The following is a 44,063-nucleotide window of genomic DNA, read 5'->3' as shown; positions in this document are numbered from 1 at the left end:
CGTAAAGCCCGCCCTGCGCATAAAAGCTCTCACCGACAAGCCGGCCCATATAGCCCGATCGCCACTTGTTCCAGGCGTGCTTCATCATTGCGTTCTCCAAATCCGTGAAACGGTGCGCACGCCCAGATACCCCATATCCCGCCGCGCCTAAAGGGCTGATGCTACCCTGCGGCAGACCAACCCATCCCAACATCCAAACACGCTAAATAAGACCTCACCACCAAACCCGCAACCAAAACCAAAAAACTCAATCAATCCAATACCGCAATTGAACGGCTATCGTGTTTTGGAACACCATGTCTTTGGTCGAAACCAAAACAACTGTCGCAAATGGCCGGTATCCAATACCCAACCGGTTGCTGAAATAGGCGCTGCAACAATTACAGACGCAAACGTGACTGCGTTGAACAGGAGTTTCGTTTCAATTCACTTCTAAATATGGCAATTCTGCCCTTGCGGGTCCGGTCCGCGATTGAGAAACACAAGCAGGTCATGATCATTCGATGAGAGCTGAGATGACTTCTGAACAAGCCGTCCGCGATGCGGTTCAGACGCATTCGAAGCGTGTCTGGCGGTTTGCGCTGGCATTATCGGGTGCCTCGGATGTAGCTGACGATTTGTTGCAGGCCACATGTTTGCGCGCGCTTGAACGACATCATCAGGTGACGTCGCACAATCGTCTGGACAGCTGGTTGATGACAATCTGCCGGTCGATCTGGCTGAATAAGCTGCGTTCGCGGTCGGTTCGACGCGCGCAGGCGCTGTCGGTGACCCCCGAAGCGGATCTGGTTGCAACGGGACCGGATACAGAAACGAATATTTTCGCGGCTGAAGTGTTTACTCAAGTGATGCAGTTGCCTGAGGCACAGCGCGAAGCGGTAATGCTCGTCTTCGTTGAGGGGTACAGTTACCGCGAAGCCGCTGCCTTGTTGGAGGTTCCAATTGGCACGATCATGAGCCGGCTTTCGAATGCCCGGCAGAAACTTAAAACCGTGATGCGGATTGATGCAGCGGACACCGCGCGACGGAGTGGCAAATGAAGTTTTCCGACGAGACGCTAATAGCGTATCTGGAAGGCAGCCTGGACGAGGCTCAGACCCGCGCCATTGAGGCTGCGGTTGAAGATGATGCTACGCTGGAACATCGTCTGATGGCGCTGGATCCGTTTGCGCCTGTTGTTCGGGATATTTTTGAGAACCTGCCCGCTGAAGCGCCGAAGGTGGACCTGCCGGAAAAAACGACTAGGCCCGCCAATAACGGGTTTCTGCGTCTTGTTGCGGTGGCGGCCAGCGCGGCATTTGCAGCCGTCGCCGTAACATTCTGGGCCACCCGGCCAGCAGATTTAAGCTGGGCCCAGCAGGCCGCGATCTATCAATCACTTTACGTGCCGGAAACGATTGCATCGCTGGACAGTTCGGACGCGTCGCTGGCCAAGCAATTTGCAATGGCCGAAGCCGAACTGGGACGAACGCTGAATCAGGAAACACTTGAAGCGTTGCCAGGGCTGGAGCTGAAGCGGGCGCAGGTTCTTTCCTTCAAAGGCAAGCCCTTGATCCAAGTGGTTTTTGCCGATGATCAGGGTCGACCACTTGCCTTCTGTGTCATTCGCCAAGGACCGAATGCCCCAAATACCGAAGTCCAACAAACGGTGTTGAGCGGTTTGGCAACTGCAAAGTGGGAGCAGGGCGGTTATGGATATATGCTGTTGGGCAGTTCCCCACAGACGGATTTAAGCAACGAACTGGAAGTGTTGACCCTCACATTCTCGGGCTGATGGAAAACCCTTGTGAACTGTTGCAAATGCCCGAAGAATGCCGGGTATGACGTCGAAGAAAACCATGCCCCTTCCAGAAGACGAGTTCGATGATCTTGGCCCAGCCAGCATCTATGATGGCGATCCGGCAGAAGAGGATGACCCTTGGTTTTTGCCTCCGGACCAGGACGTGGAGGAAGACTTCTTTCTGCCTGGTCCCCGATCATCGCAGCGCCCGTTATTCGATCCGCGCGATTGGCATTCGGCACAATCAGAACTGTCGGCAGAGCTTGCTGAACTTGCCCTGACCTTTGGTGCTCTGGACGAGAGGCTGCGTTCGGGGCCTGAGGGGTGGACGCACCGTTTGGCACTTATGGAAACGTCCGATCTGGGGTGGTGGACAGGGGATCGGGTCAGCGTGGACCGCCTGGCTTTGTGGACGGGTCTGAGGATAGGCGCGACCCACGATGACGTGCAGGCGCTGTTTCGGGCAGGTTGGGCCGTACGCCGTCTGAGCTCAGGCGCAGGCCCTGCTAGTGGCGGGTGGGAAAGTGGGTTGACCGCGTTTCTTGACCGTCTGGCTCAGGGCTCTGATGCGACGCCCGAAGCGATCGTTGATCTGGCCGAAGTCATGCAGAATGCGGAAAGGCTGCACCCGGTGACACAATCGGCGATCGCGTTTCATGCTTGGCGAGCTATATCGCAGGGCGTCGGACAAGACACCGAGGCGGCAATTATCGCTGCGCGGCACGCGGCTTCGATGGGGCGGGGCGGCGCAATGTTCATGCCTCTGGCGTTGTCTGGTCCGGGTGCGTTGCGCGGAACGGGTCGGCCAACGGACAAGTTGGGGTCTTGGATACAGGGCGCCGGGCAAGCGGTTCTTGCGGCTTTGCTGCACCTCGACAGGATCAGTGTCTGGGAGGGCAAGGCCCGCGACGCGACGCTGGATCTGAGCGGCCGCACCCCACCGCGTCTGATTGATGCTCTGGCGGCGTGGCCAATGGTCTCGGCCCCGCTTGCGGAAGACTTGACCAATTCTTCGCGCGCGGCGGTTCAGCGGAATTTCGACCTGTTCACCCGGAGAGGTCTGGTGCGTGAAGTCACGGGCCAAGGCCGTTACCGGGTCTGGACTGCTGCATTATGATCCGTCAACTACTCGAAAAATAGACGCCGCGGGGCGCACGCTTTCAGCGCCCAACACCGACATAGGTGTCGAACCCTGATTTCAGCGCCGTAGTTTTCGAGTAGATGTTGCGCAGGTCAACCATCCTGGCGGTGTTCATAGATGCTGCAATTTCGGAAAGGTTCAGCGCGCGGAACTCATTCCATTCCGTCAGCAGCACAACAACATCCGCGCCCTGCGAGGCGATATACGGATCGTCGCACCATTCGACGCCCGGCAAAAGCGCCTCCCCTTCAGATTTTCCCTGTGGGTCAACAACACGCACCTTTGCGCCTCCGCCTATCAGGGCGGGGACGATGGACAGTGATGGCGCGTCGCGCATATCGTCCGTATTGGGTTTGAACGTGACACCCAGAACCGCCACGGTTTTGCCGTTGAAATGATCGCCACATGCGTCACGAATCTTCTCGATCATCCGTTTCTTGATTTCGTCATTCACGCGGATGACGGTCTCGGTGATTTGCATCGGATGCGCGTGGTCCTGCCCGATCCTGGCCAACGCGGCCGTATCTTTTGGAAAACATGAACCACCGTAGCCAGGTCCTGCATGCAGGAATTTGTTGCCAATCCGCCCGTCAAGGCCAATGCCACGCGATACTTCTTTGACATCCGCACCAACTTTTTCGCATAGCCCGGCGATTTCATTGATGAAGGTAATTTTGGTTGCTAGAAACGCGTTGGCGGCGTATTTTATCATCTCGGCGCTTTCCAGATCGGTGGTCAGGATCGGGAAGTCGCGCAGGTAAAGAGGGCGGTAAATTTCTGCCATCACCTCGGCAGCGCGGTCATTTTCGACGCCGACCACAACGCGGTCCGGGCGCATGAAATCGTCTATTGCCGCGCCTTCGCGAAGGAATTCAGGGTTCGAAGCCACGTCAAATTCGGCCTGGGGGTTGGCAGCCTTGACTGTTTCCTGCACTTTTCTGTTTGTTCCGACGGGCACAGTCGATTTTGTGACGATAACGGTATACCCGGTGACAGCCTTAGCGATTTCTTCCGCCGCTGCCATCACATAGGTCAGATCCGCGTGGCCGTCTCCACGCCGGGTTGGCGTTCCAACTGCAATAAAGATAGCATCCGCGCCGTCCACTGCGGCTGCAAGATTGGTTGTGAAGCTCAGGCGGCCAGCCGCGACGTTTCGCGCCATCAGCACGTCCAGACCCGGTTCATAAATAGGCACCTGTCCGGCTTTGAGCATATCGATCTTCTGCTCAGCCTTATCAACGCAAATCACATCATGACCGAAGTCCGAGAAACACACACCGGAAACAAGGCCCACATACCCGGTGCCGATCATTGCAATGCGCATCTGCCAAATCCTTTTTTACCAATTACTATCAACGGCGCGGGCACAATCGAAGAATCCAGCGCCGGTTTCAATGATTTACAGGTATGGTTGCTGAGTTCCCATGTTTTCTTGTTGTTTTTGAGGCAATATGCGCGGGAACAGAGTTTTTACAATCCGTCGTGCTGCGCAGAACTTGTTAAATCACGTCCATTGTCAGCTGAAAAGATACAATTCTGGGCATGGATCAGTAATAAACAGCCACTAGCCGGGCGGTGTTGCGTCGCCCACTTTTCGCCCGGAGCAAGGCGGCTGTAGCGGGTCCAATGGAATTGGCGATTGCTAAATAAATAGGCCGACGATGCAAAAAAACCGCCCGAACCACAGTTCAGGCGGCAGCTGTGCTCAGAACCAGCGCCCTATGGCGATGACACTTGGTGAAAAAGCCGCTGTATCCGAAGTTACGGAGAGGGCTTTGCACGTGGCTTGAGTGTTTCCGGGCATATCAAACCCGATGAAACGATTATTTGCTCCAGCGCTGCCACTAACGCTTGGCGCAGAGGAAAATGGCGCTGGGTAGTTCCACGTCATTGCAGTGCTTGCGAACAATACGCCTTCAACGGCCGTGCATGCGACAGGAAGCAACGCGGCGGTGCAGATCAGGGTTCCATCGGCAAAACGTGTAAATTCGCCATTGGTGTTACTTCCGCGCTCTATGACCGCACCGGTTGGTATACCGCCAACTTCTGATACCGACCCCAGAAGGTTACCCGGCCCATAACCGTAGTCGGCACGCATCAAGCGACCCGAAGTGGTATCTGTCGCATCGCCCTGAACAGCCGCACCAGCCGCTGTTCCGGTCGCGGGGTCAAAAGTCAGAGCTTCGGTCCAGGTACCTCCGTCAGGGGACACTTTGATTGAAAACCCCGTACTTCCGGATAACCCCATTTCAGCGTGACCGGTCCAGTTCGACTGAAACACCAGCGATGCTGTATCGCTGGCACCCGCCTTGTTGATCTTCAGCTGATGCCCGCCGCCCTCATGGCTCAGAAGCGTGGCCGGGCTTCGGACAGACAAGCGATTCGTAGCGTCCGAACTTGTTGCCACCCCAATACCATTCAGGTTCTGAGTATTGACGGGCAAGGGCAGCCAGTCAGACCCATTCCAGAACTTCAGTTCACCAGTGGCCTCGTCCCAGGCACGCCAGCCCGAATATGGGGTCAAGAAATGCCAGGTGTTGTCCAGCCATGCGGCAAGCTCTCCTGCATGTCCGGCCCAGTCCCCAGTAGGGGTGACGCCCAGAGCATAGACATCGCCCTTCTCGGGGACAACGGGCGGGGTGCTGGCATTGGTTGTCTGCACTGTTAACTGAACGACCAGATCAAGTTGTCGCAGTGCCTCGTTGTGGGTGACGTGCTTTTGAGCCTGCGAAGGTTGTAGAAAAGGCAGGCGCAATCTGGGTGAGGTCATTGACACGAGGGTCCTCCTGTGGCTGTCGGTCCGAAAGTCGGTTGCGCGCCACTCTGCCGTAAGGCGCGTCAATCCCGTCTGACCTGGCCGACCGCACAGGAAATAATCTGTTAACTTGAGTATCCCCGGGGACAAGCCGACCCGAGTATGGCCTATAGAGAACTATGTCGCCGCTTAGTCCCGGGCATAAATGTCTTCATATCGAATAATGTCATCTTCGCCTAAATAGGTGCCGGTCTGCACTTCGATCAAAACCATGGGCACTTTGCCAGGGTTTTCCATCCGGTGCACGGCGCCCAGCGGGATATAGACAGACTGGTTTTCGCTGACCAACCGTTCCTTATCATCGACTGTGACCTTGGCGGTGCCCTCAACCACAATCCAATGCTCGGACCGATGGTGATGGGACTGCAGGCTGAGCGAAGCGCCAGGATGTACATGGATTCGTTTGACCTGAAATCTGTCACCGATCACGAGGCTCTCAAACCAGCCCCAGGGGCGGTGATCTATCGGAAGCGTATCTGCCTGTTTGGCCCCTTTTGCCTTTAAGGCAGCGACAGCCTGCTTGACGTCCTGGGCTTTGTCCATGCTAGCAACCAGCACAGCATCCGGCATCGCAACTGCGATAATGTTCTCAAGCCCCATTGCCACCACTTCCTGAGCTGGCGATTCTGATCGTATCAGAACGTTGCAGCAGTCGATTGTGGTTACTTCCCCATTTGTCGCGGTGCCGTTTTCATCAGGGTTTGACAATTCTTGAACAGCCGTCCAACTTCCAACATCCGACCAACCTGCGGAATACGGAACCACGCTAAGGTTGGGGGCTTTTTCCATGACCGCATAGTCGATCGAGACGTCATCGACGTCAGCCCAAGCCGAAGGGTCCAATCTCAGGAACCCCAAATCTGCCTTTGCGCTGTCGACGGCCTTTTGGACAGGTGCAACAAGGGTGCTTGCGTATTTTTCATATGCTGCAACGATGTCACGTACCGCAAACAGGAAGATGCCGGAATTCCACAGGTAACTGCCATCTTTTACCATCGCCTGCGCGGCTTCCAAATCCGGTTTCTCCACGAACCGATCCAGGCGAACTGCACCCCCGGACGCGTCTGGGGCGTCGTTCAGCTTTAAGTAGCCATACCCGGTTTCGGGCCGAGTGGGCGTGATGCCAAATGTCACCAGATCGCTTCGTTCGGCAATTGCGCGCACGCCTGTGGCGACGGCCTGATGAAAAGCGGCCTTGTTTGGAAGCACATGATCTGAAGGCGCGACCAGCATGATGGCATCCGGATCACGTGAGGCAAGGTACAACGCAGCCGCCAGTACGGCAGGGGCCGTGTTTCGCCCTTCAGGCTCAATCAGAATCGGACCGGGGTCGATCCTAATAGCGGTCAGCTGTTCAGGTACAATAAACCGAAAGGCTTCGTTGGTTAGAACCAGTGGTTTGGCATAGGGCGTATGCGAGGGTCCAAGCATCCTGTCGGCACAATCTTGTAAAAGACTGGTTTTGCCGACAAGTGGAACGAATTGCTTGGGATAGCTTTTGCGCGACAGGGGCCACAAACGCGTTCCTGAACCACCACACAGGATGACTGGATAGACCGTACTGTTCATACAAGTGCCCCTGAATTGCTGATTACCAACGATATTGTTCAATTTTTCGTGGAATGGGAGATTCCGCGGCTACTGGGCCGCTTTTCCAGTTGCCACAATGTCATTCAGATATTGGCTCAGATCATCACGCAGGTCGTCACGGGCAAGGGCAAAGGAAACTGTCGCTTGCAGAAAACCGGATTTTGAACCGCAATCGAAACGCTGCCCGTCGAACTTGTAGCCAAAAACGGGCACGCCGGATGCGATATCTTCGGCGATTGCATCAGTCAGTTGGATTTCACCACCGCTTCCGGTTTTCATTGCGTTCAGGTTGTTCAATACGGAAGGTCGAAGAATATAGCGCCCGATAACCGCCAGATTGGATGGCGCTTTTGAGGGTTCGGGTTTTTCGACCATGCTCCTGGCCGGAATGACCGGGCCGATACTGTCGACGACATCCAGCACGCCGTACGAACTGGTCTTTTCTGGTGAAACTTCCATCGTTGCCACCATGTTGCCGCCCGTTTCCTCATAGGCTTCAACCATTTGTTGCAGACATGGTTTATCTGCAGCAATCACATCGTCAGGCAGCATTACGGCGAAAGGTTCATCGCCTATCAAACGGCGTGCACACCATACAGCATGCCCCAACCCCAGGGCTTTGTGTTGGCGGATATAGGCAATCGCGCCGCTTTCCATATTCGTCTTGTTCAAGATATCGAGAAGCTTGTTTTTGCCCTTGGCCATTAGTTCCTGTTCGAGGACAAGGTTGTGGTCAAAGTAATCTTCAAGCGCGGATTTTCCACGAGAAGTCACAAAGATGAACTCTTTTATACCAGCGGCGCGGGCTTCATCGATTGCATATTGCACCAGCGGGCGATCCACCAACGTCATGATCTCTTTCGGAACAGATTTGGTTGCCGGCAAAAACCGGGTTCCCATTCCCGCCACTGGAAAAACTGCTTTGGTGACTTTGCGTGTCATGGTGCCTCTCAAAACAAAACTTGGCCGGAAAAGCAGAAAACATCCGGAATGTCCTCTTAGTCTTCAAAACCGCGTCAATCAATCATGCCCGGTGTGCCGGCCGTTATTGACCAAATCGTGCCACCTCGGTCCAGATGAGTCAAAAGCCGACTCCGGTGTTTCCTGTATACAAGGCCTGAACCACAGTTCCCAGAGACCCTTCCGCTATAACTCTGTGCCAAAAATCTGACGACGATTTGTCGTTCACGGAAAGTTGATATGTTTGGAGCAGCGTCGGTTGTCTTGAAAAACTCCCGGACGGAGTCCTGCATATTTTCTTTGGATGGGCATAGCGCCTTGTTATGACGAGTAGTTTAGGACTGCGCGGCCGAAAAGAATTTAGATGGCAGGGACTGTGCAACTGAAATTAACACGGCTCACTTAGTCGCAAGCTGCGTCAAGTAACGTGTCTTTAGGGCACAAGTAACCCGTCGGCAAACATCCGAGCTTCTTGGAAATACATGATCTGATGCATCAAGTCCGTTTTCGAATGGGCAACAATATGGCCGGAACCGCAAAGATTAGTGATAATGGCGGTCTGTTGCGACTGGCGATAAGATGCTCAAGCAAGTCGCGAGGGACCGTTCAACGCATGCTTGGTGCCTTATCGGACCAGTTTCGTTGTCATCGAGGTTTCGGGAAAACAGGTAGGTGCAACACCCATCGCTTCTTGCCATCTGCCTATTGATCGGCGGGTTTTGAAACCTGGCAAGCCGTCAACGCCTCCGACATCGTATCCCAAGCTTTCCAGCGCGCCCTGCATCTTTGCTATGTCAGAACGGTACAAGCCACCGACCTTGCCCCATTGCCCCTTGAAATCGCCGCTTCCAAATTGGATTCTGTCACCGACGTGGCCGACGAACAAAGCATAAAGATCGCTTTTGTTGTATTCCTTCAAAACGTAAAAATTCGGAGTGACCAGAAAAGCAGGACCAAATCGTCCTGCCGGCATCATCAGGTAACCTGCCCCCTTCAACTCGTGGGCTGGAAAAGGTTTGCCCGAGACCCGGTTTATGCCCATCGCTTCCCATTGCTGGATTGACTGCCCCTGATCAGGTCCTTCCAATGCACATGAAACGGTTGCCGGCAAAGACACTTCGAAACCCCAGTCACGCCCGGCGATCCAGCCGTGCTGTTTCAGGTAGTTGCCAATCGATGTGATTGTATCATCGGATGACCCCCAGATATCGACCTGTCCATCGCCGTTGCCATCTGCGGCGTAAGCCAAATAGCTTGATGGCATGAATTGGGGTTGTCCTAACGCGCCTGCCCAACTGCTTTTCATTTGCCGGGCTGGCAGGGGTCCTGCTTCCGCGATTTGCAGAGCCGCGATAAGCTCGGCCGTGAAGTAGTCCGCGCGCGTGCTCATAAATGCCTTGGTCGACAAAACCCTGAACGCATCATGGCGGATCGGCACCTGCCCATAGCCGCTTTCTCTGCCCCAGATTGCCAGAATGATACGAGCAGGAACGCCCGTTTGACGTTCGACTTTGGCAAGCACGGCAGAGTGTTGTCTCGCCATCCTGCGCCCGATAGACGTTGCGCCCTGAATTGACCCCGGATTGAAATACCGGCTGGGCGATCCAAACTCGGCTTGTTTTTGCGCCTTGGGCGTTTTGCGTTTATGTCCGGGGGGAACCAGATCAGGCAGGTCCCAGTTCAGAGTAACACCGGAAAACGCCTGTTGCAGTGTGTTGCGCGAAACACCTTTGGCCTGCGCCAGCGGCCAGATCGTCTCCAACAACCACGACTGAAACTGGCGTTCAATTGCTGCACGATCCTGTGCCAGTGCGGTCTGGGACAGAATGATCAATCCTAGAGTGAACAGCAAAATACGCATTGACGATTTATCTGTCCCGACTGGCCTTGCAAGTCAACGGGAAGATGCCGCGCAACCCGTCGCTCTTTACACCCAAAGTTGAAAGAAAATTGAGGATGGCAATCCCCGGTTCGGAAAACTCTTGAGAAATTTCACCCGCTTGCCGATAGTTGCATGGGATTGAGATGAGGAGAGGACAGTCAGCTGTGGCACAAGTCATTTCGTCCAATCCATCCTTGCTCAGGCTTGTCGTTATGCTCCTGTTGATCGCTTCGGCGCAACCAGCTTTGGCCAGCGACAGCTTTATGGACCCGCAAGGCCCAATAGCGGCAGTTCAGAAAACGCATTTGCTTCGGGCGACCGTATTGATCCTGCTGGCCGTTATCCCGGTATTGGTGCTGGTCCCGATAATAGCGTTTCGGTATCGCCGCCGAAGCAACCGCATTGCGCCCTACGCGCCGGATTGGGATTTCTCGGCCAAGCTGGAATTTGTCATGTGGGGTGTGCCTGTCATAATCGTGGCCTTGCTGTCTTTTTATCTTTGGAAGGCGACGCATCGGCTTGACCCGTATTCGGCACCGTTTGGTGAAGATCCGGCGCTGCCGGTTCAGGTTGTCGGTCTGGATTGGAAGTGGCTGTTTCTGTACCCCGATCTTGGGGTCGCCACTGTGGGAGAGTTCGGAATTCCGACAAAGCGGCAAGTTGCATTGACGCTGACAACCGATACCGTGATGCAGTCGTTTATGATACCCGCGCTGGCCGGACAGATTTATGCGATGCCGGGCATGACCACCCAGTTACATCTTGTCGCGGATGCGCCGGAAGTGATGCAGGGTGAAAACACTCAGTACAACGGACGGGGCTTTACCAAGCAGAAGTTCCGCACCATCGCAATGAGTGATGAGGATTTCGACGCTTGGGTCGAAAAAGTGCGTAACAACAGCATCCAACTAGATGTGGCAACTTATCGGAAACTGGCCATGCGGACAGACAGGGATGAAGTTCAGGCCGCTTTGGGAACATCTCGGATGCCGGATGATGCGCTCTACTTCACAATAGAAGACGATCTGTTCCGGAATATCCTGAGCCGCTACCACAGCGGTCAGCCGCTGCCCATCGATCTACAGCCTGGAACTGCAACATTTGGGCAGGAGGCGCAAAAATGACGCCAACCGAGACAGGTTTCTTCGGGCGCCTGAGTTGGGACGCTTTTCCGATTGCCGGGTTGATCCAGAACCCAAATACTAATGAGATCGTGGCCAATACAGCCGCAGCTGTTGTGATTATTGGCGCTGTGGTTGTCGTAGGATTGCTGAGCTGGTTTCGTTTGTGGACACCCCTGTGGCGCGATTGGCTGACCAGCGTCGATCACAAAAAGATCGGTATCATGTATATCGTCTTTGCCATCGTGATGCTGGCACGCGGTGTGCTTGAAGGCGTTGTCATGCGCGCGCAGCAGGCTTCCGGGCCCGGCGACGGTTTCCTCGAAGCCGAACATTTTGCTGAGCTTTTCAGCACTCACGGCACAATCATGGTCTTCTTTGTTGCCGTTCCCTTTGTCTTTGGTGTTGCGAATTACATTGTCCCGCTGATGATCGGTGCGCGCGATGTGGCGTTCCCGCGACTAAACCAGATTAGTCTGGGCCTTACGGTTTCGTCAGGCATGATGCTGATGGTGTCGCTGGTGATTGGAGAGTTTTCGACCGGCGGCTGGACAGCCTATCCACCGTATACCGGCGCAGCGTTCAATCCCGGTGTTGGACCGGATTATTGGATCTGTTCCATCGTTGTTTCGGGCATTGGCACCTCGCTGACGGGTATCAATTTTGCCGTTACGATCTACAAGTTGCGCGCGCCGGGCATGACGTTCATGCGGCTGCCGATGTATTGCTGGACGATCATTTGCAGTTCGATCCTGATCGTCTTTGCCATGCCGCCTTTGGGTGTCGCCGCGCTGATGCTTGCCGCTGATCGCTATCTTGATTTCCACTTTTTCACAAACGACCTCGGTGGCAACATGATGAACTATGCCAATCTGTTTTGGCTGTTCGGCCACCCCGAGGTTTACCTGCTGGTTTTGCCTGCTTATGGCATCTATTCCGAGGTGTTTGCGACCTTCTCGGCCAAACGGCTTTATGGCTACAACTCGCTTGTTATTGCGACCATGTCGATCGCAGTGTTGTCGTTCACGGTCTGGCTGCACCACTTTTTTACCATGGGTCAAAGCGCGCTGATCAACGCGGTGTTTGGTATTGCGACCATGCTGATTGCCATCCCAACCGGCGTGAAAGTCTATGACTGGATGGCGACGTTGTGGCGGGGGCGCATTCGGTTTTCGGTGCCGATGCTCTATGGGCTGTCATTTTTGATGCTGTTTGCCATCGGTGGGCTGAGCGGCGTGATCCTGGCAAACCCAACCGTAGATTACCAGGTTCACAATACGCTGTTTTTGGTGGCTCACTTCCACAACGCGTTATTGCCCGGCGTGTTGTTCGGATTGTTGGCGGCATACAATTACTGGTTCCCCAAGGCCTTTGGATTCCGACTGAACGAATTCTGGGGCCGGGTTTCTGCCTTTTGCTGGACCGGGGGGTTTTTGCTGACATTCATGCCGCTCTATTTCGTCGGGCTGTTGGGCATGCCACGCCGCTCTTTCAGCTATAGCGATCCGTCTTTCCACCCTTTCATGATCGTGGCCATCATCGGAGCGATAGTTATTACCTGTGGATTGTTCTCGGTCCTGATCCAGCTATGGGTCAGCATTCGTGACCGCGACCAAACCCGCGTTCCTGTTGGGGATCCCTGGGATGGTCGCACATTGGAATGGACTATCCCTTCACCGCCTCCTGCGTACAACTTTGCGATCATCCCCAAGGTTAGGGATCGGGATGAATTCACGGCACAGAAGGCAAAAGGAACGGCCTATCCAACACCAGACGCTTATGAAGATATCGAACTGCCCCGAAACACGGGAATTGGCTTTGTCCTGTGTGTTCTCAGCGGCATATGGATGTTTGCGCTGGTCTGGTGGATCTGGTGGCTTGCCGCGATAATGACGGTTTTGATGATCCTTGCGGTGATCATCTGGACATTTGATGACAGTACAGAACTCACCATCCCCGCGGAAGAGGTGCGAAGGGATCACGAAGCTTGGTTGGCGTTGGTCCACAGCGAAGCGGCGGTTGATCGCGACTCTGAAACTTCTTCGGAAAACCGCGGCCTTGCCCGCCCGGATCTGGAGGTGGCGACATGAAGCGCGCGCCCACTCACAGTTATCCCGGTATCAATCTTGGAGAACATCACGCCAGTGCCCACAAGGCGACCGAGGTTGCCACCTTTGGGTTCTGGGTCTTCTTGATGAGCGATCTGGTTTATTTCGGCCTGATGTTCGCGATTTACATAACAATGATCGATGCACAGGCAGGTGGTCCCGGCCCGCACGAGTTGTTTGATCTGAAAAGTGTTTTTGCGCAAACCCTGATACTGCTGACCAGCAGCCTGACAGTGGGTCTTGCCATGCTGGCGCTGAAGTACAATCTGCCGCGCGGTCGCATTGTCTTGTGGTTTGGCGTCACTCTTGCGCTGGGGCTTGGTTTTCTGGTGCTGGAAGTGCGTGACTTCATGGCCATGGCGGAAAAAGGCGGCATTCCGCAGCGCAGCGGTTTTTTGTCAGCCTTTTTTGGGTTGGTCCCGCTTCATGGTCTGCACGTTGCGACTGGATGCCTTTGGCTGATCGTTTTGGGTATCCAGCTACGCGTCAAGGGCATGACGGATGTGGTTATCTCGCGCGTGGTGCGACTGGCGTTGTTCTGGCATTTTCTCGATCTGATCTGGATTGGGATCATTACCATCGTGTATTTCGGAGGTCTGACCTATGGATAAGCGCTCTGAAATGCATCGTCGCGAGCGTCGGCGCTATGTGATCGGGTATGGTGGCTCGCTTTTGCTGACCTTGGCGATGTTTGGCGTGGCGCAGGTTTATGGGATTGAAACGGTTGGGGTTTACCTGACCATCGGGTTGCTTGGATTGGCACAGCTTGTGTTGCAGCTTGTCTACTTCCTGCATATCGACCGTCGGCGCAGCAGCCGCGAAGATCTGCATCTGGTGCTGTTTTCGACACTGGTTCTGATGATAATGATCCTTGGCACCGTCTGGGTTCTGGGCAGTCTGGCCGCCCGAATGCACATGCACTTGATGTAGTGCGTATTTGAAACAAGCGGGGTAGCGGATCGAGATTTGGCTTTCGGCAGGACCACCAATAGCGGAAAAAGCCTCAGTAGGTTGTCCGCATTTGATACCCCTGATGAAAGGTCATGCGTACAAAGGTGACCGGGGTTTTTCGAAACCACGTTGTCCGCTCCAACTGGAATAAAGGTGTTCCGGGCGGAACAGAAAGAAAGTCCTGAAGCGGACCGGTTGCCGGAACAGCCGAGAAGGCAATTTCGGCGTTCGAAAAAGGAACTTCGGCCAGCAACCATTCGTTTGGACCGGTGGTCAGAAAGTCCTCATTCATGACGTGCGGTACCGCAGCTGTATTGATCCATCGTTCCTCGTACTGGAAGGGGCGATTGTCGGCATGGTGCATACAGCGCAAATGCAGAATTTGCGTGCCCTCGGGCAGTCCGAGTTTGGCTTGTAGCCATGCCGGACAATCTACCAGCGTACGGCTGACCAACGCATACCGGTATTCTGCATTCATGTCTTCAATGGTTTGACGGACTACTGCAATGGGCAGCCTGGCCTGTTTGACCGGTGTTGTAACCACACGTGTGCCGCCTTTGCGTTTGCGTGTGACAATACCCTGATCAGCGAGTTCACGCAGAGCGCGATTGACAGTTGCGCGAGCACAACCGAATTCGGCGGCAAGCTCCAGTTCGGTAGGCAGCAAGCTGCCTTGCGGCCAGATTCTGGTCTGGATGCGATTTAAAACTTCATCGCGGACATCTTGGAAGCCGGTGTTTTTCTGCCCGTTCACATTGTGCTCACTATTTTTTTCGAACTTATTAGTATTATGTCTATGTTAACGGTGAGATGCAAAGAATTTGACCCAGAACCTTATAAGATTGCAGGATTGCGCGGTTACGCCTTGGGCCAATGGTGGCGGTGTAACAACCGAACTTGCCGCGAAGCGGGTCGGCGAGCACGTCGTCTGGCGTATCAGTGTGGCCCGGATCGATCGGGATGGGCCATTTTCCCGATTTCCAGGCATGGCGCGTGTACACACGATCATCGAAGGCGCCGGGCTTGACTTGCTCGGTGATAGTGGCGTTTTACCAGCGCGACCATTCCTGCCGGTTTCGTTCGACGGAGCGCTCGCGCTGAATGCGCGGCTGTTAGGCGGGCCGTGTCGTGCGTTCAATGCGATCTACGATCCAAAGGTCGTCGTTATGGTAGTGAATGTTTTTGCAAGTGATCAGGAATTCGAAGCGACAGCGGGCGAGGTTATCTTTGTCGCCTCAGGAATGGCCCACATGTCAGACAAAACGCAGCTGGTTGCCGGAGACGCAATGACGCTGAACGCCGCTGTTACGATCAGTCCGGCTGCAGGCGCTAAGATCCTTCGCGTGTGTTTCGGCAAAGCCCCGATCTAAAGCTCAGCAAGAAGCCCACATATTGCCTGTTTGTAGTTGTTCGCGACTTTGTCCCGCAGGACGTGACGCCCGTTTTGAACCTGGTGTCGGCCTGCGGACCAAAGATCAGTAACGACATTGTCTTTGGCGGCAAAGACTAAACCATCCAGCAACTGGTGGGGCTGTAGTGCACAAAGGGCAGGGGCCTGACTGTCGATGGCGACGAGATCAGCCAGCATTCCTTCGGTAATTTGCCCCGCATTGCGGCCAAGCGCCTGCGCGCCGCCCATAGCTGCGCCGCGATAAAGGGTTTGTCCGGCCGAGCCTTCGCCGACCACCATCACGTTACGTGACAGGTCGCGCAGTCGTTGCGAATATTCGAGTGTGCGGAGTTCTTCGGTCATAGAAATCAACACGTTGGAGTCCGATCCCACGCCAAAAGCGCCGCCTGCGCTCAGATAGACAGGGCCGTTGAAAGACCCGTCGCCCAGGTTGGCTTCTGTCACCGGGCACAGACCGGCAACGGCATTGCTATGGGCCATGGCGCGAGTCTCTTCGTCAGTCATGTGGGTGGCATGGATCAGGCACCAGTTGGAATCAACCGGGGCATTATCCAGCAGCCATTCGACCGGACGCGCGCCAAGGCCAGCCTGAACTTCCTCAACTTCTCTGGGTTGTTCGGCAATGTGAATATGAATTGGACCGGAACTTTGTGATGCCACCACTTGCGCCAGATCGCGCGGACAGGTGGCGCGCAAGGAGTGTGGCGCGATGCCGACGCGACAGTCGTCGGGAAGATTACCGAGCGCATCCCGCGCCTGCGCGACAAGTTCGCAAAAACGGTCCACATCATTTCCAAAGCGTCTCTGCCCCGCCTCCAGCGGTTTTTCCCCAACTCCTGCATAGCTGTAGAGCACGGGCAGATGGGTCAGGCCAATTCCGGTCTCGGCGGCGGCGGCCATGATACGGTCGCTGAGTTCGCAAATTCTGTCATAGGGTTGCCCGTTCGGTTGGTGGTGCAGGTAATGGAATTCACCGACCGAGGCGTATCCGGCCTCCTGCATCTCGACATAAACTTGCGCGGCGATGGCCTGAATGTGGTCAGGGTTCAGGTGGGCTGTGAAGCGATACATCAGATCGCGCCAAGTCCAGAAACTGTCACGGCCAGCCAGCCGATATTCGGTCATTCCCGCCATGGCGCGCTGAAAGGCATGGCTGTGAAGGTTGGCCAAAGCGGGCAGTAGAGTGTCGACGCGGGTGTCGCCGATTTGCGCGACAGCATTGGGTGTCAGTCGGGCAATGCGACCATTCTTGATCTCGAGTCGCAGATTCTCTGCCCAGCCGACTGCCAGAAAGGCCCGTTTTGCGAAAATGACCGTCATCCCTACCTCCGGTTTTATGAATAGACATATGCCATAAAGACCTGTACCAGAAAAGAGAGAATTGCACCGAAGAGGGATTCGAATGCAAACCCACGATCATCTGTTCACAGATCTGGACGCCGCGACCATGGTTGGTGCGGATGCATACGGATTGATCGAAGACGCGGCGATTGTCGTGCGTGGGGACCGGATCGCGTGGGTCGGTCCGAAGACGCAGTTGCCGGAAGAATACGCGACGTTCTCTCAAACCTTGCTGGACGGGCGGTTGGTGACGCCGGCTCTGATCGATTGCCATACCCATGTAGTGCATGGCGGCCACCGCGCAGCTGAGTTCGAGATGCGCCTTAACGGTGCCAGCTATGAAGAGGTGGCCCGCGCGGGCGGTGGTATTATTTCGACCGTGAAAGCCACGCGTGCGGCCAGTAAAGAGGATTTGATTGCGCAGGCCCTGCCGCGCGTGGACGCGATGATCGCCGAAGGGGTCTCGGTGATCGAGGTCAAATCGGGCTATGGGCTTGATCGTGAAACTGAGCTGACCATGCTGCGCGCCGCGCGGGCCCTGCAGGAAAGCCGCCCGGTGCGCATTGTGACCAGTTTTCTGGGCGCTCATGCTGTGCCCGCCGAGTATAAAGACCGGCCCGAGGCGTACATTGCAGAGATTTGCATTCCGACCCTTCGCGCGGCTCATGCCGAGGGTTTGGTAGACGCAGTGGACGCCTTTTGCGAAGGGATTGCCTTCCTGCCGGACCAACTGGTGCCACTGTTTGACGTTGCCAAGGAACTAGGACTGCCGGTCAAATTGCATGCCGAACAACTGTCCAACCTGGGTGGTGCGAAACTTGCTGCAAGCTTTAGTGCGCTGTCTGCCGACCATATCGAGTATCTGGACGAAAGCGGTATCAAAGCCATGGAAGCGGCAGGTACGGTGGCCGTGATACTGCCCGGAGCTTTCTACACCCTGCGCGAGACGCAACAACCGCCAATTGATCTGTTGCGCAAGTACGACGTGCCAATGGCCCTTGCGACCGACTGCAATCCGGGCTCGGCTCCGATGACATCGCTTTTGCTTGCGATGAACATGGGATGCACCTTGTTTCGAATGACCCCCGAGGAAGCGTTGAAAGGTGTCACTGTGAATGCCGCGCGTGCACTGGGCCTGAGAGACTGCGGCAGGATTGTTCAGGGCCTGCGGGCGGATCTGGCTGTCTGGAATGTCACTCACCCGGCCGAGCTTGCCTACCGCATCGGTTTTAATCCCCTTCACGTCCGCATATTCGGAGGCGCATTTTGACCACTTTGACGTTAACTCCCGGCACTGTCTCTCTGGCGCAGCTGGAACAGGTATTCCGCCAAGAATGCGCCGTTCGGCTGGACCCCGATTGCAGGCCTGCCATGGCCGCGGCACACGCTCGCATCATTGAGGCGGCGACTGGCGAAGCCGCCGTTTACGGGGTCAATACGGGCTTTGGAAAACTGGCAAGCGTCAAGATCGCGGCCGAGGATACCGCGACGCTGCAACGCAACCTGATCCTGTCCCATTGCTGTGGCGTCGGACCAGCGATCTCGCGTGCTATTGCGCGGCTCATGATGGTGCTCAAACTGCTCAGCCTCGGACGTGGCGCGTCGGGTGTGCGGTTGGAGCTGATTGACCTGCTGGAAGCGATGCTTGGCGCAGGGGTGACACCGGTAATCCCGGCACAGGGGTCTGTTGGTGCTTCGGGCGATCTGGCACCGCTGTCGCACATGGCAGCCGTCATGATGGGCGAGGGTGAGGCCGAGTTTGGCGGTACCCTCATGTCTGGCGGCGACGCGCTGGCAGCGGCAGGTTTGACCCCGGTCGAACTTGGTCCCAAGGAAGGTCTGGCGCTGATCAACGGTACTCAGTTTTCGACGGCGTTTGCGCTGGCGGGGCTTTTCGGCGCTTGGCGGGCGGCGCAAAGCGCTTTGGTCACTTCAGCCCTGACAACTGATGCGATCATGGGGTCTACCGCGCCTTTGCAACCCGAAATCCACGCCTTGCGTGGCCACAGGGGCCAGATCGAAGCAGGTGCAGCCATGCGCGCGCTACTGGCTGGGTCGGTCATTCGCGAAAGCCACCGGGACGGAGATACGCGGGTTCAGGACCCGTACTGCATCCGCTGCCAGCCGCAGGTTGTTGGTGCCGCGATGGATGTGCTGCGTCAGGCTTCGGTGACACTGGAAACCGAAGCCAACGCCGCCACCGATAACCCTCTGGTTCTGGCCGAGGCCGGGTTGATCGTATCAGGCGGAAACTTTCATGCAGAACCGGTCGGGTTTGCCGCCGACATGATTGCTCTGGCAGTGGCCGAGATCGGGGCGATTGCGCAGCGACGCATCGCGCTGATCGTCGATCCAGTGCTCAGCTTTGATTTGCCTCCCTTTTTGACACCCAACCCCGGTTTGAACTCTGGCCTGATGATTGCCGAAGTCACGACAGCCGCACTGATGAGCGAAAACAAGCATCTGGCCAATCCTTGCGTCACGGATTCAACACCAACTTCGGCCAATCAGGAAGATCACGTGTCAATGGCCGCCCATGGCGCGCGGCGGCTGGGGCAAATGGTGACCAATCTGGAACGTATCCTGGGGGTCGAGTTGCTGTGCGCAACGCAAGGGGTTGAATATCGCGCGCCGCTGCCAACCAGTGAAAGCCTTCAAGGTGTCATGGCGCGCCTGCGTTCGGTTGTACCGGCGTTGGAAGATGATAGGTACATGGCAAATGACATCGAAGCAGCCTCGGCCCTTATTGCAAGCGGTGAGATTTCCGATGGCACCGGTGTCGCCATGCCGGAGCTTGGCGCATGACTGATCCAGTCGAGGTAGTTCAGGGCGATAGTCCAATTGTTTTGGGCCTGCCTCACACGGGCACCTATGTGCCTGCGGCGATTGATGCCAAACTGAATGCACGGGGTCGGGCGCTGGCAGATACGGATTGGCACATCCACATGCTTTACGACGGGCTTTTGCCCGGTGCTACCACGGTTCGGGCCACCTTTCATCGCTATGTGATCGACGCCAACCGTGACCCAGGCGGTAATTCTCTTTACCCTGGACAGAACACGACGACCCTAGTTCCACTGACGGATTTCGACGGGCAGGACATCTGGGACATCCCTCCAACTGAAAAAGATATCATTGAACGGCGTGACGCATTTCATGCGCGATATCACGCCGCTTTGCTGGCCGAACTGGAGAGGGTGAAGGCGATCCACGGCATCGCTGTGCTGTATGATTGCCACTCAATCCGCAGCCGCATTCCTTTTCTGTTCGACGGTGTTTTGCCCGAAATGAACATTGGTACAAATAACGGGATGACCTGCGCATCGGAAATCGAAACAATTGCACATGAGTTCGCCGCTTCATCCCCTTACAGCACCGTTTTGAACGGGCGCTTCAAAGGCGGGTGGACGACACGCCACTACGGACATCCGGATAACAGTATTCACGCGATCCAGATGGAGCTGACGCAGTCGACCTACCTGACCTCAGAAATGCCGCCCTGGACTTTTGACACCGCCAAAGCCAACCGTCTCCGCCGTTGGTTGAAAGACATTCTAGACGTCCTCAATGACACAGCATTGGAGCTTGCCCGATGACCGATCCTCGCAAAAACACCCGTGACATCTTTCCGCCCACCGGACCTGAACTGAACGCCAAAAGTTGGATGACCGAAGCGCCGTTGCGGATGATGATGAATAATCTGCATCCGGACGTGGCCGAAAACCCGCATGAACTGGTGGTCTATGGCGGGATTGGCCGCGCGGCGCGGACGTGGAAGGATTTTGACACCATCGTTGCCAGCCTGAAGGATCTGGAAGAGGATGAAACGCTGATCGTCCAGTCCGGCAAGCCGGTTGCCATTGTTCGCACCCATAGCGATGCACCCCGCGTATTGATCGCTAACTCGAACCTTGTTCCGCACTGGGCCAATTGGGACCACTTCAACGAACTCGATAAGAAAGGTCTGATGATGTACGGCCAGATGACCGCTGGCTCGTGGATCTATATCGGTACACAGGGCATCGTGCAGGGCACTTATGAAACTTTTGCCGAGGCCGGGCGTCAGCACTATGGCGGCGACCTGACAGGTAAGTGGATTCTGACCGGGGGACTGGGTGGAATGGGCGGCGCGCAGCCTCTGGCCGCTGTCTTTGCAGGGGCTTGTTGTCTGGCCGTGGAATGCAACCCGGACAGCATCGACTTTCGCTTGCGTACAAAATACCTGGACGAAAAAGCCGAGACGCTGGACGAAGCGCTGGCAATGATTGATCGCTGGACGAAGGCGGGCGAAGCGAAATCCGTTGGTTTGTTGGGAAACGCTGCTGAAATCTTCCCGGAAATTTACGCTCGGATGCAAGCTGGCGGGATGCGCCCGGATATTGTCACGGATCAGACCAGTGCCCACGATCCGGTAAACGGCTACCTGCCGCTTGGTTGGACCATGGCGCAATGGAAAGACAAGCGCGAAAGTGACCCGAAGGCGGTCGAAAAGGCTGCACGTGCTTCGATGAAGCAACACGTCGCTGCAATGGTGGACTTCTGGAACGCGGGCGTGCCGACGTTGGATTACGGCAACAACATCCGACAGGTGGCTCAGGATGAGGGGTTGGAGAACGCTTTTGCCTTCCCCGGCTTCGTGCCCGCCTATATTCGCCCGCTGTTTTGTCGGGGTATCGGACCCTTCCGCTGGTGCGCGTTGTCCGGTGACCCTGAAGATATCTACAAGACAGACGCCAAGATGAAGGAACTGTTCCCCGACAATACCCATCTGCACAACTGGTTGGACATGGCGCAGGAGCGTATTGCGTTTCAGGGCCTGCCGGCGCGGATCTGTTGGATCGGGCTAGGAGATCGCCACAAGGCCGGGCTGGCGTTCAACGAGATGGTTAGAAACGGCGAATTGAAAGCTCCGGTCGTCATCGGCCGAGACCATCTTGACAGTGGTTCTGTCGCCTCACCTAACCGCGAAACCGAGGCGATGAAGGACGGTTCGGACGCTGTTTCAGACTGGCCGCTGCTGAATGCACTTGTCAATACGGCATCGGGTGCGACCTGGGTTTCGCTGCATCACGGCGGCGGCGTTGGCATGGGGTTCAGTCAGCATGCGGGCGTCGTCATCTGCGCAGACGGAACCGATGCCGCAGCCAAGCGATTGGAGAGGGTGCTCTGGAATGATCCCGCGTCGGGGGTTTGGCGTCATGCGGATGCCGGGTACGAGGACGCGAAAGCCTGCGCTCGTGAACACGGGCTGCGATTGCCGGGTATTTTGGGCTGATTCCCACGCCAACCTTTGTTTTGTCGGTTTGCCTTAGCGCTAACGTCACATTTTCCGGTTTCGAACCGGTACTGTTTCGGCTAGGGCTAAGCCGTTCAGCAACCCCGTGGGGTTGAAGGCAACTGACAAAGGTGGCTACCCGTTGCTCGATATTGCACATGTCCGCTCGGTGATTTCGGACGTTTATGACCTTGCCCCATCGGCCACACTGGCCAATGAGATGAAAGACACGTTTGCCCGCATGGATCGTGTGGTCAGCCCACCAGATTGGGCAATCTACGCGCCTTACGTGCGAGCCATCAATACGCTCAAGAAAGAGCGTAATGCCGTGATCCTTGGGCACAACTACATGACGCCCGAGATTTTTCACGGTGTATCCGATTTCGTTGGGGACAGTTTGCAGCTTGCGATCAAGGCCAGTGAAGTCGAAGAAGATGTGATTGTTCAGGCCGGTGTTCATTTCATGGCCGAGACATCAAAGATCCTCAGCCCTCAGAAGACTGTTCTGATGCCCGACATGGATGCCGGTTGTTCGTTGGCAGAATCGATCACCGCTGAGGGAATCGATGAAATGCGTGCCAAATACCCCGGCGCGCCGGTTGTGTCCTATGTAAACACCACTGCCGAAGTCAAAGCAGCCTCGGATATCTGCTGCACCTCTTCGAACGCACTTCAGATCGTGAACGCCATGGAAAGTGATACGGTCATCATGACGCCGGATCAGTACCTGGCGCAAAATGTTGCCAATCAAAGCCATAAGAACGTGGTGTATTGGCCTGGCTCTTGCATTGTGCATGAACAATACACGGCACAGGACCTGCGCGACTTCCGCGAATGGAACCCGGGAACACGGCTGATCGCGCATCCTGAATGCCCGCCGGATGTGGTGGCCGAGGCAGACTATTCCGGCTCGACCAGCGGCATCATCAAATACGTGCATGATGAAAAACCGAAAAAGGCGATGCTGATCACCGAGTGTTCGATGGCATCCAACATTGCCGATGAATTGCCCGAGGTCGAATTTGTCGGGCCATGCAACATGTGCCCGTATATGAAGAAAATCACGCTTGAAAAGATCCTCTACGCCCTGCATATGATGGAAGGGCAGGTCGAGGTCGCCGAAGATGTGGCTGAAAAGGCGCGCAAATCCGTTCAGGCGATGATTGATCTGTCCCGCAAGCTCGGCATTTGATCTGAAATGACCAAAGTCACCACGGATCGCGTCATTATTGTGGGGGCTGGCATCGGCGCGCTTTATGCAGCATTGAAGCTCGCGCCGCGGCCAGTGGTTGTAATCTCACCCGATGTTTTGGGCGAAGGTGCAAGTTCCTCATGGGCGCAAGGCGGTGTGGCCGCGGCAATGGATTTGTCGGATAGCCCGGAAAGCCATAGCCTGGACACCGTCAAGGCTGGCGCGGGAATAGTCGTTCCGGCCGTTGCCGATCTGGTCACGCGCGAGGCTCGGCAATATATCCTTGACCTGACGACATTGGGCACACCATTCGATCGCACCAAGGATGGCAGTTACGTGTTGTCACGCGAAGCGGCGCATAGCTTCGCCCGTGTCGTACGGGTGAAAGGGGATCAGGCAGGTAGTGAAATCATGGCTGCCCTGATCGAACGGGTGCATGAAACACCCTCGGTTCAAGTGTTGGAAGGTGTCCTTGCCACGGCGCTGGACGTATCAAATGGTCGGGTGACAGGTGTCACGGTTCAGGACGCATCAGAAACAGGGTCCGAGCCCGTTACGATCTGCGGGCCTGCCGTATTGCTTGCCGGGGGTGGCTCTGGTGGGTTGTATGCCTTGACGACCAATCCGGCACGCATTCGTGGGCAGGTCATCGGGATGGCCGCACGTTCTGGTGCGCTTATTGCTGACGCCGAATTCGTTCAGTTTCATCCGACGGCAATGGATGTTGGTGAAGATCCGACTCCGCTGGCAACCGAGGCGTTGCGCGGCGAAGGGGCAACCCTGATCAACAATAAGGGTGACCGGTTCATGTTATCCGTCCACCCGGACGCAGAACTCGCCCCGCGAGACGTCGTTGCGCGTGCAATTTTTGCCGAAGTGCAGATGGGTAACCGACCCATGCTGGACACCCGCGCCGCATTAGGCTCGAAGATAACGGACCTGTTCCCGGCAGTTGCCGAATACTGTGCGCGCAATGGTATCGACCCGGTCAACGAACCGATTCCGGTCGCACCGGCAGCGCATTATCACATGGGTGGTATTGCCACCGACACTGACGGGCGCGCGACACTTGACGGGCTTTGGGTCTGCGGCGAGGCATCTTCGACCGGCCTTCACGGTGCCAACCGGTTGGCCTCGAACGGGCTGCTTGAGGCGCTTGTCTTTGCGCGCATCTGCGCCGAAAGTATCGGGGCATCCGTTCCGGTGGTGTCAAATGCTGACCCCGTTACATTGCAGTTTGTCCATGTGGTGACTCCAGACACGACAAAGGCTATCCAGGAGTTGCGCGAAACCATGACGCGCGACGTTGGTGTTGTCCGGGACCGGACGGGCCTAATCCGCGCTCTGCAAACTATTGCGCAGTTGGAGGCGCAGCACGATGCCTGCCCGTCATTTTGCAACATGTGTGCCACCGCGACCCTGATCGCTGCCGCTGCTTTGCAACGCGAAGAAAGCCGCGGTGCCCATAAGCGATCCGACTTTCCAAAAGCCAATGATGGGCCCGGAGAGCGGTCCCGGATGTATTTGTCCGAAGCAATGAGCATTCGGGCCAAAGCCTGCGAGGAACTGTCATGACATATGCGATCCTGCCAGATCTGATCCTGGAACCCATGGTCCGCGCTGCGCTGATGGAGGATCTGGGAAGCTACGGTGATGTGACAACCCGCGCCGTGATCCCACAGGAAACAACCTATACAGCCAGACTGAACGCGCGCGAAAACGCCGTCGTGTCGGGGATGCAGGTCGCCGCAATCGCGTTCCGGCTTGTGGACCCGTCGCTTGAGGTTGACGTGCGGATCAAGGATGGTTCGCGTTGCGTACGCGGTGATACACTGATGACCATCAAGGGCTCTGCCGCATCGATCCTGTCCGGCGAACGCGTCGCTCTGAACTTTGCCGGACGCCTGACGGGTATTGCCACAATGACAGCCGCATTTGTGAAGCAGACCAACGGCACTACGGCCCGCATGACCTGCACGCGCAAAACCACGCCAGGCCTGCGCATCGTGGAAAAACAGGCCGTGCTGCACGGTGGCGGTTTCAACCACCGCTATTCCTTATCAGATGCGATCCTGATCAAAGACAACCACATTGCTGCGGCAGGCGGTATCCGTCAGGTTCTTGAAGCCGCCAAGGCGCAGGCCAGTCACATGATGGCGGTCGAGATTGAGGTTGATCGACTGGATCAGCTTGCCGAAGTGCTGGACGTTGGCGGTGCTTCGGTTGTTTTGCTGGACAACATGGACAATGACATGCTGCGCGAAGCGGTTGCCATGGTGGGCGGGCGGTTGAAGACCGAAGCCAGCGGCAACGTGACGTTGGAACGGGTGGCATCGATTGCGGCGACAGGGGTGGATTACATCTCGTCCGGTGCCTTGACGCATTCCGCCCGCACCGTCGATCTGGGGCTCGATTTCTGAAGGCGCGGCATTTCCGCTTGATTTATGATCGTTTGCGCCAACACAGTTGCGTATTCAAGTTTTATCGATAATAAATCTACAGCAACGCAAGCTGCAGAAAGTTTTATAGATAAAATGATCATCCCACACTCCGGCTGGACCCGTAAAACTGCGCAAGCTATTCACGATCTTCCGTTGATGGATCTTTTGTTTCGTGCGCAGACCGTGCATCGCGAAAACTTTGATCCGAACCAGATCCAGACCTCGAAGCTATTGTCGATCAAGACTGGTGGCTGCGCCGAGGATTGCGCCTATTGCTCGCAATCAGCCCGCAATGGATCAACCTTGCCCGCATCGAAGCTGATCGAGGTTCAGCGCGTTCTTACCGAGGCCAAGAAAGCTCGCGATGGCGGCGCGACCCGGTTTTGCATGGGGGCGGCGTGGCGCGAGCCAAAGGCGCGTGACATGGATGCGCTGGTCGCGATGGTCGAGGGCGTCAAGGAACTGGGTATGGAAACCTGCATGACGCTGGGTATGCTCGACGACACCCAGGTGGTGCAGCTGCGCGATGCAGGTTTGGACTATTACAATCACAACATCGACACCTCGGAACGTTATTACTCCGAAGTCATCACCACCCGTACTTTTGCGGATCGGATTGACACGATGAACCGGGTGCAGGAAGCCGGGATCAAGGTTTGCTCGGGCGGCATTCTGGGGATGGGTGAACATACTGGCGACCGTATCGACATGTTGCTGACATTGGCCAACATGACGCCTCCACCTGACTCGGTGCCGATCAATATGTTGATGCCGCAGGCCGATACCCCGCTTGCCGACGCCGAGCCGATCGATCCGATCGACTTTGTGCGGATCATTGCAACGGCCCGCATTCTGATGCCCAAGTCCTATGTGCGGCTTTCGGCCGGACGCAGCGACATGAGTGACGAGATGCAGGCGATGTGCTTTTTCGCCGGTGCCAACTCGATCTTTGTTGGCGAAACGCTACTGACAGCAGAAAACCCCGAAGAAGACACCGACGCGGTCCTGTTTGCCAAACTTGGCCTGCAAGCTGAAAAAGCCGAAACGCGAAACTGCACGGAAGCTGCCGAATGAAAGCAGTCAACCGACTGGAATCGATGCTTGATGCGCTTCAAGCCCGGCACCGCCGCCGGGCCTTGATCCCGACGCAAGGGCTGGATTTCGCGTCGAATGACTATCTGGGTCTTGCCGGTTCTCAAGTGTTACAGCGCGCGGCACATGATGCGCTGTCGCGGGGTGTGCCTGTAGGTTCGGGAGGTTCACGTCTGTTGCGGGGCAACCACCCTGAACATGAAGCGCTGGAGCGGGAAGCGGCCGCATTCTTTGAGGCTGAGGCCGCGCTGTTCATGGGAGGCGGGTTCCAGGCCAATCAGGCAATCTTCTCCACGTTGCCAGCGGCTGAGGATTTGGTCCTTTATGACGCCCTGGTTCACGCGAGCGCCCATGAAGGTATGCGGTCCAGCCGTGCAGACCTGCGTGCCTTCCGTCACAATGATGTTGCGGATGCACGCAACGTATTGCGCGACTGGCAATCTACAGGCGGTTCGGGTCAGGTCTGGATTGCGGTCGAAAGCGTGTATTCCATGGAAGGTGATCTGGCGCCGCTGGAAGACCTGTCCGTACTTGCGCGCGAAGCTGATGCAGTTTTGGTTGTTGATGAGGCCCACGCCACCGGCGTTTTCGGAGAGCGAGGCCGGGGTCTTGCGCATGACCTGAACGCTGATCTGCTGACATTGCATACCTGTGGTAAAGGGCTTGGTGTCTCAGGTGGGCTGATCTGCGGTCCGCGCGTGATGATAGATACCCTGATCAACCGGGCTCGTCCCTTCATCTTTGCGACCGCTCCGTCGCCTTTGAACGCTGCTCTGGTTCGTGCTGCGCTACGGGAACTGGCCGAGGATGTCAGTCTGGTTGAAGGCGCGCATGAACGTATGCGCCATGCCCATGACACCGCACGGGAACTGGGGTTGCCCGCAGCCGCGTTGAACAGCCAGATCATCCCGGTTGTACTGGGAGATGACGAGCGCACAATGGCGATGGCGGCCACTTTGCAGCAGCAGGGTTTTGACGTTCGGGGCATCCGCCCGCCCACTGTCCCAAAAGGCACATCCCGTTTGCGCGTCTCGATTACCGGAAATGTCACCCTTCAGGATATCACGGCCTTGTTCACCACTATCTCAATCTGTCAGTCGGAGGCCGCATGAGCGCGCTGATCGTTACCGGAACCGACACAGGTGTTGGAAAAACCGTGTTTTCGGCTGGTCTGGCGGCAGCGTTGCAGGCCCGGTACTGGAAACCTGTTCAGTCTGGTCTTGAGGATGTTACAGACACTGAAACCGTCAGCGCGCTGAGCGGTGCCGAGGTCCTGCCCGAAGCGTACCGGCTGAACATGCCCGCCTCACCGCATCTGTCTGCCGAAGACATGGGCGTTGAGATTGACCTCTCGCGTCTTGAAATTCCGAAAGTGGACGGGCCTCTGGTTGTCGAAGGGGCAGGGGGCCTCATGGTGCCGCTGAACCGCCAGTCCTTCTTTCTGGACGTGATTGCCGGATGGCAGGCTCCGGTTGTTCTTGTTGCGCGCACCGCCTTGGGAACGATCAACCACACCACATTGTCCCTAATGGCGCTTCGGGCTGCTGGCTGCGAGGTTGTCGGCGTCGTATTCGTGGGTGACCCCGTGCCGGACGTAGAGCAAACCATCGTCGAGATGTGTAAAGTGCATCATCTGGGACGCCTGCCATTTCTGAGCGACCTGACACCGCAGCGCCTGAACAGCGCATTTTCGGCAATCGATGTGGCGACCATTCGGAGGTTCCTGTGACCCCGTTGGAATTTGATGCGCGCCATCTGTGGCACCCTTATACACATGTGCTTGAACCCGGCCCGATGCACCTGATTACCGGGGCAGAAGGTGTCTGGCTGACGCGTGCTGATGGCATCAGAATGATCGACGCAATGTCGTCCTGGTGGTGTATGGTGCATGGGCACAGGCACCAGGCCATCATCGATGCGATGCAAAAGCAGCTGAATACACTGCCGCATGTGATGTTTGGTGGTCTGACCCACGAACCCGCCGTGGAACTCGGGCGCAGGTTGGTCGACCTTCTGCCAGATGGCCTGGATCGCATTTTCTACAGCGACAGCGGCTCGGTCGCGATTGAAGTCGCGTTGAAGATGGCAGTCCAGTACCAGATTGCCAAAGGCCGGGGCGAACGGTCTGAATTTGCCACGATCCGGGGTGGCTATCATGGCGACACATGGAAAGCGATGAGCGTTTGTGATCCCGTCAACGGGATGCATGGTCTGTTTCGCGGTGCGTTGTCGATCCAACACTTTCTGCCACGCCCTCACATCCAGTTCGGCGATGTGTGGCTCGACGATCCTTCCGAGAACGGGTTGGAGGCGCTAGAGGCGTTGCTGAACGACAAAGGCAACAGGATTGCCGCACTGATCCTTGAACCGGTGGTGCAGGGCGCAGGTGGGATGTATTTCTATCACCCCGCATGGTTGCGCGGGGCGCGTGCTTTGTGTGATGCGCATGACGTTTTGCTGATCTTTGATGAAATCGCAACTGGATTCGGACGCAGCGGCGAAATGTTTGCAATGGATCACGCGGGGGTGGTTCCGGATATCCTGTGTCTTGGTAAGGCGCTGACCGGTGGGCATATCACCTTGGCCGCCACTATCGCGACCGAGGCTGTCGCGCGCGGGATCGGGGAAAGTGAGGCCGGAGTTCTGATGCACGGTCCCACCTACATGGCCAACCCTTTGGCTTGTTCGGCAGGGGTGGCGAGCCTTGACCAGTTGCAACAGCGAAACTGGAAGCAGGAAGTTGCATCACTCTCGCAGCAGATGAAGGCCGAACTCGCCCCCGCGCGCAATCTATCCGGTGTAGCGGATGTGCGCGTGCTTGGCGCAATCGGCGTCATCGAGATGGAAGAGCGGGTCGACCCCTCCATCGCACATGGATTGGCTGCGGAAACCGGTGTTTGGCTGCGCCCGTTTGCTCGCAATATTTATTGCATGCCTCCCTATGTTATTTCGCCGGACGAACTGAGCAGGGTAACGTCTGCGATGCTTGCTCTGGCTGGGGGGCAGAAATGAAAAGCCGTTGGCTGACGCAATCAGGTGACAGTACTTTGACCCTTGTGTTCGGTGGATGGGCATTGGGCGATGCTCCGTTCCGGGGTCTTGCGGGGGGCGGGAATATCCTGTTGGTGGAAGGCTACACTAGCCTCGATGATCCCCTGCCTGATCTCGCCCGTTTCGATCACATAGATATGCTGGCCTTTTCCTTCGGTGTCGCGTCGGCCGCGCATTGGTTGGCGTGCTCGGGGTTTCGTCCCGACCGTTTGATCGCCATCAGCGGCACTTTGCACCCGGCGTGCCCGGAACGTGGTATCGCGCCTGACATGATCAAGGCAACAGCGGCTCAGCTTTCCGAGCGCAGCTTCGCCAAGTTCTGCCGCCGTGCAGGTTTGCCAGGTGAGCCCCCGGAACTCGATATAGTCGCGGCGCAGCAAGAGCTAATTGCCGTGATCCAACGCGGGTCTGCCCCTGATCCGGATTTTGACAGGGTGTGGATACCCACAAACGACCGGATCATTCCGACAGCGGCCCAAGATGCCGCATGGGCCTCAACCTCGGCCCGAGTCGAACATGTTGCGGGGCCGCACGTACCATTCCTACCGGAGCAAAGTTGGGCGAGTTGGGTATCATGACAGCGCAACTGGCAGACAGGGTGCAGCGGAGCTTTAGCAGAAGTTTTCAAACCTACCACGACACGGCAAGTCAACAAGCCTGGGTTGCAGGCAAGCTGGTGTCCGAACTGCGTCGTGCCGGAGCCCCGGACCGCTTTGAAACTGTCTTCGAGCTGGGATGTGGCACAGGGCATCTGACCCGTCTGATGCGACAAAAATTTCACCTGCCAAACCTCATATTGAACGACATCGCACCGCAGGCTCAGGCAACGGCTGATGCGGAACAGGCCAAGTTCATTGCCGGTGATGCACGTGAAGTTCACTGGCCTTCCCGGATTGATCTGATCACCTCGGCTTCGATGATCCAATGGATGGAAAGCCCGTTGCAATTGCTTCACAAAGCGATGGACGCGCTGGAGCCCGGCGGGTGGCTGGCGGTTTCGGGTTTTGGCCCTCAGCAATATCAAGAGCTTAGTCAGATTGGATCAACTGCGCGTGCACCGGGACTTACTACGCCGACTGCTCTTGCCGCTGCTGTCGACGGCCCGATGCAGATATTGGCCGTTGGTGAAAGCCTGAGGCAAACCTATTTCGATACGCCCCGCGAGGTACTTAGGTATTTGCGAAGAACAGGTGTAAACGGCAGGGCGCAAGGGACATGGACCAAGTCCACGCTGGCTCGGTTCGAAAACGAATACGCTAAGGAGTTCGGCACGGATCGCGGGGTCTCACTGACATATCATCCCGTGTGGATCATTGCCCGGAAGCGATAGGTGCTTATTCTGCCGTGGCCCAACGTAATTTGTGAGCCTGCCAGGCGGTCGCAATCTCCGCAGCCACGGCCCTCGGCCTTGATGCGATTGTCACCAGTTCGTTTTTTCGGGTTTTTGCAGGCAATCAAACCTCATGTGCCCAGGGCGGTTCTGCCCCGGCGCGTGATACTGTTACGGCGGCAACAGTTGCGCCCAACGCCATGGCCGCCCGCAAGCTTTCAGAGGTCAGATTGCGCAGCCCCTGCTTTGTCAAATGCCCTGCGCGGCTGAGTTCAGTCAGAACACCAGCGTTAAACGTGTCGCCCGCGCCGATCGTGTCGACAACCTGAACAGGTTTTACAGGAACCGAAACCTTGGAACCGTCGGCCAAGTACCCATTCGCCCCGTCGCCACCCCTGGTCACGATGAGAACTGACGGACCGGTCTGCAACAAAAGAGACGCTTTGGCGGCCTCGGGTTCGGCTCCCGGGATGATCCAGTCAAGATCTTCGTCTGAAACCTTCACAATATCGGACTGCGCAATCATGCGGTTCAGACGGGTTCGATACCGGGTCTGATCCTTGATGAAGCCCGGTCGGATATTCGGATCCAACATCACTGCGCGATCCGCTCCGTGGCGATTCAGAAGGGAGGCATAGGCATCCGCGCAGGGTTCACATGCCAGGCTGATACCCCCAAGATACAAGGCGGACACGGCTGTAAGCTGGTCCGGCATGTCCTCGGGTTGCAGCATTCGTCCGGCGGTGTTTTCATCAACAAAGCTGTAAGTGGCGTGACCGTCTTTAAGCTGTACAAAGGCAAGGGTCGTGGGGCGGTCAGAGACAATCACATGTGACGTGTCAACATGGCTTGAATTCAGCGCCTTTGTAATTTGTTGGCCAAACATGTCAGACGACACGCCGGTCAGCATTCCGACGGAAACACCCAGACGACCGACTGCGACCGCCGTGTTCAATATCGCCCCACCTGTGTGCGGTACAAATCCTTGTGCGCCTGACACTGTCGGCTCGGAAATCATGTCGATCAGGGCTTCACCACAGCACAGGATCATTTCGTAGTCCTTTTCAGAATTTTTTGTCAGGAAGACTTGCTATCGCATCAAAGCGTTCTTGCAGTAATTGTTCGCCCCGATGATGCCGAATTCTGCTTGCTCGGACACATACAGGTTCAATGAGCGGCGCAGTTCGCTGAAACGGCCACCGCCGTTGAATGCCTCTCTGAACTCATCACCGAATAACCAGCGGTTCTTTTCTGCGACACCGCCAACAAGAAACACTCCGCCTGCAGGCATCAGTGTGACAGCCATGTCGCCCATCAAAGCTCCCAGATGGGTGTTAAACATCCGAGCAGCTTGTACTGCGACAGGGTCAGAACGGTCGCGGGCATCAAGCAGAATGTCTTTCGCCGAGCGCGTTGGGGTCTGTATATGGCCTGCCGCCAGCCCGATCGCCTGATAGAGGATAGGCAAGCCCGTACCGCTCAGGAACATTTCAGCTTCCAGCGCGAGGCTGTCACCAAAGAAACACTCGGGCGCAATGCTGCGGGCTGCTTCAAAGATGTCAACTTCGTCGCGGTGACGCGGATACAGACCCACATGCCCACCTTCGCCGGAGACTGTGTGATAGTGGCCCTCGGAAAACAGCAACGCCCCCACGCCAAGCCCTGTGCCGGGGCCCACCACCAATCGCGTGCCTGCTGGCGGTGTCGCGTGACCTTGCAAGACGGCAACATCTTTCTGGGTTACTTCTGCCACCGACCACGCTGCAGCGGTGAAATCATTAATTACAAACGTATGACTGGCACCAGTGGCCTTTGCCAATTCGGCCTCGGACAGGTCCAGATTGGCATTTGTCAGCCGAATCGTGCCGTTCCGGACAGGGCCCGCACCCGCCGCCACGACCGCCTGTGGATTTGTTCCGATTTCATCCCTAAGCGCGTGAAACGCTTCCAGCAGATCTTCCAGTGTCCCCGTCGGGCGCTTGCGAAGGTCTGTCAGCTCTCCGTTTGTTACCACGCCCAGCCGCGTGTTGGTGCCTCCTATGTCGGCAACCAGATTCCAATGCTCATGCACTGCACTGGATGGTTGCGCTAACGGCTGAGAGACGTTCTGACCCCCGGAAAGGGCAGACTTGAGCGCCATGAAAGACGCTTTGGGTGTTCTCTCAAGCGTTTCAAAATTCACGTCCACCAGTCCAAACCTTTTTCCACATCCGAAGGCCCAATCGCATTTGTCACAGCAGTGACCAGACAAAACAGCCCTTTACCGGAACATCTTGTGCCAAAGCGTCCCTTACGGCAGCCAGGTGTCGGTTGAGATAATCCATGCGATCATCATTCTGAAGACGTTCCCCGCTCGCCATACCGTTTTCGGTGATACAGATTGGTAGCCCGCTCGTATAGCCCTTCATTGTTTGGATCTGAAATCGGTTGAAAAAAAAGGCTCGATTGCCCACCCCATCTGGGTCTTGGGCAAAGGTTCGGAGCCCCTTCTCAGGGCTGGCCATACAGATCGCAACCATACGGCGCTTGACAAGGGTGCAGCTCGTAATTCACCCTAATTGAAACGTTTCAATGGTGAGGGATGCGAGTTTCTGCCCAACTCTACACAGTGCGGCAATGCGGTGATCTTGCAGATCAACTGCAATTGGTTGCGGACTGCGGGTATTCAGATGTCGAAACCACCGGCTTGCATGGCCTGACCCCCGCTCAGATGGCTGGCATTATTATCGGGTCAGGCCTTAATGTTCGGTCAGCACATTTTGATTGGGAAGAGTTTGAAGGGCGATTTACGGATATCGTCGAAGTATTAAACCTAATGGAATGCCGGGTGGCTGTCATGCCTTGGCTGGCGCCCCAGGTGCGGCCCGACACTGACGAGGGATGGAGGGCGGTGTCGGGCCAGTTGTCCAAATGGGCAAACCAACTGACAGATCATGGTATCAGCCTTGCGTATCACAATCATGATTTTGATCTTATCGGTGAGGCTGGCGACACACCTCTTGATCTGATCCTTTCCGGTGGAGACGTCTTTTGGCAGCCAGATATCGGTTGGCTGGTTGCGGCTGGTCTGGATCCGGCGGACGCGATCCGCCGCCACACCAATCGAATCCTGTCCGTGCATGCAAAGGATATCGACCCAGCAGGCGGAACAGGTAACGCGCGCTGGCGCGATTTGGGCGAAGGCGTGGTTGACTGGAACGCAACCCTGCGCGCGCTTGCCTCGACCAACTGCACGGACCTGTTTGTCGAACATGACGAAACCGATGATCACGTGCGCACCCTGCAAACGGGTCGGTCGTTCTTGACGGAACAATTGGCAGGGTTTGGGTGATGGCGCGGGCGACGATCAAATCGATTGCCAGAAGTACCGGGTATTCCGTTGGCACAGTCTCGAATGCCTTGCGGGGTTCCGTATCGGTAAAACGGGAAACCCGGGAAGAGATTCAGAAAGTTGCATCGGATCTGGGATATCGGGTGAATCTGGATGGCCTGAAGCTGCGCACCAATAAATCCTTTCGAATCGCGGTCATGGTCAGTGTTTCAAACGATGCCGCGGAAGAGTGGGAAGGTGTAGCGTTTACGCGAATTCTGGCCGGTATATCCAATGCGCTAATTGGATCGCGCTATCAGCTGAGCGTATTTAGCACATGCGATGGCGAGGCTGCGCTGCAGACGTTGAAGTCTATCGTGCAGGAAGGGCAGGCTGATGGCGTGATCTTTTCCGGCACGCGTGTTCATGATGAACGCGTCGCGTATCTGCAGGGGCAGGGCTTTCCTTTTGTCACATACGGCATGAGCGACAGCCCCCAACCGCATCCTTTTGTGGATCTCGACAGTCAGGCAGCGGCCTATGATGCTACCGCTCGGCTGCTTGGGCTGGGGCATCGTCGCATCGCTTTGATAAACCCGCCGGATGACCTGATCTATGCGCAGCAACGCCGCCGGGGTTATGCCGATGCGCTGTTAGAATACAGTGTGGAGTTCGATCCGGCACTGGTTTCCACCGGCCCGACCACCGCGGAATCCGGTCAGCAGAAATTTGCGACGCTTATGCAGTTGGCAAAACCGCCGAGCGCCATCATCTGCGCCAATGAGGCCATAACCCTTGGGGCGCTGTCAGCTGCCGACAAAGCCGGAGTACAGGTTGGCAGAGACATTGTGGTCATCTCGAACGACGACTTGAAGCTCAGCCAGTATTTTGTACCGCCACCCAGCACTTATTACTTGCCGATTGCTGAAACAAGCCGTCTGCTGGGTGAGTTCATGTTGAAAGCTTTGGACGGGGTCGATCCGTCCGAGATTCAGAAAAAGATCAGGGCCACATTGATCGAGCGACAACCTGACACCCCGGCGCCGGATGCGGCGCAGACCACCTGACCCAACAAAGGAGTACCTGAACATGATTAAGAACTTACTTGCCGCTGCCACACTCACGACACTGATGGTTCCAGCGGCTTTTGCTGCCGACCTGGAAGGTCGTGTTCTGAAAATCGGAACCGATGCGACATACCCACCGATGGAAACCGTGGATGAAACAACCGGAGAGATTGTGGGCTTTGACGTCGATGTGATGAATGCGATCTGTGCGAAGGTCAATTGCGTTCCCAACTTCGTAAACACCGCCTGGGATGGTATCTTTGCGGCCCTTCAGCAGGGCGAGTTCGATCTGGTTATCTCGGGCGTGTCGATCACGCCGGAACGCGAAGAAACCATGGACTTTTCCGAGCCTTACATCGTTGTCAGCCAGGCCATTCTGTTGCAAGTCGATAATGCTGACATGACACTTGAGGACTTCAAAGCCGGTGGCCAGAAACTGGCGGCGCAAACCGCGACGACCAACGCCCAATTGGCGGAAGAGCTTGTCGGGCGCGAGAATGTCAGCCTTTACGACAACTTCTCGGCCGCCATTCTGGCGCTTCAGAACGCAGACGTCCAGGGCGTGATCATCGATGGCACATCGGCGGCGGCCTATGAGCAGGAATTTGCGGGCGAGTTGACTGTTGGCATCACAGGCCTGCAATCCGATCCATTGGGTATCGTGTTTCAGGAAGGCGATCCGACGGTGGACGCTATTAACGCCGGTCTTAAGGCCATTCAGGAGGATGGAACGCTGGACGAGCTGACAGCCAAATACTGGGGCACCAACTGATCCATTAGCGCCCTTTTTTTGGTCCGGCGGCCATTGCCGCCGGGCCTTGTCATAGCGGAGAAGTTCCATGTCGCGCCTCAGCACGATCCGCCCGAGTAACCTGGTGTTGCTCGCAGCAGCGCCCTTTATTATCTACCTTTTCGCCACATCCTCAAAATACTTGCGGTCTCTGGTCGCAATTCTGGGGATCGGCACAGACGCGGGGGCCATCTTTGTTGGATTTCTGCTGATTGCGACCGTTGCGATCCTTGGATATCTTTGCGCACGCTACGTGCGGTTTTCACAGAACTCCCCCGGCTGGTTGCGGCTCTGCGCGCTTGCCGCGTTACCGGCTGCTGCGGCGCTTTTGGTCATCAGCTTTGTTTCTCCGCAACTTCTGATGCCATTTGTCGAGTCGGTCTTCTTTCATGCGCTCAGCGAAAACACCTCGCCCCTCATCGATCGGTCCAATCAGACCTGGGTACTGTTTCCGGACGTGATTGCCAGGGTTCAGACGGGATTACAGGTTATCCTGGCGGTTTACGCAGCTGTAGTCGCACTTTGCCTATTGTCGGCACGTTTGCAGCCGCCCTGGCGCGGGCGCGTCTTGTTGGGGTTGGAGAGTCTCACAGGCGCAGTACTGTTTTATCTCATGTTCATGGCTCATTGGCAGTTCGCGACCGGGGTGGCCATTACTTTCCGCGCGGCCATCTTTGCCTATATCTTCGCGGCCATTCTTGGTTTGGTCTGGGTAGGGTTGCAATCGTTTAAACCAAAGGCGCGTACTACGGTCGTCTATGGTTCGATCAGTTTGGCATTGCTGGCAGCCTCGGCTTTTTTCTTCATGCAGCCGCAGGTCAGCTTTGTTCTGGTGGGCAGCACCGAGGGGCGTATCGCGGTTGTGCGCGGCACGCCGCAGGCGCAGGCTGACATTATCCGGTTTGGCGAGTTCGAGGGGGCCGGCGGTCAGCAGTATCGGATCCGCAGCGCAACCGATGCCACTGCCGCGCTTGAACAAATCGAAACGGTCGACAGTGTCTCGGGCGCTTTTGTCCCGGAGGAGGCGCATTCGCAAGGTTATCCGGTCCTGTGGCAAACAAGATTTCTACCCGACAAGTACCGCAAACCAGCCCTGGCATTTGCCGTGCTCGGGTTTTTGTTACTGACACTGACCATCGGCGGGGCTCAGCATAAGCTGCATCCGCTGGCGGTCGGGGCCGAGTTTTTCGTGGATACGATACGTGGCATTCCGATGCTGGTGATCATTCTTTATATCGGTTTGCCGCTGGCGGGCGCAGTCAAGGATGTTACCGGCGGCGGTATCGATATGACCAATATGACACGGGGGATCATCGCGATCTCGGTTGGTTATTCCGCCTATATGGCCGAAATTTTCCGGTCCGGGATCGAGGCGATACCAAAAGGCCAATTGGAAGCGGGCAGCTCTCTGGGTTTGTCGCGATGGCATACGGCGCGGCTTATCGTTCTGCCGCAAGCCCTGCGGATTGTAACTCCACCGCTTGGCAATGAGTTTATCGCGATGATCAAGGACACGTCATTGCTGTCAATCCTGTCCGTCCGCGACATGACCCAGAGGATGCGAGAATTTCAGGCGGCCAGCTTTCTGCCCTTTGCTCCCTTCAACACGGCGGCAATCCTGTATGTTGTCCTCACACTCGGCTGCGCCAGTTTCTTGAAGTGGATCGAACGACGCACAGCAAAGGACACACGATGAGCGCGCTGGAATTTGGGGTTTGTTACTACCCCGAACAGTGGAACCCTTCGCAATGGCGAGACGATGCCGCCCGAATGGCGGACATGGGGTTGGATTGGGTGCGGATTGCTGAATTCACCTGGGGCCTGATCGAACCCGTGCGCGGTCAGTTTCACTGGGACTGGCTGGATGAGGTGATCGAGATATTGGGGCAGGTTGGACTACGGGTCATGATGTCCACCCCAACGGCCGCCCCCCCCAAATGGTTGATCGATGAGTATCCCGAAATCCTGCCCGTTGGGCCGGATGGTCGGGTCAGAGGGTTCGGTTCGCGCAGGCATTATTGTTTTTCCAGTGAGGTTTATCTGGCCGAGGCGCAAAGGATCGCAACTGAATACGCTCGCAGATATGGTCAGAATTCGTATGTCCGTGCGTGGCAGATCGACAATGAGTACAACGACCACGATACAGTTCTCAGCTATTCCGATGCCGCGCGAACTGGTTTCCAGCGCTGGTTGGAGGACCGATATGGCGCAATCGATGCATTGAACGACGCGTGGGGAACTGTTTTCTGGGGGTCACTCTACTCTCAGTTTGGTCAGATCGAACTGCCCAACGGGTTGGTCGCCACGCCCAACCCAGCCCACGCGCTGGATTTCGCGCGCTATTCTTCAGAACGGGTTCGTCTGTTCAACAAAACGCAGGTGGATGTTCTGCGCAAATATGCGCCGGGGCGGGATATCTCCCATAACTTCATGGCGGGCAGTTTCGAATTCGATCACCACGCCGTGGCTGCTGATCTGGATATTATCGGGTTCGACAGCTACCCACTGGGGAACCTTTTGGGCTCTACCCTTTCGGATGAAGAAAAGCGCCGTTATTTGCGCACCGGCGCACCGGATTATCAGGGTTTTCATTGTGATTTATATCGCAGTCAGGGGCGCGGTCGGATGTGGGTGCTGGAACAGCAGCCGGGTCCGGTAGATTGGGCCGATAAGAATCCGTCTCCGGCAGAGGGGATGGTTCGGCTTTGGACTTGGGCGGCCTATGCACACGGCGCGCAAGCCGTGATGTTTTTTCGCTGGAGGCAGGCAAAATCTGCGCAAGAGCAATACCATACTGCGATATTGCGGTCAGATGGCAGCCTGGATCAGGCCGCTGTTGAATTGGCCCAGATCGTGAAGGATCGCGCAACGTTGCCGCCCGAGAGACGGGCAAAAGCACGGGTTGCAATGCTGCTGGATTATACCTCGATCTGGGCGGCGGATATTCTGCCGCACGACAAGGATTTCCCCAATGCTCAGATTTTTCGCGAGTGGTACACTGCAATTCGTGGTTTTGGGGTCGATCTTGATTTTGTTGGTCCTGAAGATGAACTGAGCGGCTACGCCCTCATCTTATTGCCACAAAGTATGATAGTGACTGCGGATCTGGCAGACAAGCTTGACGCTTCGGGGGCCAAGATACTGATAGGCGCCCGTTCCGGCAGCAAGACGTCCGGGATGAACACTCCTTCAAATCTGGCTCCGGGCGAATTGGCAAAGTTAACAGGTATCCGTGTCACGCGCGTCGAATCACTTCCTTCACTTGCGCAGGAGGCTGTGATTCTTCTCGATGGTCAGCAATTTGAATTCACGGGCTGGCGTGAAATCGTCGAAACCAAAGAGCACGTTTTGGCCCGCTTCAAGAGCGCTTATTGCGATGCCAGCCCGGCGGTCATCCGTTCTGACCGCACGACCTATCTGGCAATGGTTCCGCGTAATGAGCTTTTGCAAGCGATTGTCGGTGAGGTACTGAACTGGGCTGGGATAAATGCAACGCCTTGCGATCCCGATTTGCGCATAACCCAACGCGGCTCGACCTACTACGCGTTCAACTTCAGTGACGTTTCAAAGCCTTTGCCTGTAGGCCGTGCACGTCAAATTTTGCTTGGTTCAGATCCGGTCAATCCAAGGGACATTACCGTTTGGCAGGAGAATGTAGCACCTCATAATTCAGCTTAGACGTGTCAAATCGCGAAACTGGACATAAGATTTTCGCAAACTGTCACTTTTGGACTGACGGATGGGCGCAGAAAGTCCTATGAATAGAAAACAAAAAAATCGAGTCCAACAACGGGAGAACACTATGGTTACCAAATCATCACTTTCCAGACGCACTGTTTTGAAAGGAGCGGGTGCTGCGGCACTTGCCGCGCCTCTTTACAGCAAGAGCGCACTGGCGTCGTCCGGTGAAATCAACATCCTGATGTGGTCGGATTACCTGCCGCCCAGCTTTATCGAAGAGTTTGAGACCCTTACCGGCATCAAGGTGAATTACACCGGGATCGGCTCAAACGAAGAAATCATTAACAAGATGAAGGCGACCAAAGGTCAGGGCTTTGACATCGTCTCACCGACCAACAACCGCTCGTTGCAGTGGGAGCCGCTGGAGCTGTTGCAGCCCTTTGACATGAACAAGGTTCCGGTCGACTTGGTGAACCCTGCCATGGCCAAAATCGGTACGGATGCTTGGAACTTTGGCGGCGCCGGGGTCCACTGGTTGCCGCATATCTGGGGCACCGAAGGTATTGCATACCGCACCGACTTGTGGCTGCCAGCTGGGGACGCACCATCCTATGGCGACGTCTGGTCAGAAGAAAACGCAGGCAAAACCATGGGTCGCGCGCATTCGATGATGCTTGGCGCTGGTCTCTACATGGAGCGTTCCGGCGAGATGGAGCCGGGTTCGGTCTGGGCCGCATATGGCGATGAAGAAACCATGCGCAAGGTCTGGGGACAGATCACCGACTGGTGCATTGCACGTAAGGATCGCATCAAGCTGATCTGGAACGACGCCGACACGCAGAAGAACGGCCTTCTGAACGAAGGTGTTGTTGTCGGTCAAACCTGGGACGGCCCGCCACTGGCACTGAAATCGGCTGGTGAACCGGTGCACTATCAAGCGCCCATCGAAGGGGCGATGGCATGGGTTGACGGGATGTCGATTCCATCTGGTGCGGCGAATATCGACCAGATCTATGCCTTCATCGACTTCGCCTATCAGGCCAAACCTGCCGGTGTTGCCATCGACAGCCATGGGTACAACTCTCCTGTTCTGGGGGCTGACCAGTATTCTGGCGACACTTACAAGAAGAACTTTGCCGAGGCCTATCCGGGCGACTCGCTGGCCAACCTCAACCCGTGGCCGGCCGAAGCACCATGGTATGCTGAAACGCGGACCGAGTTCGTCAACAAGTTCAAGAGCGCATAAGCGATCTGAAACCATGCCCCTCGCGACCTGCGAGGGGCAACAATCTGTGCGCCGCTCCGGCGTAACGGAAAGCTATGTGGTGTGGTGACAGCACACACCTCAGGGAGATACCAAAAATGAGTGCAGGGGTCGGGGTCGATCTGGAAAACCTGTGGATCCGTTTCGGTGACTTCGTCGCCGTGCGCGATGCAAACGTCAATATAAACGGGGGCGATTTCTTTTCGTTCCTCGGGCCCTCGGGTTGCGGAAAAACAACGATCTTAAGGGCTGTTTCCGGCTTTCTCGAGCCTAGCGAAGGCAATGTTCTGATCGGCGGCAAGAACATGCGGGGCATCGGACCTAACAAACGCCCCACTGCTCTGATCTTTCAGAACCTAGCGTTGTTTCCCTTGATGAAGGTCTGGGAGAACATCACGTTCTCGATGGAAATCAAAGGTGCCAGCAGCGCCGAACGGCGCAAGCGCGCTGATGAGCTTTTGGACATGATCGCGCTGCCGGGGCAAGGCGACAAACTGCCCAGCGAATTGTCTGGGGGTCAGCGTCAGCGAGTGGCCATCGCTCGCGCCCTTTGCGCCGAGCCGGATGTTCTGCTTCTTGATGAACCTTTGTCGGCACTTGACCTCAAACTGCGCCAGCACATGCGAACGGAACTGCGTGAGATACAGCAGCGTGTGGGCATTACCTTTATCTACATCACACACGACCAGGGCGAGGCACTGACCATGTCAGACAATATCGCAGTCATGCGTGCAGGTGTGATTGACCAGATTGCCGACGGTAAAACCATCTACAACGATCCCAACACGGCTTTCGCGGCCTCATTTGTTGGCGAAAACAACGTTTTCCGTGGCACGATCAAGCAGGTCATGGGCAACGAAGCGCTGATCTCGACCAACCGCTCGGGCGACCTGGTTGCACGGATATCGACCGCCAACCAAGGCAAGATGAAAGAAGGCGATAGTGCGATGATGTTCATTCGCCCCGAAGCCTTCGCCATTGCGCCCGAGGGGGCTTCGGGTGACCATTTTGTTACCGCGCGGGTCAACCACGAAGAATTCGAAGGCAACGTCTTCAACATCTTTACCGAAGGTGAAGGTGGAAAAGAGATCAAGGTGTCGATCCCTAACCATGGACAATCCTTCGAGGACCACACCGGACAGAACATCACGCTGGAATACAAGACGCATAACGCCGTCATCGTTCCAGCGGGTGAACTGGCTGCAGAATAAGGGGAATAACTCATGCCCCAGTTTCTGAAAGACTTCTTCAATCGCAACGGCACCGGCATGGGAGTGGCGATCCTGGGTCTGGTTCTCTTCTGGACCATCGGCCTGATCATCCTTCCGCAGCTGTCGATGTTGGACTTCTCGTTCCGTCCGAACCTGCCACCGCCAGAGATCGGCGGACCCAAAGACGTATATACACTGGAGAACTACAAATATCTGATTTACGGCCCCGAAGGTGGCGGTCAGGACTACAACACCGTTGATCTGAGGGTGTTTTTCCGAACTCTTGTGGCTGCGGTTTTTGTGACGGTTTTCAACCTGATCATCTGCTATCCGATTGCCTATTACCTGGGTCAGGCCGAAGGTAGCCATATTCGTATCTTTGCGATCATGCTGATCATCCCTTACTGGATCAACGAAATCCTGCGCGCCTTTGCGCTGCGCATCATCTTTGGGGAAACAGGTGTGTTGAACACGTTGTTCACGGGTCTGGGCATCTGGGATACGCCGTTCGACTTCATTCGCAATGACATCGCGCTCTATGCGGGTCTGGGATACGCCTACATTCTGCTGATGATTTTCCCGATGTATAACGTGATTGAAAGTCTGGACAAAAACCAGATCGAAGCAGCACGCGACCTTGGGGCGCCGTGGTGGCGGATACATTGGCGTGTGGTCATTCCTTATGCCAAGCCGGGGATCAGCTCGGGCTGTACCATGGTCTTCATGTTGTCCGCCGGTGCGTTGGCTGCGCCGCAAATTCTGGGCGGGCCGTCCAGTTTGTGGTTCACCCAACTGATCTATCAGCAGTTCAATGACAACAACGACTGGCCACAGGGCGCCGCCTACGCAATCGTTCTGCTGGTCACTTGTATTCTGTTCGTGCTGGCCATGATGCGCCTGTTCAAAGTGAACATGGGGGATATCGGGAAATGAACAATTCCTTCCTCCGTATAAGCATCTGGGTCTATCTGGCGATCTTCTTCCTGTATCTGCTGGGCCCGCTTGTGATCATGTCGATCACCGCGTTCAACTCGTCCGGCTTCCCCCGTATGAGCCCATGGGAATGTCTGACATTCCAGTGGTTTGGCGAACTGTTTCAGGATCAGCGCATCCTAAACGGTATCAAGAACTCGCTGATCATCGGAATTGGCACAGTGATCCTGTCCGTGGCGATGGGTTTGGCAGGCGCGCTGATGCTGACCCAGATCTGGCCGAAGCTTCGCGCGACCTACTATACTGTCATCATCGCACCGATCCTG

At 56.2% G+C, this 44,063-nt stretch carries 41 protein-coding genes (1 of these 41 only partly in view); 30 read left to right on the top strand and 11 right to left on the bottom strand.

Features of this window, described 5'->3' with window-relative positions:
* On the bottom strand, positions 1 to 193 hold a 193-nt coding region (locus tag AC2FLO_RS21185; protein ID WP_496754255.1), incomplete at its 3' end, for a hypothetical protein.
* Positions 194 to 515: 322 nt separating this feature from the next.
* Here AC2FLO_RS21185 and AC2FLO_RS21180 point away from each other — a divergent pair.
* The 3 genes from AC2FLO_RS21180 (at position 516) to AC2FLO_RS21170 (ending at position 2,897) form a co-directional block, all read left to right on the top strand.
* Positions 516 to 1,040 (top strand): RNA polymerase sigma factor, encoded by a 525-nt coding sequence (locus AC2FLO_RS21180; RefSeq protein WP_480920667.1) that lies wholly within the window; start codon positions 516 to 518, stop codon positions 1,038 to 1,040.
* Positions 1,037 to 1,774: an anti-sigma factor family protein gene (locus AC2FLO_RS21175; RefSeq protein ID WP_496754254.1), complete on the top strand. Its 738-nt coding sequence runs from the start codon at positions 1,037 to 1,039 to the stop codon at positions 1,772 to 1,774. Before AC2FLO_RS21180 ends, AC2FLO_RS21175 begins: the two co-directional genes overlap by 4 nt.
* A gap of 64 nt (positions 1,775 to 1,838) precedes the next feature.
* Positions 1,839 to 2,897: a helix-turn-helix domain-containing protein gene (locus AC2FLO_RS21170; RefSeq protein ID WP_496804057.1), complete on the top strand. Its 1,059-nt coding sequence runs from the start codon at positions 1,839 to 1,841 to the stop codon at positions 2,895 to 2,897.
* 43 nt (positions 2,898 to 2,940) lie between these two features.
* On the opposite strand, the gene AC2FLO_RS21165 is transcribed toward AC2FLO_RS21170, so the two are convergent.
* From AC2FLO_RS21165 to AC2FLO_RS21145, 5 genes are all read right to left on the bottom strand, one after another.
* Positions 2,941 to 4,245 carry a UDP-glucose dehydrogenase family protein gene (locus tag AC2FLO_RS21165; protein ID WP_496754251.1) on the bottom strand — a complete coding sequence of 435 codons (1,305 nt, stop codon included), beginning with the start codon at positions 4,243 to 4,245 and terminating at the stop codon, positions 2,941 to 2,943.
* A 381-nt stretch (positions 4,246 to 4,626) separates the two neighbouring features.
* The gene (locus AC2FLO_RS21160) at positions 4,627 to 5,691 is read right to left on the bottom strand and encodes a DUF2793 domain-containing protein (protein WP_496754257.1); all 1,065 of its coding nucleotides are present in this window, start codon (positions 5,689 to 5,691) and stop codon (positions 4,627 to 4,629) included.
* Between the two features lie 174 nt (positions 5,692 to 5,865).
* The gene (locus AC2FLO_RS21155) at positions 5,866 to 7,305 is read right to left on the bottom strand and encodes a mannose-1-phosphate guanylyltransferase/mannose-6-phosphate isomerase (RefSeq protein WP_496754249.1); all 1,440 of its coding nucleotides are present in this window, start codon (positions 7,303 to 7,305) and stop codon (positions 5,866 to 5,868) included.
* 69 nt (positions 7,306 to 7,374) lie between these two features.
* The gene (locus AC2FLO_RS21150; RefSeq protein WP_480773620.1) at positions 7,375 to 8,268 is read right to left on the bottom strand and encodes a UTP--glucose-1-phosphate uridylyltransferase; all 894 of its coding nucleotides are present in this window, start codon (positions 8,266 to 8,268) and stop codon (positions 7,375 to 7,377) included.
* Between the two features lie 643 nt (positions 8,269 to 8,911).
* Positions 8,912 to 10,147, bottom strand: coding sequence for a lytic murein transglycosylase (locus AC2FLO_RS21145; RefSeq protein ID WP_496754247.1), 1,236 nt, complete (start codon positions 10,145 to 10,147; stop codon positions 8,912 to 8,914).
* Positions 10,148 to 10,380: 233 nt separating this feature from the next.
* Between AC2FLO_RS21145 and AC2FLO_RS21140 the strand changes: the two genes are divergently transcribed.
* The 4 genes from AC2FLO_RS21140 to AC2FLO_RS21125 are packed head-to-tail and all read left to right on the top strand — an operon-like array spanning position 10,381 to position 14,327.
* Complete coding sequence (locus AC2FLO_RS21140) at positions 10,381 to 11,292, top strand: cytochrome ubiquinol oxidase subunit II (RefSeq protein ID WP_496804056.1); 912 nt, start codon at positions 10,381 to 10,383, stop codon at positions 11,290 to 11,292.
* A complete protein-coding gene (locus tag AC2FLO_RS21135) occupies positions 11,289 to 13,379 on the top strand; it encodes a cbb3-type cytochrome c oxidase subunit I (protein WP_496811748.1) in 2,091 nt (696 codons plus the stop codon). Before AC2FLO_RS21140 ends, AC2FLO_RS21135 begins: the two co-directional genes overlap by 4 nt.
* A complete protein-coding gene (locus AC2FLO_RS21130) occupies positions 13,376 to 14,008 on the top strand; it encodes a cytochrome c oxidase subunit 3 (protein WP_496754243.1) in 633 nt (210 codons plus the stop codon). The genes AC2FLO_RS21135 and AC2FLO_RS21130 overlap by 4 nt, the downstream gene beginning before the upstream one ends.
* Positions 14,001 to 14,327: a cytochrome o ubiquinol oxidase subunit IV gene (locus tag AC2FLO_RS21125; protein ID WP_267366734.1), complete on the top strand. Its 327-nt coding sequence runs from the start codon at positions 14,001 to 14,003 to the stop codon at positions 14,325 to 14,327. The genes AC2FLO_RS21130 and AC2FLO_RS21125 overlap by 8 nt, the downstream gene beginning before the upstream one ends.
* A gap of 73 nt (positions 14,328 to 14,400) precedes the next feature.
* On the opposite strand, the gene hutC is transcribed toward AC2FLO_RS21125, so the two are convergent.
* Positions 14,401 to 15,102: a histidine utilization transcriptional repressor HutC gene (gene hutC / locus AC2FLO_RS21120; protein WP_496754240.1), complete on the bottom strand. Its 702-nt coding sequence runs from the start codon at positions 15,100 to 15,102 to the stop codon at positions 14,401 to 14,403.
* A gap of 67 nt (positions 15,103 to 15,169) precedes the next feature.
* On the opposite strand from hutC, the gene AC2FLO_RS21115 reads away from it, so the two are divergent.
* The gene (locus AC2FLO_RS21115) at positions 15,170 to 15,718 is read left to right on the top strand and encodes a HutD/Ves family protein (protein ID WP_496754239.1); all 549 of its coding nucleotides are present in this window, start codon (positions 15,170 to 15,172) and stop codon (positions 15,716 to 15,718) included.
* On the opposite strand, the gene AC2FLO_RS21110 is transcribed toward AC2FLO_RS21115, so the two are convergent.
* Positions 15,715 to 17,079 (bottom strand): formimidoylglutamate deiminase, encoded by a 1,365-nt coding sequence (locus AC2FLO_RS21110; protein ID WP_496754238.1) that lies wholly within the window; start codon positions 17,077 to 17,079, stop codon positions 15,715 to 15,717. The genes AC2FLO_RS21115 and AC2FLO_RS21110 overlap by 4 nt on opposite strands.
* 82 nt (positions 17,080 to 17,161) lie before the next feature.
* On the opposite strand from AC2FLO_RS21110, the gene hutI reads away from it, so the two are divergent.
* The 13 genes from hutI to AC2FLO_RS21045 all read left to right on the top strand — a co-directional run bounded on the left by hutI (position 17,162) and on the right by AC2FLO_RS21045 (position 31,481).
* Entirely contained in the window at positions 17,162 to 18,370 is a 1,209-nt protein-coding gene (gene hutI / locus AC2FLO_RS21105) for an imidazolonepropionase (protein WP_496754236.1), read from the top strand.
* Entirely contained in the window at positions 18,367 to 19,905 is a 1,539-nt protein-coding gene (hutH, locus tag AC2FLO_RS21100) for a histidine ammonia-lyase (protein ID WP_496754235.1), read from the top strand. The genes hutI and hutH overlap by 4 nt, the downstream gene beginning before the upstream one ends.
* A complete protein-coding gene (gene hutG / locus AC2FLO_RS21095; protein WP_496754234.1) occupies positions 19,902 to 20,696 on the top strand; it encodes an N-formylglutamate deformylase in 795 nt (264 codons plus the stop codon). Before hutH ends, hutG begins: the two co-directional genes overlap by 4 nt.
* Complete coding sequence (hutU, locus tag AC2FLO_RS21090; RefSeq protein WP_496754232.1) at positions 20,693 to 22,375, top strand: urocanate hydratase; 1,683 nt, start codon at positions 20,693 to 20,695, stop codon at positions 22,373 to 22,375. The genes hutG and hutU overlap by 4 nt, the downstream gene beginning before the upstream one ends.
* A gap of 142 nt (positions 22,376 to 22,517) precedes the next feature.
* Entirely contained in the window at positions 22,518 to 23,567 is a 1,050-nt protein-coding gene (gene nadA / locus AC2FLO_RS21085) for a quinolinate synthase NadA (RefSeq protein WP_496754230.1), read from the top strand.
* Positions 23,568 to 23,573: 6 nt separating this feature from the next.
* A complete protein-coding gene (locus AC2FLO_RS21080; RefSeq protein WP_496754229.1) occupies positions 23,574 to 25,142 on the top strand; it encodes an L-aspartate oxidase in 1,569 nt (522 codons plus the stop codon).
* Positions 25,139 to 25,987, top strand: coding sequence for a carboxylating nicotinate-nucleotide diphosphorylase (gene nadC, locus AC2FLO_RS21075; RefSeq protein WP_496754227.1), 849 nt, complete (start codon positions 25,139 to 25,141; stop codon positions 25,985 to 25,987). The genes AC2FLO_RS21080 and nadC overlap by 4 nt, the downstream gene beginning before the upstream one ends.
* Positions 25,988 to 26,101: 114 nt before the next feature.
* On the top strand, positions 26,102 to 27,082 hold the full coding sequence (gene bioB / locus AC2FLO_RS21070; protein ID WP_209507670.1) for a biotin synthase BioB: 981 nt from the start codon (positions 26,102 to 26,104) through the stop codon (positions 27,080 to 27,082).
* Positions 27,079 to 28,212: an 8-amino-7-oxononanoate synthase gene (locus tag AC2FLO_RS21065; RefSeq protein WP_480588625.1), complete on the top strand. Its 1,134-nt coding sequence runs from the start codon at positions 27,079 to 27,081 to the stop codon at positions 28,210 to 28,212. Before bioB ends, AC2FLO_RS21065 begins: the two co-directional genes overlap by 4 nt.
* Positions 28,209 to 28,829 (top strand): dethiobiotin synthase, encoded by a 621-nt coding sequence (gene bioD, locus AC2FLO_RS21060; protein WP_480487368.1) that lies wholly within the window; start codon positions 28,209 to 28,211, stop codon positions 28,827 to 28,829. The genes AC2FLO_RS21065 and bioD overlap by 4 nt, the downstream gene beginning before the upstream one ends.
* Positions 28,826 to 30,112, top strand: coding sequence for an adenosylmethionine--8-amino-7-oxononanoate transaminase (gene bioA / locus AC2FLO_RS21055; RefSeq protein WP_496754226.1), 1,287 nt, complete (start codon positions 28,826 to 28,828; stop codon positions 30,110 to 30,112). Before bioD ends, bioA begins: the two co-directional genes overlap by 4 nt.
* On the top strand, positions 30,109 to 30,729 hold the full coding sequence (locus AC2FLO_RS21050) for a pimeloyl-ACP methyl esterase BioG family protein (RefSeq protein WP_496754224.1): 621 nt from the start codon (positions 30,109 to 30,111) through the stop codon (positions 30,727 to 30,729). The genes bioA and AC2FLO_RS21050 overlap by 4 nt, the downstream gene beginning before the upstream one ends.
* Positions 30,726 to 31,481, top strand: coding sequence for a methyltransferase domain-containing protein (locus AC2FLO_RS21045; RefSeq protein ID WP_496754222.1), 756 nt, complete (start codon positions 30,726 to 30,728; stop codon positions 31,479 to 31,481). Before AC2FLO_RS21050 ends, AC2FLO_RS21045 begins: the two co-directional genes overlap by 4 nt.
* Before the next feature lie 124 nt (positions 31,482 to 31,605).
* Here AC2FLO_RS21045 and AC2FLO_RS21040 read toward each other — a convergent pair whose 3' ends face one another.
* From AC2FLO_RS21040 to AC2FLO_RS21030, 3 genes are read right to left on the bottom strand one after another with little or no spacing between them, the layout of a single operon-like run.
* Positions 31,606 to 32,532, bottom strand: coding sequence for a carbohydrate kinase family protein (locus tag AC2FLO_RS21040; RefSeq protein WP_496754220.1), 927 nt, complete (start codon positions 32,530 to 32,532; stop codon positions 31,606 to 31,608).
* Positions 32,533 to 32,571: 39 nt separating this feature from the next.
* A complete protein-coding gene (locus AC2FLO_RS21035) occupies positions 32,572 to 33,669 on the bottom strand; it encodes a glucokinase (protein ID WP_496806831.1) in 1,098 nt (365 codons plus the stop codon).
* A 43-nt stretch (positions 33,670 to 33,712) separates the two neighbouring features.
* Complete coding sequence (locus AC2FLO_RS21030) at positions 33,713 to 33,841, bottom strand: family 1 glycosylhydrolase (protein WP_480616868.1); 129 nt, start codon at positions 33,839 to 33,841, stop codon at positions 33,713 to 33,715.
* A gap of 221 nt (positions 33,842 to 34,062) precedes the next feature.
* Here AC2FLO_RS21030 and AC2FLO_RS21025 point away from each other — a divergent pair, with 221 nt between their 5' ends.
* The 9 genes from AC2FLO_RS21025 to AC2FLO_RS20985 form a co-directional block, all read left to right on the top strand.
* A complete protein-coding gene (locus tag AC2FLO_RS21025; RefSeq protein ID WP_496754217.1) occupies positions 34,063 to 34,812 on the top strand; it encodes a sugar phosphate isomerase/epimerase family protein in 750 nt (249 codons plus the stop codon).
* A complete protein-coding gene (locus tag AC2FLO_RS21020) occupies positions 34,812 to 35,858 on the top strand; it encodes a LacI family DNA-binding transcriptional regulator (RefSeq protein WP_496754216.1) in 1,047 nt (348 codons plus the stop codon). Before AC2FLO_RS21025 ends, AC2FLO_RS21020 begins: the two co-directional genes overlap by 1 nt.
* Before the next feature lie 22 nt (positions 35,859 to 35,880).
* Entirely contained in the window at positions 35,881 to 36,630 is a 750-nt protein-coding gene (locus AC2FLO_RS21015) for a basic amino acid ABC transporter substrate-binding protein (RefSeq protein WP_496754215.1), read from the top strand.
* Positions 36,631 to 36,697: 67 nt separating this feature from the next.
* Entirely contained in the window at positions 36,698 to 38,344 is a 1,647-nt protein-coding gene (locus AC2FLO_RS21010) for an amino acid ABC transporter permease (protein ID WP_496754213.1), read from the top strand.
* Complete coding sequence (locus AC2FLO_RS21005) at positions 38,341 to 40,326, top strand: beta-galactosidase (protein WP_496754211.1); 1,986 nt, start codon at positions 38,341 to 38,343, stop codon at positions 40,324 to 40,326. The genes AC2FLO_RS21010 and AC2FLO_RS21005 overlap by 4 nt, the downstream gene beginning before the upstream one ends.
* Positions 40,327 to 40,450: 124 nt before the next feature.
* Complete coding sequence (locus tag AC2FLO_RS21000; RefSeq protein ID WP_209507630.1) at positions 40,451 to 41,575, top strand: extracellular solute-binding protein; 1,125 nt, start codon at positions 40,451 to 40,453, stop codon at positions 41,573 to 41,575.
* Positions 41,576 to 41,691: 116 nt separating this feature from the next.
* Positions 41,692 to 42,804, top strand: a complete 1,113-nt coding sequence (locus tag AC2FLO_RS20995; protein WP_480588612.1) for an ABC transporter ATP-binding protein — start codon at positions 41,692 to 41,694, stop codon at positions 42,802 to 42,804.
* Between the two features lie 12 nt (positions 42,805 to 42,816).
* Positions 42,817 to 43,737, top strand: coding sequence for an ABC transporter permease (locus AC2FLO_RS20990; protein ID WP_480588611.1), 921 nt, complete (start codon positions 42,817 to 42,819; stop codon positions 43,735 to 43,737).
* A protein-coding gene (locus AC2FLO_RS20985; RefSeq protein WP_480588610.1) for an ABC transporter permease crosses the window boundary here: on the top strand, positions 43,734 to 44,063 show its 5' end (the start). It continues 939 nt past the right edge of the window; only the first 330 of its 1,269 coding nucleotides appear in the window; it begins with the start codon at positions 43,734 to 43,736; its stop codon lies beyond the right edge, outside the window. The genes AC2FLO_RS20990 and AC2FLO_RS20985 overlap by 4 nt, the downstream gene beginning before the upstream one ends.

The organism is Ruegeria sp. TASC047, assembly GCF_059612445.1.
Note: the sequence above shows the minus strand (reverse complement) of the source record. Positions and strands in the feature narration are given on the sequence as shown.

Bases quoted from the DNA above. Each gene is read 5' to 3' on its own strand.
- AC2FLO_RS21080 (WP_496754229.1), top strand. From the start codon at position 23,574: ATGACCAAAGTCACCACGGATCGCGTCATTATTGTGGGGGCTGGCATC.
- AC2FLO_RS21155 (WP_496754249.1), bottom strand. From the start codon at position 7,305: ATGAACAGTACGGTCTATCCAGTCATCCTGTGTGGTGGTTCAGGAACG.
- hutI (WP_496754236.1), top strand. From the start codon at position 17,162: ATGCAAACCCACGATCATCTGTTCACAGATCTGGACGCCGCGACCATG.
- AC2FLO_RS21025 (WP_496754217.1), top strand. From the start codon at position 34,063: ATGCGAGTTTCTGCCCAACTCTACACAGTGCGGCAATGCGGTGATCTT.
- AC2FLO_RS21045 (WP_496754222.1), top strand. From the start codon at position 30,726: ATGACAGCGCAACTGGCAGACAGGGTGCAGCGGAGCTTTAGCAGAAGT.
- bioD (WP_480487368.1), top strand. From the start codon at position 28,209: ATGAGCGCGCTGATCGTTACCGGAACCGACACAGGTGTTGGAAAAACC.
- AC2FLO_RS21160 (WP_496754257.1), bottom strand. From the start codon at position 5,691: ATGACCTCACCCAGATTGCGCCTGCCTTTTCTACAACCTTCGCAGGCT.
- AC2FLO_RS21125 (WP_267366734.1), top strand. From the start codon at position 14,001: ATGGATAAGCGCTCTGAAATGCATCGTCGCGAGCGTCGGCGCTATGTG.
- AC2FLO_RS21165 (WP_496754251.1), bottom strand. From the start codon at position 4,245: ATGCGCATTGCAATGATCGGCACCGGGTATGTGGGCCTTGTTTCCGGT.
- AC2FLO_RS21050 (WP_496754224.1), top strand. From the start codon at position 30,109: ATGAAAAGCCGTTGGCTGACGCAATCAGGTGACAGTACTTTGACCCTT.
- AC2FLO_RS21005 (WP_496754211.1), top strand. From the start codon at position 38,341: ATGAGCGCGCTGGAATTTGGGGTTTGTTACTACCCCGAACAGTGGAAC.
- AC2FLO_RS21030 (WP_480616868.1), bottom strand. From the start codon at position 33,841: ATGGCGAGCGGGGAACGTCTTCAGAATGATGATCGCATGGATTATCTC.
- bioB (WP_209507670.1), top strand. From the start codon at position 26,102: ATGATCATCCCACACTCCGGCTGGACCCGTAAAACTGCGCAAGCTATT.
- hutG (WP_496754234.1), top strand. From the start codon at position 19,902: ATGACTGATCCAGTCGAGGTAGTTCAGGGCGATAGTCCAATTGTTTTG.
- AC2FLO_RS21135 (WP_496811748.1), top strand. From the start codon at position 11,289: ATGACGCCAACCGAGACAGGTTTCTTCGGGCGCCTGAGTTGGGACGCT.
- AC2FLO_RS21180 (WP_480920667.1), top strand. From the start codon at position 516: ATGACTTCTGAACAAGCCGTCCGCGATGCGGTTCAGACGCATTCGAAG.
- AC2FLO_RS21140 (WP_496804056.1), top strand. From the start codon at position 10,381: ATGCTCCTGTTGATCGCTTCGGCGCAACCAGCTTTGGCCAGCGACAGC.
- AC2FLO_RS21000 (WP_209507630.1), top strand. From the start codon at position 40,451: ATGGTTACCAAATCATCACTTTCCAGACGCACTGTTTTGAAAGGAGCG.
- AC2FLO_RS20995 (WP_480588612.1), top strand. From the start codon at position 41,692: ATGAGTGCAGGGGTCGGGGTCGATCTGGAAAACCTGTGGATCCGTTTC.
- AC2FLO_RS21110 (WP_496754238.1), bottom strand. From the start codon at position 17,079: ATGACGGTCATTTTCGCAAAACGGGCCTTTCTGGCAGTCGGCTGGGCA.
- AC2FLO_RS21150 (WP_480773620.1), bottom strand. From the start codon at position 8,268: ATGACACGCAAAGTCACCAAAGCAGTTTTTCCAGTGGCGGGAATGGGA.
- AC2FLO_RS21065 (WP_480588625.1), top strand. From the start codon at position 27,079: ATGAAAGCAGTCAACCGACTGGAATCGATGCTTGATGCGCTTCAAGCC.
- AC2FLO_RS21170 (WP_496804057.1), top strand. From the start codon at position 1,839: ATGCCCCTTCCAGAAGACGAGTTCGATGATCTTGGCCCAGCCAGCATC.
- AC2FLO_RS21130 (WP_496754243.1), top strand. From the start codon at position 13,376: ATGAAGCGCGCGCCCACTCACAGTTATCCCGGTATCAATCTTGGAGAA.
- AC2FLO_RS21015 (WP_496754215.1), top strand. From the start codon at position 35,881: ATGATTAAGAACTTACTTGCCGCTGCCACACTCACGACACTGATGGTT.
- AC2FLO_RS21145 (WP_496754247.1), bottom strand. From the start codon at position 10,147: ATGCGTATTTTGCTGTTCACTCTAGGATTGATCATTCTGTCCCAGACC.
- AC2FLO_RS21175 (WP_496754254.1), top strand. From the start codon at position 1,037: ATGAAGTTTTCCGACGAGACGCTAATAGCGTATCTGGAAGGCAGCCTG.
- AC2FLO_RS20990 (WP_480588611.1), top strand. From the start codon at position 42,817: ATGCCCCAGTTTCTGAAAGACTTCTTCAATCGCAACGGCACCGGCATG.
- AC2FLO_RS21040 (WP_496754220.1), bottom strand. From the start codon at position 32,532: ATGATCCTGTGCTGTGGTGAAGCCCTGATCGACATGATTTCCGAGCCG.
- AC2FLO_RS21010 (WP_496754213.1), top strand. From the start codon at position 36,698: ATGTCGCGCCTCAGCACGATCCGCCCGAGTAACCTGGTGTTGCTCGCA.
- hutU (WP_496754232.1), top strand. From the start codon at position 20,693: ATGACCGATCCTCGCAAAAACACCCGTGACATCTTTCCGCCCACCGGA.
- AC2FLO_RS21020 (WP_496754216.1), top strand. From the start codon at position 34,812: ATGGCGCGGGCGACGATCAAATCGATTGCCAGAAGTACCGGGTATTCC.
- nadC (WP_496754227.1), top strand. From the start codon at position 25,139: ATGACATATGCGATCCTGCCAGATCTGATCCTGGAACCCATGGTCCGC.